The sequence below is a fragment of the Actinoplanes sp. NPDC049118 genome (assembly GCF_040648555.1).
Classification (GTDB): Bacteria; Actinomycetota; Actinomycetes; order Mycobacteriales; family Micromonosporaceae; genus Actinoplanes.
Window position 1 is genome coordinate 187,851 of sequence record NZ_JBEZDY010000005.1, and the last position, 56,907, is coordinate 244,757.

The 56,907-nt window shown below is 72.8% G+C and carries 50 protein-coding genes, 1 tRNA gene and 1 riboswitch (1 of these 52 cut by a window edge); of the genes, 23 read left to right on the plus strand and 28 right to left on the minus strand.

Features of this window, described 5'->3' with window-relative positions; translation table 11 throughout:
• Positions 1-1,901: PrsW family glutamic-type intramembrane protease (locus AB0B58_RS09890; RefSeq protein ID WP_360220481.1), on the minus strand; the 1,901-nt coding region annotated here is incomplete at its 3' end.
• Between the two features lie 76 nt (positions 1,902-1,977).
• On the minus strand, positions 1,978-3,174 hold the full coding sequence (locus AB0B58_RS09895; protein ID WP_360220484.1) for an FUSC family protein: 1,197 nt from the start codon (positions 3,172-3,174) through the stop codon (positions 1,978-1,980).
• Between the two features lie 223 nt (positions 3,175-3,397).
• Here AB0B58_RS09895 and AB0B58_RS09900 point away from each other — a divergent pair, with 223 nt between their 5' ends.
• Complete coding sequence (locus tag AB0B58_RS09900) at positions 3,398-4,036, plus strand: metal-dependent phosphohydrolase (protein WP_360220487.1); 639 nt, start codon at positions 3,398-3,400, stop codon at positions 4,034-4,036.
• Here the strand turns inward: AB0B58_RS09900 and AB0B58_RS09905 are convergent.
• From AB0B58_RS09905 to AB0B58_RS09915, 3 genes are all read right to left on the minus strand, one after another.
• Positions 4,020-4,289 (minus strand): DUF4031 domain-containing protein, encoded by a 270-nt coding sequence (locus AB0B58_RS09905; RefSeq protein WP_360220490.1) that lies wholly within the window; start codon positions 4,287-4,289, stop codon positions 4,020-4,022. The genes AB0B58_RS09900 and AB0B58_RS09905 overlap by 17 nt on opposite strands.
• Positions 4,286-6,085: a glycerol-3-phosphate dehydrogenase/oxidase gene (locus tag AB0B58_RS09910; RefSeq protein ID WP_360220493.1), complete on the minus strand. Its 1,800-nt coding sequence runs from the start codon at positions 6,083-6,085 to the stop codon at positions 4,286-4,288. The genes AB0B58_RS09905 and AB0B58_RS09910 overlap by 4 nt, the downstream gene beginning before the upstream one ends.
• Positions 6,086-6,154: 69 nt before the next feature.
• Positions 6,155-6,991 carry a winged helix-turn-helix transcriptional regulator gene (locus AB0B58_RS09915; protein WP_360220496.1) on the minus strand — a complete coding sequence of 279 codons (837 nt, stop codon included), beginning with the start codon at positions 6,989-6,991 and terminating at the stop codon, positions 6,155-6,157.
• Between the two features lie 56 nt (positions 6,992-7,047).
• On the opposite strand from AB0B58_RS09915, the gene AB0B58_RS09920 reads away from it, so the two are divergent.
• Positions 7,048-8,280 (plus strand): MFS transporter, encoded by a 1,233-nt coding sequence (locus AB0B58_RS09920; RefSeq protein ID WP_360220499.1) that lies wholly within the window; start codon positions 7,048-7,050, stop codon positions 8,278-8,280.
• A gap of 11 nt (positions 8,281-8,291) precedes the next feature.
• Positions 8,292-9,293, plus strand: a complete 1,002-nt coding sequence (locus AB0B58_RS09925; protein WP_360220502.1) for a GNAT family N-acetyltransferase — start codon at positions 8,292-8,294, stop codon at positions 9,291-9,293.
• A gap of 67 nt (positions 9,294-9,360) precedes the next feature.
• Here the strand turns inward: AB0B58_RS09925 and groL are convergent, their stop codons facing one another.
• Complete coding sequence (gene groL / locus AB0B58_RS09930) at positions 9,361-10,983, minus strand: chaperonin GroEL (RefSeq protein WP_360220505.1); 1,623 nt, start codon at positions 10,981-10,983, stop codon at positions 9,361-9,363.
• Positions 10,984-11,335: 352 nt separating this feature from the next.
• On the opposite strand from groL, the gene AB0B58_RS09935 reads away from it, so the two are divergent.
• Positions 11,336-11,854: a GNAT family N-acetyltransferase gene (locus AB0B58_RS09935; protein ID WP_360220508.1), complete on the plus strand. Its 519-nt coding sequence runs from the start codon at positions 11,336-11,338 to the stop codon at positions 11,852-11,854.
• A gap of 25 nt (positions 11,855-11,879) precedes the next feature.
• Complete coding sequence (locus AB0B58_RS09940; RefSeq protein WP_360220511.1) at positions 11,880-12,371, plus strand: hypothetical protein; 492 nt, start codon at positions 11,880-11,882, stop codon at positions 12,369-12,371.
• 142 nt (positions 12,372-12,513) lie between these two features.
• Here the strand turns inward: AB0B58_RS09940 and thrC are convergent, their stop codons facing one another.
• Complete coding sequence (gene thrC / locus AB0B58_RS09945; protein WP_360220514.1) at positions 12,514-13,794, minus strand: threonine synthase; 1,281 nt, start codon at positions 13,792-13,794, stop codon at positions 12,514-12,516.
• Between the two features lie 12 nt (positions 13,795-13,806).
• Positions 13,807-13,944, minus strand: a riboswitch (SAM riboswitch).
• 309 nt (positions 13,945-14,253) lie between these two features.
• On the opposite strand from thrC, the gene AB0B58_RS09950 reads away from it, so the two are divergent.
• Genes AB0B58_RS09950 through AB0B58_RS09960 form a run of 3 tightly spaced genes read left to right on the plus strand, consistent with a single transcriptional unit; the run spans position 14,254 to position 16,675 of the window.
• Positions 14,254-15,246, plus strand: a complete 993-nt coding sequence (locus tag AB0B58_RS09950) for an ATP-binding cassette domain-containing protein (RefSeq protein ID WP_360220517.1) — start codon at positions 14,254-14,256, stop codon at positions 15,244-15,246.
• Complete coding sequence (locus AB0B58_RS09955; RefSeq protein ID WP_360220520.1) at positions 15,243-16,253, plus strand: ABC transporter permease subunit; 1,011 nt, start codon at positions 15,243-15,245, stop codon at positions 16,251-16,253. Before AB0B58_RS09950 ends, AB0B58_RS09955 begins: the two co-directional genes overlap by 4 nt.
• 41 nt (positions 16,254-16,294) lie before the next feature.
• The gene (locus tag AB0B58_RS09960) at positions 16,295-16,675 is read left to right on the plus strand and encodes a DUF3263 domain-containing protein (RefSeq protein WP_360220924.1); all 381 of its coding nucleotides are present in this window, start codon (positions 16,295-16,297) and stop codon (positions 16,673-16,675) included.
• On the opposite strand, the gene AB0B58_RS09965 is transcribed toward AB0B58_RS09960, so the two are convergent.
• Positions 16,672-18,882 carry an AAA family ATPase gene (locus tag AB0B58_RS09965; protein WP_360220523.1) on the minus strand — a complete coding sequence of 737 codons (2,211 nt, stop codon included), beginning with the start codon at positions 18,880-18,882 and terminating at the stop codon, positions 16,672-16,674. The two genes, AB0B58_RS09960 and AB0B58_RS09965, sit on opposite strands and share 4 nt — an antisense overlap.
• A 78-nt stretch (positions 18,883-18,960) precedes the next feature.
• On the opposite strand from AB0B58_RS09965, the gene AB0B58_RS09970 reads away from it, so the two are divergent.
• From AB0B58_RS09970 to AB0B58_RS09980, 3 genes are read left to right on the plus strand one after another with little or no spacing between them, the layout of a single operon-like run.
• Positions 18,961-19,572, plus strand: coding sequence for a hypothetical protein (locus tag AB0B58_RS09970; RefSeq protein ID WP_360220526.1), 612 nt, complete (start codon positions 18,961-18,963; stop codon positions 19,570-19,572).
• 52 nt (positions 19,573-19,624) lie between these two features.
• Complete coding sequence (locus AB0B58_RS09975; protein ID WP_360220529.1) at positions 19,625-22,402, plus strand: alpha/beta fold hydrolase; 2,778 nt, start codon at positions 19,625-19,627, stop codon at positions 22,400-22,402.
• On the plus strand, positions 22,399-23,253 hold the full coding sequence (locus AB0B58_RS09980) for an ABC transporter permease subunit (RefSeq protein ID WP_360220532.1): 855 nt from the start codon (positions 22,399-22,401) through the stop codon (positions 23,251-23,253). Before AB0B58_RS09975 ends, AB0B58_RS09980 begins: the two co-directional genes overlap by 4 nt.
• A 12-nt stretch (positions 23,254-23,265) precedes the next feature.
• Here the strand turns inward: AB0B58_RS09980 and AB0B58_RS09985 are convergent, their stop codons facing one another.
• From AB0B58_RS09985 to AB0B58_RS10000, 4 genes are all read right to left on the minus strand, one after another.
• The gene (locus AB0B58_RS09985; protein WP_360220535.1) at positions 23,266-23,865 is read right to left on the minus strand and encodes a DUF305 domain-containing protein; all 600 of its coding nucleotides are present in this window, start codon (positions 23,863-23,865) and stop codon (positions 23,266-23,268) included.
• A complete protein-coding gene (locus tag AB0B58_RS09990; RefSeq protein WP_360220538.1) occupies positions 23,850-24,635 on the minus strand; it encodes a lytic polysaccharide monooxygenase in 786 nt (261 codons plus the stop codon). The genes AB0B58_RS09985 and AB0B58_RS09990 overlap by 16 nt, the downstream gene beginning before the upstream one ends.
• Positions 24,636-24,721: 86 nt before the next feature.
• A complete protein-coding gene (locus tag AB0B58_RS09995) occupies positions 24,722-26,050 on the minus strand; it encodes a HAMP domain-containing sensor histidine kinase (protein ID WP_360220541.1) in 1,329 nt (442 codons plus the stop codon).
• Complete coding sequence (locus tag AB0B58_RS10000) at positions 26,047-26,733, minus strand: response regulator transcription factor (protein ID WP_360220544.1); 687 nt, start codon at positions 26,731-26,733, stop codon at positions 26,047-26,049. The genes AB0B58_RS09995 and AB0B58_RS10000 overlap by 4 nt, the downstream gene beginning before the upstream one ends.
• A 36-nt stretch (positions 26,734-26,769) precedes the next feature.
• Here AB0B58_RS10000 and AB0B58_RS10005 point away from each other — a divergent pair, with 36 nt between their 5' ends.
• The 3 genes from AB0B58_RS10005 (at position 26,770) to AB0B58_RS10015 (ending at position 29,547) form a co-directional block, all read left to right on the plus strand.
• The gene (locus AB0B58_RS10005; protein ID WP_360220547.1) at positions 26,770-27,369 is read left to right on the plus strand and encodes a DNA mismatch repair protein MutL; all 600 of its coding nucleotides are present in this window, start codon (positions 26,770-26,772) and stop codon (positions 27,367-27,369) included.
• 74 nt (positions 27,370-27,443) lie between these two features.
• Positions 27,444-28,403 carry a glycosyltransferase gene (locus tag AB0B58_RS10010; RefSeq protein ID WP_360220550.1) on the plus strand — a complete coding sequence of 320 codons (960 nt, stop codon included), beginning with the start codon at positions 27,444-27,446 and terminating at the stop codon, positions 28,401-28,403.
• A gap of 31 nt (positions 28,404-28,434) precedes the next feature.
• Positions 28,435-29,547 (plus strand): glycosyltransferase, encoded by a 1,113-nt coding sequence (locus AB0B58_RS10015; RefSeq protein ID WP_360220553.1) that lies wholly within the window; start codon positions 28,435-28,437, stop codon positions 29,545-29,547.
• On the opposite strand, the gene AB0B58_RS10020 is transcribed toward AB0B58_RS10015, so the two are convergent.
• From AB0B58_RS10020 to AB0B58_RS10030, 3 genes are all read right to left on the minus strand, one after another.
• A complete protein-coding gene (locus tag AB0B58_RS10020; protein ID WP_360220556.1) occupies positions 29,489-30,853 on the minus strand; it encodes a hypothetical protein in 1,365 nt (454 codons plus the stop codon). The genes AB0B58_RS10015 and AB0B58_RS10020 overlap by 59 nt on opposite strands.
• Positions 30,850-31,680, minus strand: a complete 831-nt coding sequence (locus tag AB0B58_RS10025) for a hypothetical protein (protein ID WP_360220927.1) — start codon at positions 31,678-31,680, stop codon at positions 30,850-30,852. Before AB0B58_RS10025 ends, AB0B58_RS10020 begins: the two co-directional genes overlap by 4 nt.
• Positions 31,681-31,749: 69 nt before the next feature.
• On the minus strand, positions 31,750-32,535 hold the full coding sequence (locus tag AB0B58_RS10030; protein WP_360220559.1) for a DeoR/GlpR family DNA-binding transcription regulator: 786 nt from the start codon (positions 32,533-32,535) through the stop codon (positions 31,750-31,752).
• A gap of 187 nt (positions 32,536-32,722) precedes the next feature.
• Between AB0B58_RS10030 and AB0B58_RS10035 the strand changes: the two genes are divergently transcribed.
• From AB0B58_RS10035 to nagA, 3 genes are all read left to right on the plus strand, one after another.
• Complete coding sequence (locus tag AB0B58_RS10035; RefSeq protein WP_360220561.1) at positions 32,723-33,646, plus strand: sugar isomerase; 924 nt, start codon at positions 32,723-32,725, stop codon at positions 33,644-33,646.
• 71 nt (positions 33,647-33,717) lie between these two features.
• Positions 33,718-34,644 carry an ROK family protein gene (locus tag AB0B58_RS10040; RefSeq protein WP_360220564.1) on the plus strand — a complete coding sequence of 309 codons (927 nt, stop codon included), beginning with the start codon at positions 33,718-33,720 and terminating at the stop codon, positions 34,642-34,644.
• The gene (nagA, locus tag AB0B58_RS10045) at positions 34,641-35,741 is read left to right on the plus strand and encodes an N-acetylglucosamine-6-phosphate deacetylase (RefSeq protein ID WP_360220567.1); all 1,101 of its coding nucleotides are present in this window, start codon (positions 34,641-34,643) and stop codon (positions 35,739-35,741) included. The genes AB0B58_RS10040 and nagA overlap by 4 nt, the downstream gene beginning before the upstream one ends.
• Here nagA and AB0B58_RS10050 read toward each other — a convergent pair.
• Together AB0B58_RS10050 and AB0B58_RS10055 are read right to left on the minus strand one after the other, a co-directional pair.
• On the minus strand, positions 35,707-36,483 hold the full coding sequence (locus AB0B58_RS10050) for a phosphatase PAP2 family protein (RefSeq protein WP_360220570.1): 777 nt from the start codon (positions 36,481-36,483) through the stop codon (positions 35,707-35,709). The two genes, nagA and AB0B58_RS10050, sit on opposite strands and share 35 nt — an antisense overlap.
• Before the next feature lie 15 nt (positions 36,484-36,498).
• Complete coding sequence (locus tag AB0B58_RS10055) at positions 36,499-37,899, minus strand: trypsin-like peptidase domain-containing protein (RefSeq protein WP_360220573.1); 1,401 nt, start codon at positions 37,897-37,899, stop codon at positions 36,499-36,501.
• A 113-nt stretch (positions 37,900-38,012) separates the two neighbouring features.
• Here AB0B58_RS10055 and AB0B58_RS10060 point away from each other — a divergent pair, with 113 nt between their 5' ends.
• Positions 38,013-39,218 (plus strand): DUF4032 domain-containing protein, encoded by a 1,206-nt coding sequence (locus tag AB0B58_RS10060; protein ID WP_360220576.1) that lies wholly within the window; start codon positions 38,013-38,015, stop codon positions 39,216-39,218.
• A 22-nt stretch (positions 39,219-39,240) separates the two neighbouring features.
• Here the strand turns inward: AB0B58_RS10060 and AB0B58_RS10065 are convergent, their stop codons facing one another.
• Complete coding sequence (locus AB0B58_RS10065) at positions 39,241-41,025, minus strand: NAD-binding protein (RefSeq protein WP_360220579.1); 1,785 nt, start codon at positions 41,023-41,025, stop codon at positions 39,241-39,243.
• 119 nt (positions 41,026-41,144) lie between these two features.
• Here AB0B58_RS10065 and AB0B58_RS10070 point away from each other — a divergent pair, with 119 nt between their 5' ends.
• Positions 41,145-42,014: a hypothetical protein gene (locus tag AB0B58_RS10070; RefSeq protein ID WP_360220582.1), complete on the plus strand. Its 870-nt coding sequence runs from the start codon at positions 41,145-41,147 to the stop codon at positions 42,012-42,014.
• 77 nt (positions 42,015-42,091) lie between these two features.
• On the opposite strand, the gene AB0B58_RS10075 is transcribed toward AB0B58_RS10070, so the two are convergent.
• Positions 42,092-42,520 carry a GNAT family N-acetyltransferase gene (locus tag AB0B58_RS10075; RefSeq protein WP_360220585.1) on the minus strand — a complete coding sequence of 143 codons (429 nt, stop codon included), beginning with the start codon at positions 42,518-42,520 and terminating at the stop codon, positions 42,092-42,094.
• Between the two features lie 93 nt (positions 42,521-42,613).
• Entirely contained in the window at positions 42,614-43,699 is a 1,086-nt protein-coding gene (locus AB0B58_RS10080; protein WP_360220588.1) for a GGDEF domain-containing protein, read from the minus strand.
• A 187-nt stretch (positions 43,700-43,886) separates the two neighbouring features.
• Between AB0B58_RS10080 and AB0B58_RS10085 the strand changes: the two genes are divergently transcribed.
• Positions 43,887-44,024 carry a hypothetical protein gene (locus tag AB0B58_RS10085; protein ID WP_360220591.1) on the plus strand — a complete coding sequence of 46 codons (138 nt, stop codon included), beginning with the start codon at positions 43,887-43,889 and terminating at the stop codon, positions 44,022-44,024.
• Between the two features lie 134 nt (positions 44,025-44,158).
• Here the strand turns inward: AB0B58_RS10085 and AB0B58_RS10090 are convergent.
• Positions 44,159-44,232, minus strand: a tRNA-Thr gene (locus AB0B58_RS10090).
• A 173-nt stretch (positions 44,233-44,405) separates the two neighbouring features.
• Between AB0B58_RS10090 and ugpC the strand changes: the two genes are divergently transcribed.
• Positions 44,406-45,491: a sn-glycerol-3-phosphate ABC transporter ATP-binding protein UgpC gene (ugpC, locus tag AB0B58_RS10095; protein ID WP_360220594.1), complete on the plus strand. Its 1,086-nt coding sequence runs from the start codon at positions 44,406-44,408 to the stop codon at positions 45,489-45,491.
• Positions 45,492-45,551: 60 nt separating this feature from the next.
• Here the strand turns inward: ugpC and AB0B58_RS10100 are convergent, their stop codons facing one another.
• The 4 genes from AB0B58_RS10100 to AB0B58_RS10115 form a co-directional block, all read right to left on the minus strand.
• Positions 45,552-48,503, minus strand: a complete 2,952-nt coding sequence (locus AB0B58_RS10100; protein ID WP_360220597.1) for an Hsp70 family protein — start codon at positions 48,501-48,503, stop codon at positions 45,552-45,554.
• 115 nt (positions 48,504-48,618) lie between these two features.
• Positions 48,619-49,737 carry a 23S rRNA (guanosine(2251)-2'-O)-methyltransferase RlmB gene (gene rlmB / locus AB0B58_RS10105; RefSeq protein ID WP_360220600.1) on the minus strand — a complete coding sequence of 373 codons (1,119 nt, stop codon included), beginning with the start codon at positions 49,735-49,737 and terminating at the stop codon, positions 48,619-48,621.
• Positions 49,737-51,152: a cysteine--tRNA ligase gene (gene cysS / locus AB0B58_RS10110; RefSeq protein WP_360220603.1), complete on the minus strand. Its 1,416-nt coding sequence runs from the start codon at positions 51,150-51,152 to the stop codon at positions 49,737-49,739. Before cysS ends, rlmB begins: the two co-directional genes overlap by 1 nt.
• A gap of 93 nt (positions 51,153-51,245) precedes the next feature.
• Positions 51,246-52,646, minus strand: coding sequence for a class II fumarate hydratase (locus AB0B58_RS10115; protein ID WP_360220606.1), 1,401 nt, complete (start codon positions 52,644-52,646; stop codon positions 51,246-51,248).
• 411 nt (positions 52,647-53,057) lie between these two features.
• Between AB0B58_RS10115 and AB0B58_RS10120 the strand changes: the two genes are divergently transcribed.
• Entirely contained in the window at positions 53,058-53,579 is a 522-nt protein-coding gene (locus AB0B58_RS10120) for a hypothetical protein (protein WP_360220609.1), read from the plus strand.
• A gap of 5 nt (positions 53,580-53,584) precedes the next feature.
• On the opposite strand, the gene AB0B58_RS10125 is transcribed toward AB0B58_RS10120, so the two are convergent.
• On the minus strand, positions 53,585-53,827 hold the full coding sequence (locus tag AB0B58_RS10125; protein WP_360220612.1) for a hypothetical protein: 243 nt from the start codon (positions 53,825-53,827) through the stop codon (positions 53,585-53,587).
• 158 nt (positions 53,828-53,985) lie between these two features.
• Here AB0B58_RS10125 and AB0B58_RS10130 point away from each other — a divergent pair, with 158 nt between their 5' ends.
• Entirely contained in the window at positions 53,986-54,225 is a 240-nt protein-coding gene (locus tag AB0B58_RS10130; RefSeq protein WP_360220615.1) for a hypothetical protein, read from the plus strand.
• A gap of 22 nt (positions 54,226-54,247) precedes the next feature.
• Here the strand turns inward: AB0B58_RS10130 and AB0B58_RS10135 are convergent, their stop codons facing one another.
• The gene (locus tag AB0B58_RS10135; RefSeq protein WP_360220618.1) at positions 54,248-55,924 is read right to left on the minus strand and encodes a fumarate hydratase; all 1,677 of its coding nucleotides are present in this window, start codon (positions 55,922-55,924) and stop codon (positions 54,248-54,250) included.
• A gap of 70 nt (positions 55,925-55,994) precedes the next feature.
• Positions 55,995-56,907: the 3' portion of a hypothetical protein gene (locus AB0B58_RS10140; RefSeq protein ID WP_360220621.1), read on the minus strand. 404 nt of this gene lie beyond the right edge of the window; 913 of the gene's 1,317 nt are visible here — the last part of the coding sequence; its start codon lies beyond the right edge, outside the window; its stop codon occupies positions 55,995-55,997.

Consider the following 56,907-nt stretch of genomic DNA (forward strand, 5'->3'; position numbering starts at 1 on the left):
GGCTGAGCGCCATAACCAGGCTGAGCGCCATAACCAGGCTGAGCGCCATAACCAGGCTGAGCGCCATAACCCGGCTGAGCGCCATAACCCGGCTGAGCGCCATAACCCGGCTGAGCGCCATAACCCGGCTGAGCGCCGTAGCCCGGGGCGCCGGCCATTGCCGGGTATGGGTTCGGAGGCAGGCGGACCGGGACCGGCACGACCGGTTCCTCCGGCGCGCTCACCGTTCGGGTCACCCCGTCCGGGAAGGCGATCTGATAGGACGTCCCGTCCCAGAACGCCTGCGGCATCTGCGGGTCCCGGCCCACGAAGATCGACCGGTATTCCGAGATCGCTGTCAGGAGCCGGCGCTCCTCGTCCATCGACTTCTGCTGCTCAACCGGGGTGCGGTCCAGGCCGCGCTGCATCCCGTCGCGCAGCAGCGCGAGCTGGGTTCCGGCGAACTGGAAGCCGCGCATCGCCTTGACGCCCGCGTCCCCGGCCACGCGCTTGGCCCAGCGGCGCGCCGAGTGCCGGCGGCCCAGGCTGCCCAGCGTCGCCAGCTCCGGCGGGGACAGCCAACCCGCGCTGACGTAGCCCGGCAGGATCCGCTCGCTGAGCCGCCCCTCGTAGCTGCGCAGGGCGATCGCGAAGCCGACGACCAGGAAGAAGAACGGGACCATGAAGCCCAGGTAGCCGTACAGCATGATCAGGGTCTCGCCGGTGGCCACCGAGAGCGTCGGCAGCAGGTTGAACGCGCCGTGCAGGATCATCGCCGCCAGCAGGCCCGCGATCGGGGCCAGCCACTTCACCCGGCGGTCCGCCGAGCGGGCGGCCAGGCCCATTCCGATGCCGGTCATCGAGGTGAAGAGCGGGTGCGCGAAGCCGGTGAACAGGATGCGCACGATGAAGATCAGGAAGAGGTTCTGGATGCCGGTCGCCGGGCCGTACTGGTCCACGCCGGAGGCGTAGCCGTGACCGCCCAGGTAGAGCACGTTCTCCACCATCGCGAAGCCCAGCGCGGAGAGGCCGCAGTAGACGATGCCGTCGGTGATACCGGACCATTCCCGGCGGCGGCGCCACAGCAGCAGGAACGGGCCGAGTGCCTTCATCAACTCCTCGATGAACGGCGCGACGAGCACCGCCACCAGCGCCGCCGGCAGGTTGAGCCGGTCGAAGCCCCAGGACGCCAGCGAGTTGACGCCGATCGCCACCAGGGTCGCCACCGCGGAGCCCCACGCGAAGCAGAAGATCAGATAGCGGGTCGGCTCCGGCTCGTACCGGTCGAGCCAGAGGAAGCAACCGACCAGGACGGGCACCGGCAGGATCGCCGCGACCAGGCCGACCGCCAGGCCCTGTGGGCCGTTGCTGAAGCCCAGGATGACCAGCATGGCGATCGCGCAGAGCGCGATGAAGGTGATCACACCGGCCAGCGGCAGCCAGCGCCGCCACCCGGTCTGCCGCCCGGACATCTTCGCGACGCCGGCGGGGTCGGTGACCCCGACCGGGGCGTCCTGCGCCGCAGGCCCGGAGAGCGCGGCGGGCCCGGAGAACGCCGCGGGCTCCGGAAGCGCCGCGGGACCGGAGAACGCCGCGGGCTCCGACAGCGCCGCGGGACCGGAGAGCGCCGCCGGACCGAAGAATGCCGGGGGCCCGGAGAGGACCGGGGTCGGCCCGGCGTCCGGCGAGGCCGGGAACAGGCCGACGGTCGGCGCGGCGTCCTCACGGCCGGCACCGGGAGCATCGGTGCCCCCAGACGCGGCCGGGAGGATCGACAGGCCCGCGTCCGCGGGGAAGCCGGGGGGTGGCGGCACGGCGCCAGGGTAGCCGGGCGAAGACGCGCCGGGATCCGGCGCCGGCGAGGCCGGAGCCGCGGGGATGGGTGCCGGGTCGGGCGACCCGCCGGGAGCTACGTCGGCCATGCCGCCAGCGTAGCCACCCCGCCGCACCCCGGCGGTCCCGCGGCGACGGAAAGGGATCAAGGGCGGGAAAACACCGTCAGGAAGGGCCCGGGCCGGGCCGTGATCGCCCCGGGTTCTTCCGGATCGCACGCGACCGGCCGTGCCGCCCGACCGCCCGGCGGACCAGGCGCGGCGCCTCTGCGTACTCGATGCCGGTGGCCCGCAGCAGGTCCGAGACCGTAGTGCGGATCTGCGCCACCACGACCCCGCCGGAGAAGCCGACCCCTTCGTCGTACGCCCGCCCGGCCTCGGCCGCCGCCCGCAGCGCCCGCTCCCGGGCCGCGACCGGCTCGACGCCCTTGTCCCACTCGCTCCGGAGCAGGTCGACGGCGTCGGCGAGCAGCTCGATCGAGGTCGGCAGGAACCCGGGGAACGACTCCTCGTCGTCCAGCCCGGTCATCACCCGCCGGGCCAGCACCCGGACGTTGCGCAGCGCGTGGGTCAGCTCGTCGGCACCCTCCACGTACTGGCTCAGCGGGCCGCGCGTGCGCCACCGGGCCGGCGCGAAGGCCACGTTCTCCCTGGCGGCGGCGGCACCCTGGTCGAAGGCCGTGAAGTCGCCCTCCGCGACCCGCAGCCGCTCGAGCGCCGCCCGCACGGCGTCGACCTCGCCCGCCCGCAGCCCCGTCGCGATCTCGCGCAGCCCCGCCGCGAGCTCCTCCAGCGCGGGGTCGGCGGCCCGGCGCACCACGGTCAGCGGGTTGAGCGGTAGCAGGATCGTCATCACGGCCAGGCCGACCGTGCCGCCCACGAGCGCGTCGAAGAACCGGCTGAAGGGCTGGCCGGGGATCGTGGCCAGCGCCGCGACCAGCACCGCGGACGAGGCGGACTGCACGACCAGGGGCGGGCCGCCGCCGACCGCCGCCGCGACCGTGATCGCCAGCACGACCACCAGACCGATCTGCCATCCCCCGCTGCCGATCAGCAGCATGATCGCGTCGCCGACGCCGACGCCGATCGCGACGCCGACCACCAGCTCGATCGTCCGCCTCGCCCGCTGGCCGACCGACGAGGCGAGCACGATTACGGCGGCGATCGGCGCGAAGAACGGGCTTTGCCGGCCGAGGACGTCGGTCGCGATGAACCAGGCGAGTCCGGCCGCCAAACCGGCCTGCAGGGCGAGCGGGAAGACCCCCCGTACCCGGGAACAGCCGGCGCCGGCACCGGAGCGGGACAGGCGGAACAGGCCGGCGAGGGCGGCCGCGAGCCTGCCCTGCCTGGCGGCGTCCGTCATGTCTGCAGACCCTAGGGCGTGTCCTGAGACCCTAGGGCGTTCCTGCCGATCTTGTCGTCGCCGAGCCGAGGTCCAGGTTTCGCGTCGCAAGCGGGCCGGAAGGCCGGATACCGGCGTTGTATCCGGCCTTCCGGCCCGCGCCGCGAGGCGGAGGCCGGACCCGGCGCAGGCCGGCAGGATCGGCAGGACACGCCCCAGCCGGGCACATGTCAGGATTGCGGCCGTGACGACACATGTAGACCGGTGGGTGCTGGCGGCCCGCGGTGCCGGGGCGAGCGCCGACGACGCGGACCTGGCGGCTGCCGGCGAGTACCTGCTGACGCGCTGGTCAGAGCCGCAACGGCAGTACCACACGGTGGCGCACCTGTCCGCCGTGCTGGACGTGATCGACGAGTTCGCCGACCTGGCATCGGGCCCGGACCTGGTCCGGCTCGCCGCCTGGCTGCACGACGCGGTCTACGACCCGCGGGCGCTCGGGGACGCCAACGAACGCGACAGCGCGGAGTTCGCCGAGGGGCTGCTCACGACGCTCGGCGTGCCGGCCGGGACGGCGGCGGAGGTGGCCCGGCTGGTCGGCCTCACGGCGGGCCACGCGACGGACGAGGACGACCTGGACGGGGAGTTGCTCTGCGACGCCGACCTGGCGATCCTGGCGAGCGCCCCGGACGACTACGCGGCTTACACGGCCGCGATCCGGCGGGAGTACGCGCACGTGCCGGACGACGCCTTCCGCGGCGGCCGCGCACAGGTACTGAAGGCGCTGCTGGAGCTGCCCTCAATCTACCGGCACCCGCCGCTGCGGGAGGCCTGGGAGGGCCGGGCGCGGGCGAACCTCGAGGCCGAGCTCAAGACCCTGGGCTGAGGTGCTTCGGCCGGCGCAGGCCGGCGGCGCGCAGCCGGGCGGAGAGGTCCCGGGACCGGACCAGCGTCGCGCCGAGCCAGAGCGCCGTCTGGAAACGGGCGGCCGGGATGTCGTAGTGGTCCCGGTCGAACGCCCGCCGGGGCACGCCCAGCATCTCGGCGAAGACGTGCAGTTCGGCGTAGGAGAGGTCGCTGGCCAGGTGGGACCAGAGCCGTCCCCGGCCCGGCCAGCGCGGCTCGTCGACGAGAATCAAAGATCCACTTCGAGCAGCTCCGTACCCCGGTCGGCCGCGTAGCCCCGCACGTCGGGCACCCCGAGGCGGGCAGCGTCGGCGGTGAGGTCGTCCGGCATCTTCTGCGACTGCCGTTCGGCCTCGACCCGGGCCAGGTAGTGCTCGATCTCCCGATCGCGGACCGCCTTGTCCCAGCCGAGGGCCTCGCCCATCACCGCGGCCGCGTGCGCGGCGGTCTCGGCGCCGCGGTGCGGTGTCTCGATCGAGATCCTGGTGCGCCGGGTCAGCACGTCGTCCAGGTGCAGGGCGCCCTCGGCCTGCGCCGCGTAGGCGACCTCGGCCGCCAGGTACTCGGGGGCACCGGCGAGCGGCGTGGCCAGCTCCGGCTTCGCCGCGATCATGGCGAGCAGGTGCACGGTGAGGGTGCCGTACCGCTCGAGCAGGTGCTCGACGACGCCGGCGGTGACGCCGTGCCGCCGGGCGATGTCCTGCCGGTCGCGCCAGGCGGCGGCGAAGCCGTCGGCGCCCAGCAGCGGAAGCTGATCGGTGCGCGAGGGCCGCGCGGACCCGCCCAGCCGGCGCACGGCCCGGTCGATGACGTCGGCGGCCATGACCCGGTATGTCGTGTACTTGCCGCCGGCGACGAGCAGCAGCCCGAGCATCGGCTCGACGACGGCGTGCTCCCGCGACAGCTTCGAGGTGGAGTCCGCCTCGCCGGAGAGCAGCGGTCGCAGCCCGGCGTAGACGCCCTCGATGTCGTCGGTGGTGAGCGGCCGGTCGAGCACGGTGTTGACCTGGTCGAGCAGGTAGCTGATGTCGCGCGCGGAGGCGGCCGGATGGGACCGGTCCAGCTGCCAGTCGGTGTCGGTGGTGCCGATGATCCAGTGCCCGCCCCACGGGATGACGAAGAGCACGGAGGTGGGCGTGCGCAGGATCAACCCGGCCTCGCCGGTGATCGCCGAGCGGGGCACGACGAGGTGCACGCCCTTGGAGGCGCGGACCCGCAGGCCCGGCCGCACGCCGACGTCGCTGAGCATGCGCGACAGGTCGTCGCTCCACACGCCGGTCGCGGCGACGACCGTACGCGCGCGCACCTCGAGCTCGGGCGAGTCGGGCGCCTCGAGATCGCGGACCTTGACCCCGACGACCTCCCGCGCCTCGCGGACGAAGCCGGTGACCCGGGCGCTCGTGACGACCGCGGCGCCGAGGCTGGCGGCGGTGCGGGCCAGATTTACCACGAGCCGGGCGTCGTCGACCTGGCCGTCGTAGTAGCGGATAGCCCCGGCGATCTTCTCGGCCCGCAGGCTGGGGAAGAGATGCCGGGCCCCGTCGCGGGTCAGATGCCGGTGCAGCGGCATGCCCCGCCCGCTGCCGAACACCCCGGCGAACGCGTCGTAGGCGGCGACGCCGAGCCCGTAGTAGGCCCGCTGCCAGACCCGCGCGGGCGGCGAGGCGGCGGGGAGCGGCACGAGGATCGGCACCGGCCGCACGAGATGCGGCGCGAGGCGGCTCGTGAGCAGGCCGCGCTCGGTCAGCGCCTCGTGCACCAGGTGGAGCTCGAGCTGTTCGAGGTAGCGAAGGCCGCCGTGAATCAGCTTGCTGGATCGGCTGGACGTGCCGGCGGCCAGGTCACGGGCCTCGACCAGCGCCACGCTCAGGCCGCGCGAGGCGGCATCCAGGGCGGCGCCGGCGCCGGTGACCCCGCCGCCGATGACGAGGACATCGAACTGCTCGTCGCGCAGCCGTCGCAGGTCGGAGACGCGACGGATCGGAGAGAGCCGGCCGGCGGCATATCGGGAGACGGAGGGTGAGCGCACAACCCCCACGTTAGCGCTGACGTGTGTCACACCGGCGGATGAATGTGACGGGTGATCTCCCTGTCTACATCAAGTGACCAGGGCGCGGACCCGGTCGAGCAGCTCCGTGACCGACGCCGCGGGGTCCGTCACCGGAAACTGGACGGCACGGATCGTCGCCGCCGGGTCGGCCAGCAGGGTCAGGCGCTTGAACCGGTCGACGCCGGCGGCCCGGAAGGTCGGCAGCCGCAGGCCCGCGGCCAGCCGGCCGTCCTGGTCGCTGATCAGCCCGAACGGCAGCCGGGCGTACGCCGCGAACGCCGCCAGCTGGTCCGGCCGCTGGGTGCTGACGCCCTTGATCTCCACGCCGGCCGCGGCGAAGTCGGCGGCCCTGGCCGCGTACGTCATCGACTCCAGGGTGCAGCCGGGCGCGCCCGGAATGTCGGCCCAGCCCGGCGGGTAGTCCTGTGCGCCCGGTGCGAAGGCGCCCGGGAAGAAGTACAGGACCGTCCAGCCCGAGACCGCGACCGGCACCTGGCGACCCACCAGGCCGTGTACCCGCTGGGACTCCGCGGACGCCGGCAGCGCCGATGCCGTCAGGGAGCCGTCGCCTAGCACGTGCCGGGTGCCCCAGTCCTGCAACGCGATGAGCACCGGCAGCAGGCCCTCGCCCTTCGGGGTCAGCAGGTAGTCGTAGCGGGGCGGATGCTCCGAGTACGCCGCGCGCCGGAGCACGCCGTGGCCGACCAGCGCCGACAGGCGCTCCGTCAGTGCCCGGCGGCTCACGCCCAGCGAGCGTTGCAGCGCCTCGAACCTGGTCACACCGCCGGCGATGTCACGGACCACCAGGAACGTCCACCAGTCGGTGAGCACGCCAAGGGCCTGCTCGATGCCGCAGTCGGCATCAATGAGTTCGACCCTGCGCACGCCTCGAAGTATAGTCCGTTCCAAAATGAAACTGACTGGAACGGGGGTCGAGGGCCGTGAGCGTCTTCTGGCGGTGGTGGGTGGCCGGGACCAGCAGCGATCTGGGCTCGGCGGTCGGCGGCGTCGCGCTGCCGCTGACGGCGCTCACGGTCCTCGAAGCGACACCGTTCGAGATGGGCCTGATCGCCGCTTCCGGCTACATCGCCTGGATCGTCATCGGGCTGCCGGCCGGGGTGATCGTGCAACGGCTGCCCCTGCGCGGCGCGCAGGTCGGCGCCGACCTGGTCCGCGCGGTGGCCGTCGCCTCGATCCCGGCGGCGTGGTGGTTCGGCCTGCTGACGGTCGCCCACCTGGTCGTCGTGGCGCTGATCCTCAGCTTCGCGCACGTCATCTTCTTCGTCGCCAACACCACCTTTCTGCCGGAGATCGTCGACCGCGACCAGCTGCAGTCCCGCAACAGCCTGACCTCCGGCACCCACGCGACCACCCAGCTCGCCGGACCCTCGCTCGGCGGGTTCGCGGTCCAGCTGCTCGGCGCGGTGCCGACCCTGCTCGTCGACGCCGTCAGCTACCTCGTCTCCGCCGCCGTGCTCCGCACCCTGCCGGCCCGGCGCGGCCGGAACCGCGACCGGCACACGCCGATGGGCGCGATGATCCGCGAGGGCTGGGCGTTCGTGACCCGGCACCCGATGATGGGCCCGGCCATGTGGTCCGCCACCGCGTCGAACTTCGTCAACGGGGCGTACCTGGCGCTCTTCCCGCTCTACCTGGTGCGGGACCTGCACGCCCCGGCCGCGGTGGTCGGCGTGCTGCTGGCGGTCGACGGCGTCGGCACCCTGATCGGGGCGGCGCTGACGACCCGGATCACGAACGCGCTCGGTACCGCCCGCGGGTTGATCATCCTCGGCTTCGTCGAGGCGGCCGGCGCGTTCGTCATCCCGGCGGCCACCGGCCGGGCGGCGTACGTGACCTTCACGGTCGGCGTGCTGATCTTCGCGGGCACCGGCGTGGTCTTCAGCGTGACCACCCGCACCTACCGGCAGATCGCCAGCCCGCCGGAGCTGCTGTCCCGGGTGATGGCGACGGTCCGCTTCGTCTCCTGGGGTGCGATCCCCGTCGGCGGCCTGGTGGCGGGCGCCCTGGCCGGGCCGCTCGGCGCCCGGGCCACCCTGCTGATCTTCGCGGTTGCCGCGGTCCTCGCCCCGCTGGCGCTCCTCCTCTCACCCGTCCGGGGCCGGCGGGACCTGCTCGATCCGGCCGTTACCGAGCGGGAGGCGGTCGCCGGGTAGGTTCGGCGGTTGTGGACAGCGAGTTCTGGATCTCCGAACTGACCGACGACGACGTGCCCGCCGTGGTGGCCCTCTGCCGGACCGCCCTGGACCTGCCGGAGGACGCCGCCGACGCCGCGGAGATCGTGCTGCGCCTGCGCGAGACCGCCGGCACCGACGGCTGGTCCGAGACGCCGCGCAGGCTGGCGGGTTTCATCGCCCTCCGGTCGGCCGGACCGGGTCCCACCGCGGCCGGTGCCGCGGTGTCGGGTGAGCCGGTCTCCGTCAGCGGTGGCCGGGTCATCGGGGTGGTGCTGGGGTCCGTGTCGCACCGGGACGCCTCGATCGGGCACGTGGACCTGGTCGCCGTCGACCCGCGGGACCGCCGCCGGGGCGTCGCAAGGGCGCTGGTGGCCCGGATCGAGGGCGCGCTGGCCGGCCTCGGCGCCGGCGACGTCGTCATCGCCGGGAACGCGCCCTACTACGCCTGGCCCGGCATCGACGTGCGGTACACCCCGGCGATCTGCGCCGCCATGTCGTTCGGCTTCGAGCAGGACCAGCCGGCCTGGAACATGACAGTGGACACCGCCACCGCAGGGCTGGAGTCGACCGCCGACCACGAGGCGCGGCTGGCCGGCGAGGGCATCGTCGTGCGGCGGGCCGGCACCGAGGACGTGCCGGCGCTGGTCGGCTTCGCGCTGGCGAACTTCGGCAGCGGCTGGGCCGGGGAGATCACCCACTCGGTCGGGCGGGACCGGGCGCGCTGCCACCTCGCGGTGGCCAAGGACGGGTCCATCCTGGGCTTCGCCGCGTACGGGTCGTCGCGGCCGGGCTGGTTCGGGCCGATGGGCACGGCCACCGCCGCCCGCGGCCTGGGCATCGGCGCCCTGCTGCTGCGCCGGTGCCTCGCCGACCAGCGGGCGGCCGGTCACGACCGGGTCCAGATCGGCTGGGTCGGACCGCTGCCGTTCTACTCGAAGGCCGTCGGCGCCCGCGTGGAGCGCGTCTTCCTGCTGTACCGCAAGCAGCTCTGACGACCGCTACCCCGGTACGCGAAAAGGGCGGGCCGCCGAAGCGACCCGCCCTCTCTGCAAGCTGGACTCAGAAGTCCATGTCTCCGCCACCGGGGGCACCGGCCGGGGCCGGGTTCTTCTCCGGCTTGTCCGCCACGACCGCCTCGGTCGTGAGGAACAGAGCGGCGATCGACGCGGCGTTCTGCAGCGCCGAACGGGTGACCTTGGCCGGGTCGATGATGCCCGCGGCCAGCAGGTCGACGTACTCGCCGCTAGCGGCGTTCAGGCCCCAACCCGCCTCGAGGTTGCGCACCTTCTCCACCACGACGCCACCCTCGAGGCCGGCGTTCACGGCGATCTGACGCAGCGGGGCGTCGAGCGCGACCTTGACGATGTTGGCACCGGTGGCCTCGTCGCCCACCAGGTCCAGCTTGTCGAACGCGGACTTGCCGGCCTGCACGAGCGCGACGCCACCACCGGGGACGATGCCCTCCTCGACGGCCGCCTTCGCGTTGCGAACGGCGTCCTCGATGCGGTGCTTGCGCTCCTTGAGCTCGACCTCGGTGGCCGCGCCGACCTTGATGACCGCAACGCCGCCGGCCAGCTTGGCCAGGCGCTCCTGCAGCTTCTCGCGGTCGTAGTCGGAGTCCGACTTCTCGATCTCAGCGCGGATCTGGTTGACCCGGCCCTGGATCTGCTCGGCGTTGCCGGCACCGTCGACGATCGTCGTCTCGTCCTTGGTGATGACGACCTTGCGGGCCTGGCCCAGCAGGCTCAGGTCGGCTGCGTCGAGCTTGAGGCCGACCTCCTCGCTGATGACCGTGCCACCGGTGAGGATGGCGATGTCGTCCAGCATGGCCTTGCGGCGGTCGCCGAAGCCCGGCGCCTTGACGGCGACGGACTTGAAGGTGCCGCGCACCTTGTTGACGACCAGGGTGGCCAGGGCCTCGCCCTCGACGTCCTCGGCGATGATGATGAGCGGCTTGCCGCCCTGCATGACCTTCTCGAGGACGGGGAGCAGGTCCTTGACCGCGGAGATCTTGCTGTTCGCGATGAGGATGTACGGGTCGTCGAAGACGGCCTCCATACGCTCCGCGTCGGTCATGAAGTAGGCCGAGATGTAGCCCTTGTCGAAGCGCATGCCCTCGGTCAGCTCAAGCTCGAGCCCGAAGGTGTTGCTCTCCTCGACGGTGATGACGCCTTCCTTGCCGACCTTGTCCATGGCCTCGGCGATGATCTCGCCGACCGTGGAGTCACCGGCGGAGATGGAGGCGGTGGAGGCGATCTGCTCCTTGGTCTCCACGTCCTTGGCGAGCTGCGACAGCGCCTCGGAGACGGCCGAGACGGCAGCCTCGATGCCCCGCTTGAGCGCCATCGGGTTCGCGCCGGCCGCGACGTTGCGCAGGCCCTCGCGGACCAGGGCCTGAGCGAGGACGGTCGCCGTCGTCGTGCCGTCGCCGGCCACGTCGTCGGTCTTCTTGGCGACCTCCTTGACCAGCTCGGCGCCGATCTTCTCGAAGGTGCCCTCGAGCTCGATCTCCTTGGCGATCGACACACCATCGTTGGTGATGGTGGGAGCGCCCCACTTCTTCTCGAGCACGACGTTGCGGCCCTTGGGGCCGAGCGTCACCTTGACGGCGTCGGCGAGCTGGTTCATGCCACTCTCGAGGCCGCGACGAGCTTCCTCGTCAAATGCGATGATCTTGGCCATACGGCTGTGTCCTCCTGGACATTCGCGGCGCCGGGCCGGTCCGGCCCGCATTCCGCACGTTGAGAACGCTGCGGACGTCACCACCTGGCGATGTGACGTCCTCAGGTCGAGCCGGATAGCCCGCGACGACCGGTCCCGTGCCCCGGCACCGATGGCGGTGCCGCTGCCGTGACCCCACCGCCCCGACCTGCTGGCACTCACGTGGCGCGAGTGCCAATCACTTGTTTAGCACTCTGATGGGGCGAGTGCAAGCAGAACGATCGGGCTCCGGGGTGCCCGGTTCATGCACCCGCGAGGTCTTATATCCGCGTCCTGCTTGCCCCGTGCCCCGGTGACCGGGTAGCAAGGCACCATGACCAGCGCCCTGGCGCCGCCCATCACCGTGCACCGGGTCACGCCCGGCGACACGGCCCGGATGCGCGCGCTGCGGCTGGAAATGCTGGCCGACAGCCCGCTCGCGTTCCTGGAGACGCTGGCGCAGGCGGCGGCCCGGCCGCACGCCGACTACCGGCGGCGCATCGTGCAGGCCTCGTCCGGCAGCCAGCTGGCCCAGTTCGTGGCGGACCCGGGCGGGCGGCTGATCGGCCACGCGGGCGGCACGGTGCTGCCCGAGGAGCCCGACGCGACGGTGATCTTCGCGGTCTACATCACACCGGCGTACCGGGGGCGCGGCGTGCTGCCCGAGTTGATCGAGGCGGTCGCGCAGTGGTCCCTGGCGATCGGCCGGACCGAGCTGATGCTCGAGGTCGTGGTCGGCAACGACCGGGCCGTCCGGGCGTACGAGCGGCTGGGCTTCTCCGACGTCGGCAAGCGGGTGCCGCACCCGGTCATCCCGGCCCTGACGGAGCTGCAGATGCGCCGCCGGGCCTGAGCCCGCGGCCGGCGGAGGTGACGAGTTGGGCTGGCACACGATCCGCACCGCGCTCACGGCGGTCAACGGGACCACGCTGGCCGGCCTCGGGCTCGCCGTGCTCTGCGGCACCAGGATCCGCCGCGGTCCGGGCGGGATCCTGATCGCGGAGGGCTACCGCCGCCGTATGCCGCCCGCGACCTGCTTCACGGTCGGCTCGGTGATCATCACGAGGCGCACGGCCGAGTGGCTGCTGCACGAGAGCCGGTCCGGCCTGCTCGCCCACGAGAGCCGGCACGCCGGGCAATACGCCGTGCTCGGCCCGCTGTTCTGGCCCGCGTACTGGGCGTCCTGCGGCTACTCGTGGGCGATGACCGGCACGTACGGTGCGCGCAATGCGTTCGAGCGGCATGCGGGCCTGGAGCGCGGCGGTTACCGGGAGGCGCCGCTAAGGCCGGTCCTGCAGCGCGCCGTGAAGAGAATTTGGTCGGGAGGACGCACGCACAGCGCCTCCGGCACTGGGTCGTTGGGCCCCTAGGAGATTGTCGCCAAGCTCAAAGGTGGGGCCACGTACGGCGTCACGTCCTCCCGCGTAGAGCATCCTGCCGAGCCTGAGATCCCCGCGCAAGTCCTCAGGGGAAGGAATTCTCAACGTTGGGCAGATGTTCGACTACTCTCCGTCAGCCCAGGAGGCCGGCGTCCCGGGCACCGCGCAGCGACGGTTTGATCCGGTGGGTCGGGCCGACCTGCCCGGCGACGGCGTCCAGCGTCTTGAGGCCCTCGCCGGTGTTGTAGACGACGGTCTCCTTGTCCGGGTCGAGCCGGCCGCTCGCGATGAGCTTCCTGAGCACCGCGACGGTGACACCGCCGGCGGTCTCGGCGAAGACGCCGGTGGTGCGGGCGAGCAGCTGGATGGCGTCGCGGATCTCGTCGTCGTCGGCGTAGTCCATCCAGCCTCCGGTGCGGGTCACGGCCTCGATCGCGTACGCGCCGGCGGCCGGGTCACCGATGTTCAGCGACTTCGCGATGCCGGTCGGCTTCACCGGGATGATCTGGTCGGTGCCGTTGTGCAGCGCCGTGGCGATGGGGTTGCAGCCGGCCGACTGTGCACCGAAGACGGTCCAGCCACCCTCGGGCGCCTCGACCAGGCCGATCTCCACGAGCTCGGTGAAGGCCTTGTCAATCTTGGTGAGCAGCTCGCCGCTGGCCATCGGCACGATCACCTGTGCGGGGATGCGCCAGCCGAGCTGCTCGGCGACCTCGTAACCCAGAGTCTTCGAACCCTCGGCGTAGAACGGCCGAACGTTGACGTTGACGAAGGCGGTGTCCTCGAACTCGTCGGTCTCGACGAGCTCGCCGCACAGCCGGTTGACGTCGTCGTAGGAGCCGTCGATGGCGACCAGGTCGCCGCCGTAGACGGCGGTGGTGATGACCTTGCCCTGCTCGAGATCGCCGGGGATGAAGACGATCGAGGGAACCCCGGCGCGGGCGGCGTGCGCCGCGACGGAGTTGGCCAGGTTGCCGGTCGACGCGCAGGCGAACCGGGTGAAGCCCAGCTCGCGGGCGGCGGTGAGCGCGACGGAGACGACCCGGTCCTTGAAGGAGTGCGTCGGGTTGGCGGAGTCGTCCTTGACCCAGAGCGGCGCCCGCAGCCCGATCTCGGCGGCCAGCGCGGGCGCGCTGACCAGCGGGGTCAGGCCGGGGTCGAGGGTGACCCGGCCGGCGGGGTCCTGCCCGCTGGGCAGCAGGGCGGCGTAGCGCCAGATGTTCTGCGGCCCGGCCTCGATCTGCTCCCGGGTGACCGCGGCGAGCGCGGCGGCGTCGTAGGCGACCTCGAGCGGGCCGAAACACTCGTAACAGGCGTGCTGCGCGGCGAGCGGGAATTCGGCACCGCAGCCACGGCAGACGAGGGCACGGGCGGGGCTGATGGACTTGCTTGGGGCGTCGACGGCCGACGTCATAATGAGGCCTTCCTCTCATCTTTCCCCGGGCGTCGTCGGACGCTCATGGGGACGGAATTAGCACCTGCCGCGCGCGGCCTCGTCATCGAGACAAGCGCGGTGGTTGCCGGGGCGTCATCGGGCCGTTCCCTCAGCCCCTCTGGATGAGGTATTCAGTTGTGTTACCGACACCTTACGACGCGGGCGGCGAAATCGGAGCCGACCGTCCCGAGGTGTGAGCGACGTCCTTCCCGCTCGATTAATGACGGTCGATTGATTCAGCGCATTCTCCGAGGCCGGTTCCCTACCCTGCACCCAGGTCGCAACGGTGACCGCCGGCAGCGGCCGCGCCTGAGTCGGAGCGGGCCGTGGCCCACCGCTCCCCCGGTGGGCCACGGCCGGTGCATCGGAGACCGTGAGTTTCTGGCGACCTGCGCATAGGGTGACGCACGTCACTCCACAATGCGCGGGAGGTGCGGCGTGAGCGCCGTCCTGGAAATACAGGGTCTGCGGAAGACCTATCGCACCCGCAAGGGGGTGCGCAGAGCCCTCGACGGCTTCGACATGGTCGTGGAGGCGGGGCAGGTGCACGGCTTCCTCGGGCCCAACGGCTCCGGCAAGACCACCACGCTGCGCACGCTGCTGGGGCTGATCAAGCCGAACGGCGGCCGGATGTCGTTGCTCGGCCGCGAGGTGCCGCAGGCGCTGCCCGAGGTGGCCGGCCTCGTCGGCGCGATCGTGGAGAGCCCGCAGTTCTTCGGCAACTTCTCCGCGCGGGACACCCTCTCCCTGCTGGCCGACGCGGGCGGCGTCGACCGGCACCGGGTCGGCGAGGTGCTCGAACTCGTCGGCCTGCGCGACCGCTCGAAGGACCGGGTCAAGACCTACTCGCTGGGCATGAAGCAGCGCCTCGCGGTCGCGTCCGCGCTGCTCAAGAACCCGAGGCTGCTGATACTGGACGAGCCCGCGAACGGCCTGGACCCGGGCGGCATCCGGGAGATGCGCACGCTCATGGGCAACCTGGCGGCCTCCGGGATGACCGTGCTGCTCTCCAGCCACATCCTCGGCGAGGTCCAGCTGATCTGCGACTCCGTCACGATCATCTCGGCCGGGCGGCGGGTGACCGCCGGCGGCGTCGCCGACGTGCTCGCCCGGCACCAGTCCGCTTCGGTGCGGGTCCGCGTCGAGTCGATCGGCGACCTCACCTCCTCCGCGGGCGCGTTGCGGGAGATCGGCGCGCACGTGGTCGTCGAGGCCGATCACCTCATGGTCAGCAACGTCGCCCAGCCGAGCACGATCACCCGGGCGCTCGCCTCCCGCGGCTTCTTCGTCAGCGAGCTGGCGCCGGTCCCAGCCGACCTGGAGAGCGTGTTCCTCGATCTCACCGGCACCGCGCCGGTCGAGGGCATGCACCGCCAGGTCGACCAGTCCGCGCTCGCGGCGCCGATGCCGAACGGCGGGTGGGGGCTGTGAGCCTGTATGCGGCGGAGACCCGGCGGCTCGCCAAGCGCCGCTTCACCCGTTGGGCCGTCCTCGGCACCCTGATCGTGCTGGCCGCGATCACGGCGGGCATGTTCGTCACGAACAAGCCGACCACGCCGGAGCTGCGGGCGGCGGCCCAGGTACAGGCCGACCAGGACTACCAGCTCGCGCTGAGGTCGGCCGCCGAGGAGCGGACGCGCTGCGCGGCCGCACAGGGCACGACGGAGGCGGCGAACTACCCGCCCAGCTGCGCCGAGTTGTACCAGCCGACCAGGGAGGACTACCGGGCCGAGTGGTACATGCCGCCGACCTTCGACTTCCGGGAGCAGTTCGGCACGATGGTCGTGGCGCTGTCGGCGCTGCTGGCGGTGATGGCATTCCTGGTCGGCGCGAGCTATGTCGGCGCCGAGTGGAGCAGCGGCGGCATGATGAACCTGCTGCTCTGGCGGCCGCGGCGGCTGCAGGTGCTGAACACTAAGCTCGGCGCCCTGCTGACGGGCCTGGCCGCGCTGACCGTGCTGGTGTCGGCGGCCTGGACCGGGGCCTTCGCGCTGATCGCGAGCCTGCGCGGAACGCTGGACTCGATGACACCCGGCGCGTGGCAGTCCTTCGTGCTCATGGAGGTACGCGGGCTGGTACTGGTGCTGGTCGCGGGCGCGGTCGGTTTCGGGCTCGCCTCCATCGGCCGGCACACGGCGATGGCGCTCGGCGCGGCGATCGGCGCCATCATCGTGTTCCAGTTCGGGCTCGGCACCGTGCTGGCCCTGGCGAAGGTGCCGTACGTCGAGGCGTACCTGGTGCCGGTCTGGACCACGGCCTGGATGGACAAGTCGGTGGTGGTGACCGACTGGGAGTCCTGCAACTACTCGAGCACCCAGGGCTGCGAGCCGAACACGATGTCGATCACCTGGCCGATGGCCGGCGGGGCGCTGGCGGCCCTGCTCGTCCTCGTTGTGGGGGCGGCGATGTGGACTATGCGTAGCAGAGACATTACCTAAGGTAGTTTCTGCTGGGTCAGGCACACACTCGGACGGCGGGGATCGGCGGCTGCCACTATGCTGGCGATCCCCTTCGTACATCTGTGCGTGCTCTCCCACCGCCCAGGAGCGCCATGCAGCCCGACGCCGAACTCAACGAGCAGATCCCGGCGCCCCGCGACGCCGATGCCGGGACCGAGACCACCCCGGCACCCGCACTCTCCGAGCGTGAGCTGCAGATCCTCGCGTTCGAGAGCAAGTGGTGGAAGCACGCCGGCTCCAAGGAGCAGGCGATCCGCGACGCTTTCGGCCTGTCGTCCACGCGCTACTACCAACTGCTCAACGCCCTGCTGGACAACCCGGCGGCGCATGCGCACGACCCGGTCCTGATCGGCCGGCTGCGCCGCCTGCGCTCGACCCGGGCACGCACCCGGCGGCGCTAGCCCGGAGCGTGCGTGGAGGCGTACGCCTCCAGCCAGGCGACCTGCACCGGGTCCAGCGAGGCACGCACCCGCGTGCGGGCGATGCCGACGTGCGCCGCCGTCACCGTGGACGCGTCCAGCGACTCGCGCATCGCGGCGAGCGCGGCCTCGCGGATCAGCGCGGCGCAGTCCGCCGCCGAGTAGCCCTCCAGCGACGCGCCGAGCTCGTCCAGGTCCACCGCGCCGTCGAGCGGCACCGACCTGGCGGACGCGCGCAGGATCGCGGCCCGCGCCGCGCCGTCCGGCGGGGGCACGAAGACCAGGCGCTCCAGCCGGCCCGGGCGCAGCAGCGCCGGGTCGATCAGGTCGGGCCGGTTCGTCGCGCCGATCACCACCACGTTGCGCAGCGACTCCACGCCGTCCAACTCGGTCAGCAGCGCGGCCACCACCCGGTCGGTGGTGCCACCGTCGGTGGACTGGCCCCGGGTCGGTGCGAGCGCGTCCACCTCGTCCAGGAAGACCAGCGTCGGCGCGGCCTCCCGGGCCCGCCGGAACAGCTCCCGGACGGCCCGCTCGCTGTCGCCCACCCACTTGCTGAGCAACTCGGCGCCCTTGACCGAGAGCACGTTCGCCTTGCCCGTCCCCGCGATGGCCTTGACCAGGTACGTCTTGCCGCAGCCGGGCGGGCCGTACAGCAGGACACCGCGCGGCGGCTGCACACCGAGCCGCGCGAACGTGTCCGGATAGGTCAGCGGCCACAGCACCGACTCGGTGAGGGTCTGCTTCACCTCGACCATGTCGCCGACGTCGTCCAACGTCACCTGCGCGACCTCGAGCGTCGAATCGGCCATCGAGGTCGGCCGGACCACGTCGAGCGCGGCCTCGAAATCGGCCATCGTCACGGTCGGCGACTCGGCGTCCTTCTGGCGCAGGGCCGCGCGCACCCCGGCCTCGCGGGCCAGGGCACCCAGGTCGGCGGCGACGAATCCGGGGGTACGCCCGGAGACGTCGTCCAGCCGCACGTCCTCCGCCAGCGGCATGCCGCGGGTCAGCACCCGCAGCTGCTCGAGCCGCATCGCCGCGTCCGGCAGCGGCACGGCCAGCTGCACGGCGAGCAGATCCGGCGCGCGCAGGCCGGGATCGACCGCCTCGGGCCGGCTCGTCGTGCACACCACGGCGCCGCCCGACTTCAGCAGCTCGGCCAGGACCTGGCGGAAGACGCTCGCCAGCGGCCCCGGGTCGTCGCGGGGCGCGAGCGCCTCGATGTCGGCGATCAACAGCACGGCCGGGCCGCCCGAGCGCACGTCGCGGGCCAGGCCGCGCAGCCGGGTCGCCGCCGAGTCGTTGGTGAGCGCGGCCAGCTCCGGCCCCCACACGGACAGCACTGTCGCACCCACCTCGGCGGCCACCGCCCGGACCAGCGCCGACTTGCCCGAGCCGGCCGGCCCGCTGACGAGGACGCCGAGCGAGACCGTGGTGCCGAGCCGGCCGAGCACCTCGCGGTGGTGGAAGCCGAGGTCGAGCAGCTCGACGAGCTCCTGCGCCTGCGTCTTGAGGCCGGGCAGGTCGCCCAGGCTGGGCGGTGGCGTGTCCGGGTCGGTGGACGCCGGCCGCCCGGCCGCCGCCGGGGGCGCGGCCTGGTCGCGTACGGAGGAGAACTGTCCGTCCTGCCAGCCGACCACCGTGTCCATTGTGACCAGGGCGGAATCGGCGCCCTCGAGCGCGATCACCGTGAGCAGCGTGCTGGTCCAGGCATAGCCGACGCGGTTGGCGAGGCTGCGCCGCGCGGCCTCGACCAGCGGCCGGTGGCCGGCGTCGGGGAGCACGTCCTGCGGCAGCAGCGAGACGTCGTCGCCCGCGGTGACCACCTTGCCGAGCAGGGCGAGGCGCAGCATCTCCGGCGAGACCACCGCGACGATCTCGGCCGGCCCGGCGAGCGTGACCCGCCGCGCCTCGACCACCGGCACCGGCGTGACCGTCACCTGGCCGCCGTCGCGCAGGCCCAGATTGCCGAGGATCAGATCGTCGGCGTAGAGCAGGGCCCGGCTCGCCGTCGACTCGGCCCGCGCGGCGATACCGGCCGTCGTCCGGCGGCCCTCGAGCCGCAGCGGATCGCCCGGATTGACGGCGAGCGCCGCCATCACCTCGGGATGCAGACGGACGATGCCGCGGCGGGCGTCGAGGGCCGCGGGCCGCTGGGTGACGGTCAGCGTGAGGTCGTCTGGCACCGCGGGGGCCTCCATTTGGACGAGGGGGACTAGGTTGACACGCTAGCCGCCGTTCGCTGCCTGGGGAGGCACCACGCGATGAGGTTCCGTCACGCCACTTTGGCCGTTGCCATGCTGACCGTCCTCGGCGTCGCCGGATGCGGTGACGACCCGGACGACCGGGCCCTGGGTGCGTTCACGGACGGCGCGCCGGGCGGGCCCAGCGCGTCGGCGGATCCGGGCGCGCCGAACGTCGAGAGCACGTCCGCGGCGAAGCCCGTCGGCTCGCCGGGCGTGCTGACGGCCGCCGGCATCGGGCCGTACGCGATCGGGGTCGCGCAGGGCGAGCTGAAGACCGCCGGCCTGGTCGGCAAGGTCACCACCAAGGAGACCTGCGCCACCACCAAGGGCCTCGGCAAGTACCACGCTCCCGCGCTGGCGTTCACCGGCGGCAAGCTGCAGCGGCTGACGGTGACCAGCACGAAGGTCGCCACCCCGACGGGCGCGAAGATCGGCACGAGCTACGCCGACCTCAAGGGCATGTACCCGAGCGGGAAGCAGCTCGACGACTGGGTGGGCGCGAGCGCCTGGTACACCCTCGACGGCGGCAACGCCCTGCTCTTCCGGATCAAGGACGGCAAGGTGGCCTCGATCGACGCCGGCGCGGGCGATGTCGTGCGGTTCTACTACACCGACAAGCAGGGCTGCTAGCGCGGCCCGCCTTCACAGCTCCCGCTCAGCGGCCCGCCGCTAGCGTTGGCGCATGTCCTCCCTGCCTGCCCGGCTACGCCGTGCCCTGCCCAGAGCGACGCGGCGCCGGGTGGTGTCCGGTTCGGTGGTCCTGGTCCTGTTCGCCGCCCTGGCGGGCTGGGCCGCGCTGCCCGAGCGCAGGTCCTGGACCGCCGTCGACCAGCGGCTGACCGTGCTGTCGGGGCCGTCCGGCACCGAGCCGGTGGACCTGGACACCCGCCTCTACCTGCCCTCCGGCGGGGAAACCAAGGTGCCGGCGGTGCTGCTGGGGCACGGCTTCGGCGGTACGAAGAACTCCGTGAGCGACGACGCGGAGGCGCTGGCCGACCGCGGCTACGCGGTGCTGACCTGGACCGCGCGCGGCTTCGGCACCAGCGGCGGCGAGATCCACCTGGACAGCCCCGACTACGAGGTCAGGGACGCTTCCCGGCTGCTGGACTGGCTGGCCGCGCAGCCGCGGGTGCTGACCGACGCGGCCGGGGACCCGCGGGTCGGCGTGGTAGGCGGCTCGTACGGCGGCGCGCTGGCGTTGCTGCTCGCCGCCCAGGATCCACGGGTCGACGCGATCGTTCCGATGATCACCTGGAACGACCTCGGCAGGGCGTTCTTCCCGCAGTCGGCCTCCGCGGTGACCGCGCCGGGCGTGTTCAAGAAGAGCTGGGCCGGCCTGTTCTTCGGCAGCGGCTCGTCGTCGGCCGAGGGCTTCACCGGCGGCCGAGCCGCCGCGCCGCGGCCGGCCGGCGCGGATCCCGCGTGCGGGCGCTTCGCGGCCGACGTCTGCGCCGCGTACCTGAAGATGGCGACGACCGGCACCCCGGACGCCGCGACGACCGCGCTGCTGCGGCGCTCCAGCCCGGCCCCGGTCATCGACCGGATCAAGGCGCCGACGCTGCTCATCCAGGGCGCCGTCGACACGCTCTTCCCGCTGTCGGAGGCGGACGCCAACGCCCGCGGCATCGCGGCCGCCGGCACCCCGGTCCGGGTCGCCTGGTTCACCGGCGGCCACGACGGCGGCCCCGGCCCGCAGACCGACCAGGACCGCACCAAGTTCCTGACCGTGCAGTGGCTCGACCACTACGTGAAGAAGACCGGCGACGCGCCCGCGAACAGCTTCACCTACTCGCGGGTGGCCGGCTTCAGCGCGCTGGACCGCGGGCTGGTCACCAACGGCTACTCCGACCCGGCGTACCCCGGGCTGACCGGGACCGGCAGCACGGACGTCGCCGTCGGCGGCCGCGCGCAGCAGATCGCCAACCCGCCCAACGGCAACCCGGGCGCCCTCTCCTCGCTGCCCGGCATCGGCGGCCAGGTCAGCTCGCTGCTCGGCAGCGTGGCCGGCGACCTCGCCGGCCAGCACGCCGAGTTCGACTCGGCACCGGTGCCGAGCGCGATCGAGGTGGTCGGCGCCCCGACCGTGCGGCTGAGGGTCGCGTCCGCGACCGGCTCGGCGACGGTCTTCGTGAAGCTCTACGACGTGGACCCGAGCGGCACCGCCACGCTCAGCGGCGGGCTCATCGCCCCGGTCCGGCTGACCGGGCTGCCCGCCGACGTCGCCGCCGCGCCCGCGGTCACGGTGACGCTGCCGGCGATCGTGCGCCGCATCGACGCGGGCCACCTGGTCCGGGTCACGGTGGCGACCTCCGACCAGGCGTTCCTCACCCCGGCGGACCCGACGACGTACACGGTCGCGGTCGAGCCGGCGGTCAGCCTGCCGACGGTGGTGGGCACGCCGATCGCGAACCCGCAGGTGATCTGGCGTTACGTGCTCGCGGGCCTGATCGCGGTCATCGTGGTCGGGCTCGCCGTGGTCCTGGCGGTGCGCCGCCGCCGGCTGCGGCGCCAGGAGGCACCCACGATCGACGAGTACGCGGAGACGCCGCTGGTGGTCCGGGGCCTACGCAAGGCGTACGGCGACGGGTTCGTCGCCGTGGAACGGGTCGACTTCACCGTCGAGCGGGGCCAGGTGGTCGGCCTGCTGGGGCCGAACGGCGCGGGCAAGACGACGACGCTGCGGGTGCTGATGGGCCTGACGATGCCGACCGAGGGCGACGCGCTGGTCTTCGGGCACCGCCTCGAGCCGGGATCGCCGGTGCTGTCGCGGGTCGGCGCGCTGGTCGAGGGGCCGGGCTTCCTGCCGCATCTGACCGGGCTGGAGAACCTGCGGGCGTACTGGCGTGCGTCCGGCCGGCCCGACGAGGACGCCCGCTTCGACGAGGCGCTGGAGATCGCCGGGCTCGGCGACTCGATTCACCGGCGTACCAGGAACTACAGCCACGGCATGCGGCAGCGCCTGGCGATCGCACAGGCAATGCTCGGCCTGCCGGAGTTGCTGGTGCTGGACGAGCCGACGGACGGCCTCGACCCGCCGCAGATCGCGGAGATGCGGCGGGTGCTGAGGCGCTACGCGACGGACGGCCGGGCCGTGCTGGTCTCGAGCCACCTGCTCGCGGAGGTCGAGCAGACCTGCACGCACGCGGTGGTGGTCAACAAGGGCCGGATCGTGGCGTCCGGCCCGGTCGACGACATCGTCGGCGACTCGCCGTCGGTGCAACTGGAGGTCTCCGACGTGTACGCCGCCTCGGAGGTACTGGCCGGCCTGAACGTCCGCTCGGTGACACCGGACGGCACGTCGGGCCTGATCGTCGACATGAACGGGACGCCGCGCGCGGAGGTGGTCGCGTCGCTGGTGCGTGCCGGCGTCGGGGTGGACCGGGTGGTGCCGCGGCGCCGACTCGAGGACGCGTTCCTGGCCCTGGTGGGCGACAACTCGCGAGGAAGTGGAGACCGATGAGCGCGGCCGCTACCGGCTACCGGGCGACGAAGACCCTGCCCCTGATGGCCGAGGTACGCCGGCAGGCCTCGCGCCGGCGTACCCAGCTGGCCCTGGGTTTCATGGTCCTGTTGCCGATCATCATCCTGCTCGCGTTCGAGTTCGGCGGGGACGGCGACGACGACAACGGCCGCGGCGCGTTCTCCAGCCTGGTCGAACTGGCCACCTCGGGCGGCCTGAACTTCGCGCTCTTCAGCATCTTCGTCTCGGCGGGCTTCCTGCTCGTCGTGGTGGTGGCGCTGTTCTGCGGCGACACGGTGGCGAGCGAGGCGAGCTGGGGCAGCCTGCGCTACCTGCTGGCGATCCCGGTGCCCCGGGCGCGCCTGCTCGGCGTGAAGCTGATCGTGGCGCTGGGCTACTCCCTGCTGGCGCTGCTCACGCTGGCCGGCACGGCCCTGCTGATCGGCACGCTGCGATACGGCTGGTCCCCGCTGGGCAGCACGGTCGCCGCCGAGATCCCGGCGGGCGAGGGCGTGCTGCGGCTGCTGGCGATCCTCGGCTACCTCGCGGTGGTGCTGCTGGTGGTCGCTGGCCTGGCCTTCCTGCTGTCGGTGCTGACCGACGCGGCCCTCGGCGCGGTCGGCGGCGCGGTCCTGCTGTGGATCCTGTCGAGCATCCTGGACCAGATCACGGCGCTGGGCTCGATCAGGGACTTCCTGCCCACCCACTACAGCGACGCGTGGCTGGGCCTGCTGTCGACCCCGATGCAGACTGACGACGTGGTGCGGGGCGCGATCTCGGCGATCTCCTACGCGACCGTCTTCTGGTCGCTGGCGTTCTACCGCTTCACCCGCAAGGACATCACCTCGTAGCCGGCGGGGCGGTCAGCCGTTCATGAGCTTGAGCATCTGCTGGATCTGGTCCGTCCTCGACAGCCGGACCCGCTCCGCGAGGGCCTTCGCCTCGGCGTTGCCGCCCTGGGTGGTCTCCATCTTGGCCATCTCGACCGCGTTGTGCTGATGCGCGACGAACAGGCTCAGGAACGTCGTCTCGAACTTCGCGCCCTTCGCCTTCCGGAGCGCCGCGAGCTCCTCCGGCCCGGTGGCCGGCAGGCCGCCGTGGTCGGCGTGCGCGCTCGGCGCGTGGTCCACAGTGGTCGGCTTCGACCACTGCGCCAGCCAGTCGGTCATCAGCTTGAGCTCGTCGGACTGGGTCACGTCGATCGCCTTGGCCAGGGTGCGGATCTCGGACCGCGAGGCGCCCTTCTCGGCCAGGCGGACCATCTCCAGGCCCTGCCGGTGATGCGCGATCATCATCTGGAGGTACATCACGTCGGTGTCGTTGTGGCCGCCCTCGGCCCGCAGCGCGGCCTCCGTCGCGACGACCGTGTTCGGCGCGGCCTGCGGCGCGGTGCCGCAGGCGCCCAGCAGCAGGGCGGCGGCGATCACGACCGTCGCGTGGCGGAGCCTCACAGCGGGAGCCACAGCGCGAGGGTGAAGATCGACGGCTCCCAGCTGCGGATCGACGAGTGCCCCTGGCGGCACTTGTATCTCACGCCCTCGTAGGTGACCTCGTCACCCGTGCGATAGGCGACGCCAGGGGCCCACGCCTTGCCGTCTTCCGCCGGGGCCGGGGCGCCGGTGGTGGGTACGGCGGTCGGCGCCGCCGTGGTCGGCGCAGTGGTGGGCGCGGCGGTCGTGGGCGCGGTGGTGGGCGCCGGGGCGCCGGAATCCGCGCCGCCGCCGATGTTCAGGTCTACGCAGTTGTAGAAGGCGTTCGCCGTGTCACCGATGTTCCAGACCGCGAGCACCTTCTGCCGGCCCGGGAACGCGCCCAGGTCGATGTCGTGCGTGACCACCGCGTCCGGCTGGGCGTTGCCGCCGTCGACCGTCGCGACCTTCTTGCCGCCGACGAAGTACTCCCAGTTGCTGGTGCGGTGGCGCGCCGTCATCACCCAGGTGAACGAGACCGTCTTCCCGACGGCCTTCGCCGGCCAGTTGCGGCTCTCGTCCGCGAGCACCGAGAAGCCCGCCACGCCGCCGTCGCAGGACTTGAGGCCCTTGGGGCCCTCGACGCTCTGCGGCTCGAACTGGATCTGGCCGCAGTTCGCCACCGCGCCCGACGCGCAGAGCGCCTGGCGGCTCGGCGGCGAGGAGACGTAGCCGTGCGCGAGAGCGGGTGCGGCGACGAACAGCGTCGAGCCGGCCGCCCCCAGCGCCACCAGCGGATATGCGATGGACCTGCGCATCGTCATGGTCTCCCAACGTGTCGTGGAGGTGCTTTACGGCGGGAACCGTAACGACGCGTTCCATAACGCAGCCTTAAAGGCTCCAGAAGGGATCATGAAGCTCCGCGGCGCCGCCGTCCGGTCACGCGCGGGCTCTGCGGGTCGGGTCCGGGCCGCGGCGCCTCGAGCAGCATCGCGATCCTCGCGCCGCCGAGCGGGCTGCGGTCGATGGTCAGCCTGCCGCCCGCCGCCTCGGCCACCCGGCGCACGATGTCGAGCCCCAGGCCGGAGGAGCCGGCCCCGCTGACCCCGCGCTGCACCGCGTTCGCCGGGTCGCTGATGCCCGGGCCGGCGTCGTCGACGAGCAGGCCGGCCTCGGAGACGGTCACCCGGAAGGCGACGCCCTCGGGCGTGTGCGCGAAGACGTTGCCGAGCAGGGCGTCGACGGCCAGGATCAGCTCGCTGCGCGGCAGCGGTACGGGCACCGGCCGGTCGCCGCCGATCACCTTCCACGGCCGCGACTGGTCCTCGGCCAGCGCCGACCAGAAGGCGAGCCGCTCGGCCAGCACCTCCACCAGGTCGGAGCGCTCCGAGCCGCGGGCCTCCACGCCGAGCCGGGCGCCCGCGATGATCGCCTCCAGCTCCTCGTCGAGCATGTCGCAGGCCTGCCGCATCCGGTCCGCGATCAGGCCCGGGGGCATGGTGTCCGCGTCGAGCCGCAGCGCCGTGAGCGGCGTGCGGAGCCGGTGCGACAGGTCCGCGGCGAGTTCGCGTTCCGCATCGAGCAGCCGGCGCAGGTCACCGGCCATCGTGTTGAAGGCCAGCGCGGCGTCGCGCAGCTCGGGCGGCCCGGACGGTTGCACCCGGACGGCGAGTTCGCCGGCGCCGAGCCGGCGGCTGGAGTCGGCCAGCTCCCGGGTCGCGCGGACCAGGCGCGCGCCGAGCCGGTCCGCGACGAGCACCGAGCCGCCGACGAGCACGAGGGCGAGGCCGCCGAGCGCGAGCCAGGCCGGCCAGACCCCGCGGCGCATCTCGTCGTCGGTGACGAAGACCTCGATGACCACCGCGCGCCCGTCGCTGAGCACGCTGGGCTGCAGGTAGGCGATCCCGCCCGGCGCGGCGGCGGTCACCGGGCGGCGATAGCGGTTGGCCGAGGCGACGTCGGCGCCGGTGACGTGCGAGGCGCCGACCGGCGCGATGCCCGGCAGGTGGACGGCGAGCCGGCCCGCGCCGCCAGCGACCGTGCTGGCGACCGCGCTGGTCAGCAGCTGCGGGTCGGCGTCGACGGCGAGGGCCGCGACCATCGCCGCGGCCTGCTGGCGTGCGTCGCCGATGGCCCGGTCGTGCGCGATCTGCCGCGTCGCGAACGTCAGCGGCACCAGAAAGGCCAGGGCCACCATCGACGTGATGGCCAGCGCCAGCCGGTTCAGCTCCCATCTCACTTCGGTTCGACCATCATCACTCCGACGCCGCGCACGGTGTGCAGGAAGCGCGGCGCGGCGGCGGTCTCGCCGAGCTTGCGGCGCAGCCAGGAGATGTGCACGTCGATCGTCTGCTCCTCGCCGATCCGCGACTGGTTCCACACCTCGGCCAGCAGCTCGCGGCGGCTGATCACCTGCCCGACCCGTTCGGCCAGGTAGGTGAGGACGTCGAACTCGCGGCGGGTGAGCTGTAGGGGCTTGCCGTGCAGCGCGGCCCGCCGCTGCCGGGGCTGGATGACGAGGTCACCCACCGTGATGGTGTTCGGCGTCATGTCGGCGGCCGCCCGGGTCCGGCGCAGCACCGCCCCGATCCGGGCCAGGATGTGGCCGGCGGAGAAGGGCTTGGTCACGTAGTCGTCGGCGCCGGCGCTGAGCAGCGTGATGATGTCGGCCTCGGCGCGCCGCGCGGTGGCGACGATGACCGGCACCTCGGAGACCGACCGCATCATCCGCAGCGCGTCGGCGCCGTCGATGTCGGGCAGGCCCAGGTCGAGGATGACCAGGTCCGGCCGCTCCTCGGTGAGGATCCTGAGCGCCTCGGCCGCCTGCGCGACCGGCCGCACGACGTGGCCGGCGTCCGTCAGCGCGCGCGTCAGGGCGGCCGAGATGTTCCGGTCGTCCTCGACAAGAAGAATCAGCGCCATGGGACAACACTAGGGGGAAGTGCGATCATGGCCCACGTGCGATCTCACCGAAGCCTGGTCCCGGTGCTCGGCTGGTGCGCCGCGACCGCGACCAGCGTCGCGCTGGCCTCGGTGGCCATGCTGCCGGTGCTGCGCGCCGCCACGTCGGACGAGAGCGCCGTGGTCTCCGTCGATCAGTTGCGCGACTCCGGGGCGATAGCCCCGTCGCCGCTGCCGGGCAGCCCGCCGGCGGCGTCCCCGGAGCCGGGCACGAGCACCACCCCGTCGCGGACCAGGACCGCCAAGCCCGGCGCCACCCCGACCCGGACCTCGGCCACACCCTCGGCGCGGACGACGCCGCCCGCGCAGACCACGACCACCACCGAGGACGGCTGGACGGTGACCACGGACGGCGCCGGCGACAGGACCTTCGTGCGCTCGTTCCGGGTCGACGGCGGCCAGGCGGTGATCCGGGTGACCGAGGGCGAGGTGCGGGTGGTCACGGCCACGCCCAGCGACGGCTACTCGGTGGCGACGGTGCAGAACAGCCCGGACAACCTCGCGGTCTACTTCAACGAGGTAAACCACAGCTTCGTGATCCACGTGGTGTGGAACGTCGATCGCCCCTTCGCCGAGGTCACCGAGATCGGCCAGTAGCCGACGGCGGGCCGTCGCCTCGATGACGAGCGGGATTCACCTGGGCGCCGCCTCGGCTCACTAGCGTCCGGCCGATGACCTACGCGCCAGAGGTGAGCGTCGTCATCCCCACCCGCTCCCGCCCCGATCTGGTAACCCGCGCCGTCACCGGCGTGCTGGCACAGACCATGGACGATCTCGAGATCGTCGTCGTCGTCGACGGCCCCGACGAGGGGACCGTCGCCGCCCTGTCGGCGATCCCCGATCCCCGCCTGCGGGTGCTGCTGCAGCCGGTCAAGGGCGGGGCGCCGCACGCCCGCAACACCGGCGCCGGCGCCGCGCGCGGGCGCTGGACGGCCATGCTCGACGACGATGACGAGTGGCTGCCCGGCAAGCTCGAGGTGCAGCTGAAGCTCGCGCACTCCGCCCGGGCGGCGGCGCCGATCGTCGCGAGCCGGCTGCTCAACCGCACCCCTCGGGCCGAGTCGGTGATGCCGCGCCGGCTGCCGGGCCCGGACGAGCCGGTCAGCGAGTACCTGACCGTGCGTCGCGGCCTGTTCTACGGCGACGGCTTCATACAGACCTCCACGATCCTGGCGCCGGCCGAGCTCTTCCGCCGGGTCCCGTTCACCGTCGGGCTGCGCCGTCAGCAGGAGCTCGACTGGACCCTGCGGGCCGTACGCCACGACGACGTCGAGCTGATCGTCGCACCGGACGCCCTCGTGATCTGGCACCAGGACGAGAACCGGGAACGCATCAGCCTCGAGATGCCGTGGCGGCAGCAGCTCGAGTGGCTGCGGCGCAGCCGCGACCTGTTCACACCGCGGGCGTACGCGGCGTTCACGATGAGCGTGCTGAGCTCGATGGCCGCGCCGACCCGCAGCGCGAAGGTCTTCGGCGAACTGCTCCGCGAGGCGCGCACGCACGGCCGCCCCGGCGCGATCGACTACCTGACCTTCCTGCAGATCTGGGGCCTGCCGCCGGGGCTGCGGCACCGGCTGCGCGACAAGGTGCTCGGCCGCGGCCGCGCCGCCCGGGCCGATGCCGCACGGTAGGGAGTGCCGCGTCGTCATCTGGCGCAGCGCCATGCTGTCCGGTTCGGAGACGTTCGTCCGCAACCACGGCCGCGCCCTGGCCCGGTGGCGGCCCGTGTACCTCGGCGCCACCAGGGAGGAGTCGGCGCTGTCCGAGGACTCCGACGTGATCGTCTATCCGGACAGCGCGGCCGGCCGGCGGGCCTTTCTGCGGCTGCGGCTGACCGGCTCCTCGCCGCGGCTGACGCGGCTCGTCGCCCGGCTTCGGCCGGATCTGGTGCACGCACACTTCGGCGGCGACGGCTGGCTGGTGAGCCACGCCGCGGCGGAGGCCGGCGCGCCGCTGGTCGTCACCGTGCACGGCCACGACGTGACGAGGCAGCCGGAGTCCTCCGGGGCCCGCGGCGGCCGCTACCGCCGCAACCTGCGTACGGCCTTCGAACGCGCCGCCGTCGTGCTGGCCGTCTCGGAGCACATCCGCGGCCGGGCGATCGCACTCGGCGCGGACCCGGAGAAGGTGCTCGTGCACCACACCGGCGTGCCGATCGCCCCGGCCCTGGCGACGCCGAAGAAGTGGGACGTCGTCTTCGTCGGGCGGTTCGTCGAGAAGAAGGGCGTCGACGACCTCATCGACGCCCTCGGCGCGCTGCCGCCGCCGCGACCGCGGGCGCTCCTCATCGGCTCCGGGCCGCTGCGCGACACCATGCGGGCGCGCGCCGCCGATCTTCGCCTGGACGCCACGTTCCTTCCCGCGCAGACGCCCGCGCAGGTCAGCCGCCATCTGGCCGAGTCACGCCTGCTCGCCGCGCCGTCCAAGACCGCCGCGGACGGCGACTCGGAGGGCCTGCCGACCACCATCCTGGAGGCCGCCGTCCAGGGCATACCCGCGGTGTCGACCCGGCACAGCGGCATCCCGGAGGCCGTCGTGCACGGCGAGACAGGCATGCTCGGCGCCGAGGGGGACAGCACCGCGACCGCGCACCACATCCAGCGGCTGCTCGGCAACCCGGGCCTGCGGGAACGACTCGGCCGCCAGGCCCGCGAACGCGTCGAGACCCACTTCGACCTGCGCCGGCAGTCCGGCCGGCTCGAGGACCTGTACGACGCTATCCGCGCGGGCGCAGGACGCGGCGCGCGGTCCGCCGCGCCGCCCGGGCGCCGCTGAGCAGCGCCCGCGCGGGTGCCGTCGCGGCGAGCACCAGGTTGATCCGCTGGAGGCGTTTCAGCGCCGCCTCGCGCTCGACGAGCATCTGTTCATACCAGAGTTGTTTCGCCCTGGCCTGCGCCAGCTCCTCCGCCAGCCGCGACCGGGCGGCGAGCAGTTCCCGGACACCCAGGTCGGTACGGCCGCCGGCCCGCTCGGGCGGATCGATCTCCCGCCCGGTCATCGCGGCCAGGGTGACGGCCAGCTCGGCCGGGCTCCGCGGCGCCGGCCAGGGATGGGGATAGCCGCCGTCGATCAGGTCCGCGGCGAAGCGCGCCAGGGCCGCGCCGGGATCCTCCGCCGGGGCGAGCGCGGTGAGCTCCCCCGCGGCGCCGACGACGACCTGGTCGGCCGGTACCCCGGCGGCCGGGCCGTCCAGCCAGGCGCCGAGCAGCTCACGCACGGCGGGCAGGTCCCGCTCGAGCGCGGCGGCCAACAAAAGATCATGGAGGGTACGCCCGGACGGCAGCGTCCGGCGCAGGTCGACGTCGGCACCGACGGCCAGGATCCAGGCCGGCGCAAGCTGCGCCGCGGCGCCGTGTCGCAGGGCGCTGACCGCGAGCCGGCGCGGGTCCGTCAGCACGTTGCCGAGGGGCTCGACGGCGCGGGTCAGCAGCGCCGCCAGCGCACCGGTAACGTCCTCGCGGTCCAGCTCGCCGGCCTCGAGCACACACGTCGGCGCGAGCGGGTCCGGGTACGCCGCGTAGGCGCGGGCCGCCGGTCCCAGCCGGTCCAGCACCCGGGCGAGCCCGGCGGGCCGGCTCGGGTCGTGCTCGCCGGCCGCCGTCCAGTCCGCGTCGGCCGGCCGTCCCGGCAGCGCGACCAACCGGTGCAGGCCGAGGTGGTTCTCCACCGTGAGCAGCAGGGTTCCGCCGGGCCGGAGCAGGTCGAGCAGCAGGTCGAGGGACTGGCCCCAGGACAGCTCGACGCCCTCGGCCGAGGCGAGCACCTCCAGGCCGGCCAGCGCGATCACGGTGTCGAACGGTGCCTCGGCGCCGAACTTGGCGAGGCCGCCGACGCAGACGGTGGCCTCGGGGAAGCCGGCCGCGAGCGCGTGGCCGTCGGCAACGCCCCGGACCAGCAGCGTCAGGTCGTCGGCCGGGGCCAGGCCGACCAGCGCCGGGTCGTGCGGACCGGCGATGAGGGTCCGGCCACTGGCCGCGCCCAGCAGCGGACCGAGCGCGGCGCCCCGCGCCGGCCCCGGACCGTGTGCGCCGTCGAGGTCCGACCACCGCACCATCTCGTCGCCGAGCAGCCGCGGGTTCATCGGACACCACCGTTCGCCGTCTGCCAGCCGAGGATGCGGGTCAGCTCGGCCGGCGGGAGCAGGCGGTCGGCGCCGAGTTCGGCGACCGCGATCTCCTGCGCCGCGGCCGGGTCGACCCACGGGCCGTGCAGCTCCGGCCACTGGCGCCGGATCCGCTCCGGCCCGCCGAGGGCGAGGTCCTCGCGGTCGAGCAGCATGGGGTCGCCGTAGACCGCCGGCTCGCAGCCGGCCAGCGCGCCGTAGAGGACCGCGCTGCAGAGGCGGTTGGACGCGACCCGGCGATGCCGGCGCAGCTCCGCCGACTGGCGGCGGAGGAACTCCGGGTCCAGGCGCTCCCACCTGCCGCCGCGGTAGCCGTGGCAGATGACCCGGAAGCCGGCCCGCTCGTAGCGGCGGCGCACGCTCGCCGTGCGGTACTCCTGCCAGTACAGGCAGACGGTGACCGGGCCGGGCTCGGTGTCCCTGATCTCCGCGATGAGCCGGGCGTGGTCGCCCAGCACGTGCTGGCCCTCCCAGCCGTGGAACGGGTACCAGATCGTGCCCTCCCGCCGTACCCCCGGATCCCGCTCCATCCGCAGCAGGTACGCCCAGGGCGAGCCGACGACATAGGTCTCCCGCCGCCCCAGCGACCAGGCGCGCCGCCGGGTCCGCTCCGACCAGAGCAGCACCGGGGTGCCGGCGACGAACTCGTGGTCGGCGGCGAGGCCGTCACCGATGTTCCAGCCGTGCTGCAGGTAGCCGTGCAGGCGGGGCGGGTCGGCGTCGTCGAGGCCGCAGTAGCGGGCCAGCACGTGCGAGTGCCCGTAGTAGTGGTTGGCGTGGTGCACACCCCATCGCACACCGCGCAGGCGTACGGCACGTCAACGACGGTCGTCCGCCGGGTGTCCGGCAGCCGATCAGGCGCAGACGACCTGCACGCCGGCGTCGCGGAAGCCCTCCAGCAGCTCCGGCGGCGCCCCCGAGTCGGTGACCAGGGTCTCCACCTTGCTGATCGGGCAGATCCGGGCGAACGCGTGCCCGCCGAGCTTCGACGAGTCGGCGATCACCACGACGCGCTTGGCCCGGGCGACCATCAGGCTGTTCATCGCGGCCTCGCCCTCGTGATGCGCCGCGGCGCCCAGCTCGACGTCGAGCGCGTCGACGCCGAGCAGCACGATGTCGAGCGTGACCTCCTTGAGCAGCGCCCCGCCCAGCGGGCCGACCAGCTCGAACGACTGCGGGCGCACCACGCCGCCGGCCACCACGATCTTCATCCGCGAGCGGACCAGCAGTTCGTTGGCGATGTTGAGCGCGTTGGTCACCACGGTGAGCTGGGCGCCGTCGCCGCTGGTGTTGAGGTCGGGCCGCACCGCGAGGGCCCGGGCCACCTCGGTCATGGTCGTGCCGCCGTTGAGGCCGACGACCGTGCCGGGCACGACCAGGTTCGCCGCCGCCTCGCCGATCCGCTGCTTCTCCGCCGAGTGCTTGGCGCTCTTGTAGCGCAGCGGCAGGTCGTACGAGACGCCGTTGGCGACCGCGCCGCCCCGGGTCCGGGTGATCATCTGCTGCTGGCCGAGCTGGTCGAAGTCCCGGCGGATGGTCGCCTGCGAGACGTCGAGCTTGTCGGCCGCGTCCTCGACGCTGACCCGGCCGCTCTCCGCGAGCAGCTCGAGCAGGGCATTCCACCGCGCGTACCGGTCCACCCGAGCTCCCTGCTGCACGTTTCGTGATAAGAGTGTGCACATTAGTGCGCGAAACGTCGCGAAGCAAAGAGAGTGCCTGCGCGAACACGCTACGGTGGTTGCGGACGCGCAGAGCTTCGAAGCAGAATGACGCTCGAAATAGCGGCGAACCGAGCGCATCTGCGCAGGCGATTGAGGGAATACTGCCATGAGTCACGTCAAGGTGGAGATCGCCAGCCAGCCAGACTGCTGGCTTCAGGCGGCCAAGCTGGCCGGCTCGCCCGGCCTGCCCGCGGCGGGCGAGCGGGTGGCGGTCGCCGGCTGCGGCACCTCGTGGTTCATGGCCAAGGCCTACGCCGCGCTGCGCGAGCAGGCCGGCCGGGGCGAGACCGACGCGTTCCAGGCGTCCGAGTTCCCGCTGGGCCGCAACTACGACCGGGTCGTCACCATCACCCGATCCGGCACCACGACCGAGGTCATCGACCTGCTCGACGCCCTCGACGGCCGGACGCCGACCACGGTGATCACCGCCGACGGCACCGAGCCGGCCGCCACGGTGGCGCGCGACGCGATCGTCCTCGACTTCGCCGACGAACTCTCGGTGGTGCAGACCCGCTTCGCCACGAGCGCGCTCGCCCTGCTCCGGGCCCACCTCGGGACGGACCTGGAGCCGATCGCCGCGGACGCCGAGGTCGCGGTCCGGCTGCCGATGCCCGTGCACCCCGCGCTGGCCCAGCAGATCACCTTCCTCGGCCGCGGCTGGACCATCGGGCTCGCCGAGGAGGCGGCGCTCAAGTGCCGCGAGGCCGCGATGTGGTGGGCCGAGGCGTACCCGGCGATGGACTACCGGCACGGCCCCATCTCCATCGCCTCGCCGGGCCGCGTGGTGTGGGCGTTCGGCGACATACCGGCCGGCCTGGCCGACGACGTCGAGGCGACCGGGGCCGCGTTCGTGCACAGCCGCTACAACGGCGGTTACGCCGCCCTCGGCAACTGGCGCGGCGGCCGGGCACCGCTCGACCCGATGGCGGACCTGGTCGTGGCCCAGCGCGTCGCCGTGCTGCTCGCCACCAGCCAGGGGCTCGACCCCGACCATCCCCGCAATCTCACCCGCTCGGTCGTCCTGCCGTGACGACCGCACGACGGCACCACCTGACGCAGCGCGGCGTCGATCCCGGCATGCGCTGACAGAAGGGTAGGACCGTGAGCGACGAGGTCGTGGTGGCGCTGGATGTCGGCGGCACCGGAATGAAATGCGCCCTGGTGCGGCCCGGCGGCGCGGTGCACCACGCCGAGCGGCATCCGACGCTGCCCGCCCGTGGGCCCGAGGCGGTCACCGGGAACATCCTCGACATCGCCGCCGGCCTGGCCGACCGCGCCCGCGCGGACGGACTGCGGCCGGTCGCCGCCGGGGTGGCGGTGCCCGGCGTGGTGGACGAGGAGACCGGCACCGCCGTCTGGTCCAGCAACGTCGGATTCCGCGACGTGCCGCTGCGCGACCTGGTGTCGGCGCGGCTGGGAGTGCCCGCGACGCTCGGGCACGATGTCCGCGTCGGCGGGATGGCCGAGGCGCGCCTCGGCGCCGGCCTCGGCCAGCGCAACGTGCTCTTCATCGCCATCGGCACCGGCATCGCCGCCGCCCACGTCGTCGACGGCCGGGCCTTCGGCGGCGCACACGGCGCGGCCGGCGAGGTCGGGCACGTCATCGTCCGGCCGGGCGGGCCGCGCTGCGGCTGCGGCGGCCGCGGCTGCCTCGAGTCGGTGGCCTCGGCCTCGGCGGTCGGCCGGCGCTACGTGGAGCTGTCGGGCATCGAGGGCGTCACCGCGTTCGACGTGGCCACCCGCGCCGCCGCCGGCGAGGAGCTGGCGAACTCCGTCTGGACCGAGGCGGTCGAGGCCTTCGCGGACGGGCTGCTCACCGCGCAGGCCCTCTACGACGCCGGGATCGTCGTGCTCGGCGGCGGGCTCGCCCAGGCCGGCGAGGAACTGCTCGCGCCGCTGCGGACCGCGCTGGACGCCCGGATCACGTTCCACCGGATGCCGCGGATCGTGCGCGCGGCGCTCGGCGACACCGCGGGCTGCCTCGGCGCGGCCCTGCTCGCGCTCGACAGCCTGGGAGCACCCTCTTGACGGAGAAGATCAGCGGCCGCGTCGTCCGGCCCGGTGCGGTCGTGCCCGGGTACGTCGAGGTGGACGGGCCGACGATTCTGTCCGTCTCGGCGAAGGGCACCGCGGGCGACGACATCATCGTCCCGGGCTTCGTGGACCTGCACTGCCACGGCGGCGGCGGGCACACCTTCACCCAGGGTGACCCGGCGGCCGCCCGGGCGGCCGCCGCCTTCCACCTGCGGCACGGCACCACGACGATGCTCGCCAGCCTGGTCAGCTCCCCGTACGAGCTGATGCGCGACGCCACGGCGGCGTACCTGCCGCTGGTCGTCGACGGCGCGATCGCCGGGCTGCACTTCGAGGGGCCGTACCTGTCGCACGCCCGTTGCGGGGCGCAGAACCCGGCGTACCTCCGCGATCCGTCGCTGGAGGAGCTGACCGCCTTGATCAAGCTCGGCGACGGCGCGGTCCGCATGGTCACCATCGCCCCGGAACTGCCCGGCGCCCTGGCCGCCGTCGACCTGCTGGTCGGCAGCGGGGTCGTCGCGGCGCTGGGGCACACCGACGCGACGTACGAGCAGACCCTGGCCGGTGTCGCCGCGGGCGCGACCGTCGGCACGCACCTGTTCAACGGCATGCGCCCGGCGCACCATCGCGAGCCGGGCCCGATCGTCGCGCTGCTGAGCTCCCCCTCGATCGTCTGCGAGCTGGTCGCCGACGGCATCCACCTGCACGACGGGATGCTGCGTTTCGCGGCGCAGGCGGCCGGGCCGGACCGCGCGGCGCTGATCACGGACGCGATGGACGCGGCCGGCATGCCCGACGGCGAGTACGAACTGGGCGGCCAGGCCGTGGCGGTGGCCGACCGGGTGGCGCGGCTGGTCCGGGACGGCTCGATCGCGGGCAGCACCCTGACGATGGACGAGGCGTTCCGGCGGGCGGTGGGCGCGGGCCTCGACCTGACGACGGCTTCGGCGATGGCGTCGACGACGCCGGCCCGCGCGCTGGGCCTGGCGGATCAGGTCGGCGCGCTGGAGGCCGGCCTCCGCGCGGATCTGGTCGTCCTGCGCCCGGACCTGACGGTCAGGCGCGTGATGCGCGCAGGCGCCTGGGTCTGACCGCCTGCTCCCCCGCGACCACCGGGCGGTCGAGCCCGGCGGGCCGGTCGACGCCGTTCGGCAGGCGCGGCAGCGGGATGGCGTCCCACGGGATCCGGGTCAGCAGGCGGGCCAGGATCAGGCCCAGCAGCAGCCCCGCCACCGAGTCGGTGATCCAGTGGTATGCCAGGTAGGTAGTGGTGAAGAACACGATCGCCGGTGGCAGCACCCGCAGGGCCGTGTAGGCGCGCGGCGACAGCGGCGGCCGGTCGAGCGACCGCAGCAGCGCGCTCGCCAGCAGCGCGATGACGGCGTACCAGGCCACCGCGTTGGCGACGTGCCCGGACGGGTAGCTCATGGCCAGCGGGCCGGCGGCGGCCGGGTTGAACAGGATCTCCGGGTCCGGGCCCTTGAAGTGCGGTGCCGCGCGGTCCAGCCAGATCTTCAGCGGGCCGATCGTCGCGGACGTCACCAGGAATGCGGCCACGATCACCAGCAGCGGGCGCACCGAACGCCTCCGCCAGGCCACCAGCCCGGCCAGCAGGATCGAGGTCGACATCAGCACCTGGCCGCCCTGGCCCAGGTAGTTGAACACCCGCAACGTCATGCCCAGCGGCGCCGGACGGTGATCATCAACCCAGGCGGCCACCTGCAGGTCGAGCGTGAGCAGGTGGCCGCGGGCGAGCGCCACGGTCAGCGCGACGAAGCCGGCGAGCAGGGCGGCGTCGAACCACCAGCCCCGGGGCCGTACGGGCATGAGCATGGCGCACACGGTACGTCAGAGATACGACTTGAGCCTGTTGTTGAGCAGGTCAGCGCGGACCCCCGAGTTCGGGCAGCCGCCGAAGTGGTGCAGCGCCACCACCTTGTTGGTCTTGCGGGAGAGCACCGGGCTGCCGCTCGATCCGCCCTCGGTGTCGCAGTAGTAGGACACGTCGGAGTTCTGCGCGTACCCGTCGAACGCCGGGTCGACCACCGCGCAGGTGCCCGCCGGCTCCCCGAGGCGCCCGGCGATCCGGGTCGGCTCGCCGGCCGGGTGCTGCGGCACATAGAGCTCCTGATTGCGGGCCGGCACGACGGTGTCCAGGGTGAGGTAGCCGAACTTCTGCACCGTGGCGAAGTTGCTCACCGTGAAGAGCGTGTAGTCGAGGACGTGCTCGGTGGCGAGCACCTTGTCGCCCCAGACCTTTGTCGGCTTGAAGACGTCGTACCCGCCGCACGTGGCGCACTGGTAGTTGAACCAGACCTCGGTCTCGTACGCGGCGGCCGAGTTGTCGAAGCAGTGGTTGTTCGTCAGCATCCGGTTCTTGGTGCCGACCCGCCAGCCGGTGCAGAGCTCGGTGCCGTTGATCAGCAGCCGCGCGATCGACTTCGACCGCGTGTACGCCACCGGGTCGGCGGAGCGGTAGCAGACCGCGTCCTTGCTCGTGTCGCTGCCGCAGATGGACTCCTCGTCGCCGGTGCGACCCGGCCGCGCGAGACCCTCCGACGGGATCCGGGCCTGCTCCTTGCGGGAGTAGCCGCGGGCGACCTGGTCCACGTTCACCCCGAGCCCGCCGAGCACCGAGCCGACCAGATCGCCGCCGCCGCGGTGCACCTCGACCACCGCGGTGTCGCCGGTGATCGACATGGCCCACCTGCCGGTGTCGGTGACGCCTTCGAGCAGCTTCGGCGCGTCGTACCGGTAGGACTCCTCGCCCTCGGGGTCCGAGACCGTCACATAGTCGCCCGGCAGCATCGTCATGCGACTAAAGTGGACCTTCACGTACGACGCTGACGGATAGTGCAGAACCTCGCGCTTCGGCGCGCCGTACCCGAGCAGCTTGTCAATCTTGAGCAGCTCGCCGACCTTCTGGCGGCCCTCGCCGCCCGGGCCCGTCGCGGACTCGGGAACCGCCGGGCCGGTCGTGCCCGGTGCCGGCGACGAGGACTTCGCCGCGGGCTTCCCGGATGACGGCCCGGCGGCCGGTGCGCCGCCGGGAGAACCGTTTCCGCCGGTCGCGGCCGCGGGCTGCCGCACCGCGCCGGGGTCACCGGGCGAGCCCGCCGCCTCCTGCCAGGAACCGACCGGGCGAACCTCGTCCGTCGAGAACCTCCATGCCGCCGCACCGACCGTGCCGGCCAGTGCCAGGGCAGCACCCGCCCCGACGACGATGCTCACCACGCGTCGCAAATTCACTCCCGCCCCTCTGATCACACCACCGACATAAGAAACAATCCGTCTATCTCGCTTCTGTGTAACGAACCACGTGCGGCAGCGACGCGCCGTGCGGAACGTGCACACTGGGCCTCGTGCGAATCACGTCCGCCCTAGTCGACCCGGCGCTGCTGGACCTGCCGTGGAGCGTGCCGCTCGAGGAGTGGCCCGCCTCACACCTGGTCGCGCTGCCGCAGGGCATCTCGCGGCACATCGTCAGGTTCGTCAAACTCAACGACACCGTCTACGCCCTCAAGGAGACCCGGGAACGGATAGCCGAGCGGGAGTACGACCTGCTCCGCGCCCTCGAGCGGATCGACTTCCCGGCCGTAGAGGCCGTCGCCGTCGTCACCGACCGGGTGGACGACGCGGGCGAGCCGCTCGAGACCGTGCTGATCACGCGGCACCTCCAGTTCTCGCTGCCGTACCGGGCGCTCTTCTCGCACACGCTGCGGCCCGAGACGATGAACAGGCTGCTCGACGCGCTCGCCGCGCTGATCGTCCGCATGCACCTGACCGGCTTCTCGTGGGGCGACTGCTCGCTGTCCAACACGCTCTTCCGCCGCGACGCGGGCGCGTTCGCGGCCTATCTGGTCGACGCCGAGACGGGCAACCTGCACCCCCGGCTCTCCGAGGGCCAGCGCAGCGAGGACATCGAGATCCTGCGGCTGAACATCTTCGGCGAGTGCCTGGACCTGCAGGCCGCCGAGCTGCTGCACGAGGCGATCGACCCGGAGTCGGTGGTCGACGACATCGTGGCCCGCTACGAGCGGCTGTGGCACGAGGTCACGTACGAGCAGGAGGTCGCCCGCGACGCCCGCCACGACATCGAGGGCCGCATCCGGCGCCTCAACGACCTGGGCTTCGACGTCGCCGAGGTCGCGATGTCCACGGTGGACGGCGGCTACCGGGTCCGGCCGAAGGTGGTCGACGCCGGTTACCACACCCGCCGGCTGCTCCGCCTGACCGGCCTGGACGCCGAGGAGAACCAGGCCCGGCAGCTGCTCAACGACCTGGACGCCTACCGCGCGGAGTCGGACCTGACCGACGAGCAGCAGGCGGCACACCGCTGGCTCACCGAGGTCTTCGAGCCGGTGGTCCGCGCGGTGCCGACGCACCTGCGCCGCAAGCTCGAGCCGCAGGAGATCTTCTCGCAGATCATCCAGCACAAGTGGCTGCTGTCCGAACAGGCCGGACGCGACGTCGGCATGGCACCCGCGGTGCAGTCTTATCTGACCGACGTGCTGGCACACAAGCCGGACGAGCAGGCCGTCCTGGGCCTCGAGGTGAGCGCGCTCTGACCCGCCCGGCGCGGGACGGTCCTCAGGCCGGCTCCTCCGCCGGCCCCGTCAGGTCTGCCGGCGGGCTGGCCTGCTCGACCAGGGCGCGCAGGCCCGCGCGGCGGGCCACGATGATGATGCGGTCACCGGTCGCCAGCACCCGGCGGTGGTCCGGGGTCCAGTCCACCCACTCCGAGCCGGCCGACGCCAGGCCGATCACGCGTACGCTCAGCGGCCGGTCGGCCTGGCTCAGCGGCAGCCCGTCGAGCGGTGAACCGGCGTAGACCCGCACCCCGGCGACCAGCAGCGCGTGCCGGTCGACCGGGATGGTGGCGAGCACCTCGCGCTCCAGCATCGCCGCCGCGAAGGTCGGCGCGGCCAGCCGGGAAACGCTGCGCGAGATGTTGATGTTGAAGGCGGTCTGCACCCGCTGGGCGAAGTCGTCGTCGAAGAGCCGCAGCACGACGCGGAGATCCGGGCGGACGGCGCGGGCGTTCAGCGCGGCCTGCAGGTTGGTGACGTCGTCGGTGGAGACCACCACCAGCGCCTTGCTGGTGGCGATCGACGCCGAGCGCAGCGTCTCCTCCAGCGCCGCGTCGCCGACGATGAACGGCACACCCAGCTGCTGCGCGGCCTTCGAGCCACGGGCGTCGGCCCGGCGGTCGATCGCCACCACGTCGACTCCCAGGTCGTTGAGCTGGCGCAGCACCCGGGTGCCGACGCTGCCGAGGCCGACGACCACCACGTGGTCCTCGTGCTGCGCGGCGCCCCTGCCGCTGTTGAGCTCGAGCCGGGCGTTCACCATGCCCTCGACCACCGCCGCCGTGATCAGTGGCAGCAGCGCGAGTCCGGCGATGGTCAGCACCAGCTGGGCGGCCTGCGCAACGCTGTTGCGCTCGATCTCCACATCGGACGAACCGACCGCCGTCAGCAGCGTCACGTAGATCGACCGCCAGAAGCCGCTGACCGGGTCGGCGTGCACCAGCACCGCGCCCGACACCACGGTGACGACCAGGGTGACCAGCACCGCGACGCCCAGCTTGCGGCTCAGCGCGGCCCGCAGCGCGCGGCCCATCACGCGCACCGGCCGCCGGCGCCGGCGGGCACGGATCCGGCGCTGCGCGTCGACCACCTGGGCGGCGGGACGGCCGGACGCCTCGGCGAGCACCAGATCCGTCGGCTGCTGCGCGCCGGGCGGCGGATCCGCGGGCAGGACGTCGATGCGGCCGGCACCGTCCGCTGCGGTCAGGGCGCAGACCAACCGGTCCGGGCTGACCTCGCCGCGGCGCGCCACGTACAGGGTGCGGCCGGCGAGTCGCAGGTGGGTCGGTGCGACCTCGCCCAGCGAGGCCGCCACGAACGCCGGTGCGGCCATCGCCGCGTCGGAGAGGACCGCGCAGTCGGCGAAGAGCCGGCGCACGCCGTACCCGAGGCCGGTGTTGAACATCCGGATGACCAGCCGCAGGTCCGGCTCGACGGCCTGGGCGCAGAGCGCGGCGTGCAGGTTCACCACGTCGTCGGGCATCACCAGGCCCAGGGCGGCCGCGCCCGCGAGCCCCGCGGCGCGGAACGTGCGCTCGTCGAGGCGGTCGGCGCGCACGACCCGCACGCCGCGCAGGGTGGCCAGGTCGGGAACGTCTTCGCGCAGGGTGGACGGGATGATCACCGTGAGCCGGATCCGGTGGCCGGCGTTCGCCAGCTCCTCGGCGACGGTGTAGACGAGCGAGTCCGCGCCACAGATCACGAAGTGCGGCCGGCCGTCGGCGTTGCGCCGCAGCCGGGACACGAACGCGCGACCGGAAGGTTCGCGATTGGGGTCGGCGGCCATGGACCGCATCGTAGCCACGTGATCACCACGGCTTGAACCCGTCGCCCCCCGAACCCTCCACGGAGGCCATTCGTTGCCCTTTCCGAACGTTTCGTCCGAATTTCTGCAGGAGGAGATCGATGCGCAAGTGGTTCTACGCCGGGGCGGTGGTCGGCGGCGTCCTGCTGCTCGGCGCGGCACCCGCGCAGGCGGACCTGGTTCCCGTACAGACCGATGGGCTGGTGAACTCGGCCGACGGCCGGGGTATCGGGCTTGACCCGGCCGGCAGCCTCAACCTGGAGAGCCCGCTGGGCGGCGCCAACCAGCTGATGAACATCAAGCCGGGCCAGAACTCCGCCGATCTTCAGGGTCTCGGGTCCCTTTCGGACATGATGCCGAGGAACACCGGCCTTCTGCAGGGGGTCGCCGAGCCGGACGGCCGGGCGCAGGGCGCGGGGCTGGTCCCCGCGGGCGTGCCGGTGGGCGGCCTGACCCGCGGTGGCACGTCCGTCGCCGGGATGGCCCGCGGTGCGACGTCCGCCGGCGGCGCGACGGCCGGTCGACAGGCTGCCGGCGGCCTGCCGACCGGCAACCTGACCAGCCTCATCCCGAGCGGTCTGCTCAGCGGGGGCCTGCTCGGCGGCGGGCTGCTCCCGGCCGCCGGTGCGCCCAGGGAGTCGGCGCTGTTCGACGGCGGGCTGCCACTGCTCGGCGGCCTCGGCGGCCTGCTGCCGGCGAACGAGGTGCCGGACAAGGACAAAGACAAGGACAAGGGCAAGGACAAGGACCGGGCCGGCGACGCCGACGATGTCGTGACCGGCATGCCGGCGGGCGGCACGGCGGTAGACCCGGCGACCGTCGACCCGGCGACCGTCGACCCGGCCATCGACGAGCCGGTCAGGGACCCGCGGGTGCACGAGGAGCCGATCGACAACGAGGCGGGCGGCGACAAGCGGTCCTTCTCCGGGGGCGGCCGGCCGATCGCGGGCGTGGACGAGGACTTCAAGTAGGTCGTGCGATGTCGAGCCCGCCCCGGTGCGTCCGGTGCGGGCTCGACGCGTTTCGAACCGCCCGGCCGCGGCCGGCGTCAGGAGGCCTGATCTCCCGGGACGAGGTCCCAGTTGAGCAGCACGAACGGGGCCTCCTCGGTAGCGCCCGCCCGGCGGTAGGTGGCCTGCGCGGCCTCGTTGTCGGGCTCGGTGCCGACCCACATCCCGTAGCAGCCGCGTTCGCGGGCGACGTCGCCCAGCGCCCGGACGAGCGCGGTGCCGACACCACGCAGCCGGGCGGCGGGCGCCACGCCGAGCTCGTAGATGAACATCTCCGTGCCCTTGTCCGGATGGGTCATCTCGACCCCGGAGATCATGCCGACCGCCCGGTCGCCGTCGTAGGCGAAGAGCAGATGGTGGTCCGGATGTGTGAGGAATTTCTCGGTCGCCGCCGCCAGCGGCGGCTCGTCGAAAAGGTCGGCGGCACGGTGCACGGCCGCGGCGTCCACGACCCGCTCGATGCGCATGGCGACACCTTAGGCGGAAGGACGGGAAAATTCTTTTCAGGGTGTTTGGGAGCCCCCGGCCGGAATCGCCCGTCGCTACGAGTCCAGGCTCGATCAGGTGGTAGACAGCGACGGCACGCGGCGCGCCTCGCTTGCGGAAGCCCCGGAGATCCTCTCTCGGGGCATGGCGGCGTTCGCCGCGGCCGTCAGCGCCGTCAGGCCTGCCGCGTCGCCGCCGGGCCGGTGGGCCGCACCGATGGTGACGCCCACCGAGACCACCTGGCCGTCGAGGTACATCGGACGACCGATCTCGGCGTAAAGCCGGGCGCTGACCTCGGCGGCCGCGGTCGGGTCCGTGTCCGGCAGGAGCACGACGAACTCGGCGCCGCTCATCCGGCCGACCATGTCACTGACGCGCAGGTTGGTGCTCAGCCGGTGGCCCGCCTCGCGCAGCAGGCTGTCGCCCGCGGCGTGGCCGAGGGTGTCGTTTACCTGTTTGAAGCCGTTCAGCTCGATGAGCAGCACGGCGATCTCCCGGCCGGCCTGCCCGTCGGCGTACTCGGCGAGCTGGGCCCGGTTCGGCAGGCCGGTGAGACCGTCGCGTGCGGCCTGATGCCGCAGCGCCGTGCGCAGGGCGTGCAGCTCCCCGGCCTGGCGGGCGAGGGCGGACGACAGGGTGCCGCTGAGCACCGCGACGAACAGCGGGATGGCGATCGCGAACAGCAGATCCCCGGCGCGTACGGCGTCATCGCCGAGGGTGATCACCGTGCCGGCGAACGCGGCAGAGGTGGCAGCCCAGGCGATCAGCGCGCCCCGCAGCCGGTGCCGCAGGGCACCGGCAACGATAGGAACGATCAGGCCCGGCCAGATGGTGATTTGGCCGTCCACCTGAACCCAGAGGACGATGCCGCTCATGAGCAGGATGTCGCCGGCCACCTGGCAGGCGCTCAGCACGGCATAACGCGGACCGTCCAGGTGCCGGAAGTTGATCAACGCGAACACGTTGAGCACTGCCATCACGGCGATACCGGCCAGGCACACCACGATGAGCCGACGGTCTTCCGCGGCTGGGGCCGGCATACCGAACCAGCGGGCGAGGAACAGCGCCGCGGCGAGCAGGCCGCTGCCGCGCGAGATGAAGGTGATCCCCTCGATGGCGCGGCGTCGCCGCAGCAGGGACGGGTCTGGGCGGGCGGTCACAGGAACTCGGATCGGCCGGCGCGGCCCGAGCATGAGAGATTCGCCGGCGCACACCGGCCCCGCGTGTGACGCGCCACACCCCGAGCTGCGCCACCCGCGGTGTCAGGACCGTCGAACGGTGACGAGGAAGACCACCGCCGCACTCATCAGCCCGGCCGTGGCCCAGCAGAGCGCCACGACCGCCTAGATGGGTCGCAACGTCGCCGACGCCTCCGCGGCCGCCAACTCCACCGCCGAGGGCGTCAACCGCTCCCAGAGCGCCGCCACCGACCTGGCCCGCATGGCCAGCGAACTGAACACCCTGGTCGCGGCCTTCAGGCTCTGAGTCCGCGTTGCCCGGGAGCCGCTTGCGGCCGGTGCGTCCGCGGGCGTTATCGGGGGGTTTTCGGGGGCGGTTCAAACCACAGCGATAGATATAAGGCCCTGACCGGCGTCTGCGCTGGTTAGGGCCTTTCCCTGAGCCCCCGGTCGGAATCGAACCGACGACATCCTGTTTACAAGACAGGTGCTCTGGCCAACTGAGCTACAGGGGCGCGCGATCAGCATACCGGCATGCCAACCGGCAGGCGGAACGCCCTTTGCCAGGCGCGACCTTGGCAGTTCCGGAAAAAAGCCTTACGGTGGCGGGCGTGTGGCTTGCCCACGCTGTTCCTCCCACTCGGATCGTCCGGCACGTTCCTGCCGGTGGAAAGGAAGTCGATTCACCATGGCTACGGTCACCTATGAGAAGGCCTCCCGGATCTATCCCGGACAGGAGCGCCCCGCGGTCAACGAGCTCGACCTCGAGATCGGCGACGGCGAGTTCCTGGTCCTGGTCGGCCCCTCCGGCTGCGGTAAGTCCACCAGCCTGCGGATGCTCGCCGGCCTCGAGGACGTGGACCGCGGCCGCATCCTCATCCAGGGCAAGGACGTCACGAACCTCCCCCCGAAGTCCCGCGACATCGCGATGGTCTTCCAGAACTACGCCCTGTACCCGCACATGTCGGTGTACGAGAACATGGCGTTCGCCCTGAAGCTGCGCAAGACCCCCAAGTCGGAGATCGACCGCCGGGTCAAGGAGGCCGCCCAGCTGCTGCAGCTGGACGAGTACCTGAGCCGCAAGCCGAAGGCGCTCTCCGGCGGCCAGCGCCAGCGCGTCGCCATGGGCCGTGCGATCGTGCGTGAGCCGCAGGTGTTCCTCATGGACGAGCCGCTGTCGAACCTCGACGCCAAGCTCCGCGTACAGACCCGGTCGCAGATCGCGACGCTGCAGGCCAAGCTGGGCATCACCACCGTCTACGTGACCCACGACCAGGTCGAGGCCATGACGATGGGTCACCGGGTGGCGGTCATGCTCGACGGCGTGCTGCAGCAGTGCGACACCCCGCGGGTGCTGTACGACAACCCGGGCAACGTCTTCGTCGCCGGCTTCATCGGCTCCCCGGCCATGAACCTCAAGACCGTCCCGCTGACCGAGTCGGGTGCGGCGTTCGCCGAACTCGCCGTTCCGCTGACCCGCGAGCAGGTCGCGGCGGCGAACGACGGCGGCGGCAAGGTGACCATCGGCTTCCGGCCCGAGGCGACCGACCTGGTCTCCCCGACCGAGGGCGGCCTGCCGATCGTCGTCGACCTGGTCGAGGACCTCGGCTCGGACGCCAACGTCTACGGCCACGCGGCCCTCGACGGCGGCTCGGAGCGGTTCGTGGTCCGCACCGACCGGCGCTCGATGCCGACCATGGGCGAGACCGTGTTCATCAAGCCGCAGACCAACCAGGTGCACGTCTTCCACGCCACCAGCGGCCAGCGGATCTGAGTCAGGCAACAGGCGAAGGGCGGTTCCCCGCGTGGGGGCCGCCCTTCTCCATGCCCGGTCTCAGTCGGCGAAGCGCTGGATGACGAAGTCCTCGTCGGCGACGCAGGCCAGGTGGGTCGTGTCCCACGAGCAGGTCGACGACCGGACCCCGTCCAGCGCGCCGAGCGGTACGGGGTCGTCGCCGAGGTGCTCGCCCGCGAGCGCCGGGTCGTCGGCCAGGGTCGAGAGCGCCTTCGAGAACTGCAGCATGTTGCCGCCGTCGAGCCGGCCAACGACCCCGCCCCGCGTCCACGCCACCCGGCCCTCGGCGTCGAGCAGGCTGGTCTGCTCCGGCGACGTGTTTTGGGTCGCGAGCACGGCCTCGCCGACCGGGACGAGCCCGTCGACGTCCGCGACCGTCCGGCGCCACACGTCGCCCTTCCCGGCCGCGTCGATCGCCACCACCTGCGCGGACTTGGCGTCGGACCCGGTCGTCTCGACCACGCAGATCCGGTCGGCGCCGCACGCGGTCAGGTGGCCGAACCGGATGTTCGCGTTCGGCGCCGTGTAGAGCACCCGCGGCTCGTCGAGCTTCGCCAGGTCGTAGGCGACGATCCGGTGTGAGTCGCCGGACTCGGCCACGACGAGCCGGCCGTCGTGTGCGACGACCTCGTCGGCCGGCTCGGCCACGCTCTGCCGCGGCCCGGCGGTCACGTCACCGGTCGACGCGTCGATGACCCGGGCGGACCGGTCGGCGCCGATCTGCACGATCCGCTCGTCGTCGTCGAGCGGTTCGGCGAACGGCACCCCGGTCGCGGTCGCGGGCCCGGCGAGGTCGGCGTCGGTGGTCGCCGCGACGACCTTGGTGGTCGTCACGCCGTACTCGGTGCTGGGGCTCTTCAGCTCCCAGCCGACCTTGCCCCGATCACGGACCTCGAGCCCGACGAGCCTGTTCTCCGTCCGGTCGACCAGCACGACCTTGTCCCCGGCGAAGACGACGCCGTCGTCGCGGCCGACCGTGCGGTCCCACATCTTGCGGCCCTTGCCGGGGTCGAGCAGCACCATGCGCCGGGTGCTGGTGACCGAGTCGCTGTCGGTTATCGCGACCACCGCGTCCGGCACCGTGAAGAAGGACTCCCAGCGGGTGGCGGCCCCGGCCTCGACGCTGCTCCAGGCCTTCGCGCCGCTGCCGGTGGCGGCCGCGACGACGCCGAGCGTCCCGTTGTCGTCGGCGCCGGCGAAGTAGGCTCGCCCGCCGCGCAGGGCCGTCGCGCTGAACGCGGAGGTGACGGGCGCGACGGGCGCGATCCGGTGCTCATCGGTGAGCGGCCGGTAGTCCAGCGCGGGATAGCCGGGCCAGAGCAGCACGACGGCGGTCGCGGCGATCCCGAGCACCGCGGCGGTCCCCGCCGCGACGATCCAGAGACCCTTTTTCCGGTACGCGGGGAGCGCCGGCGTGGGCTCGGGCTGCGTCGAGGCCAGCCACGGCTCGGCGTGCGGCGACACCGGCGCGGGGGACGTGGGTGCGCCCGGGTGCGGTGCGCCAGAGACCGGGTGCAGGACCGGCCCGCCCGCGCCGCCGAACGCGGCCGCCTCCCCTGTGGCCCAGGGATCGACGGGTTCGGCATAGCTCGGCTCGCCCCCGCCGGCCTGGGCAGGCGGGGCGCCGGCCGGCCGGGCCGCCGGTGGTGCCGCTCCGTTGCCGCTCGCGGGTGTCTGCCGGCCCGCGGGTGGGTCGGCGGCCCCGGACGGCCGGGCCGGGCCGGCGTGCGCCATCGTGTCCGTCGCCGGGGGAACCGCGGCCGCCCGCATCGCCTCGGCCGGCGTCCTCGCCCCCTCCGAGGCGGCCGGGATCGCGCCCGCGGCCGGGGCGGCGACTTCGGCCGGCGCAACGCTCGAGGCGGGGATCGGGTCGGCCGGCTCGTCGCCCGGGTCCTGCCCGGCCGCGGCGGCCGCGATGATGGCGCCCTCGGCGACCGGCAGCTCGGGCTGCTCCAGGACGGTCGGCGCGATGCCCAGCTCGCTGTGCAGCAGGCGCGCCACCAGCGGCACCCGGGACGAGCCGCCGACCAGGAACAGACCGGCCAGGTCGGCCGGGTCGAGGCCCGCGGCCCGCAGCACCGAGCCCGCCTCGGCCACCCCGCGGCGCAGCAACGCTCCGGCCGCCGCCTCGAACTCGTCGCGCGTCAGTCGCACCGCGTGCTCCACGCCGGGCACCGGCACGGGGGCGAGCGCCGTGCGGGACAGCATCTCCTTCGCCCCGCGTACGTCGTCCCAGAATTGCCGCCGGGCCCGCCACTGCGCGAGCGTGACCGGATCGGTCAGCGCGGCCCAGGCGGCGGGCTCGTCCTTCTCCAGCGTCGCGCCGAGGTGCGCGACCAGGGCCGCGTCGAGGTCGAGGCCGCCCAGGTCGTCGATGCCGCCGGAGGCCGCGACGGCGAAACGGGGCTGGCCCTGCGGCGTGAGCCCCTCGTTGCGGACGACGGCGATGTCCAGCGTGCCGCCGCCGAAGTCGAAGACTGCGAGCGCCGAACCGACCGGCACCGGGCGGCGCAGGACGTCCGCGAAGTAGCGAGCCGCCGCGACCGGCTCGGCGATCAGCGGCGTCGCCGGCGGCCAGCCCGCGCGGGCCAGGGCGGTGGTCAGCACCCCCCGGCGGCGCGACCCCCACGCCGCCGGACAGGTCAGCACCGCGGGCGGCAGAAAGCCCGTGGCGGCGACGGCCTCGCGGGCCACCGCGGCGAGCAGCGCCGCCAGCAGGTCGGCCGTCGGCACCTCGGCGTCGCCGAGCAGCACCGTCTCGGTGTCGACGTGCCGCTTCGGGTTCGGCTCGAGGCGGCCCGGCTCGGCCTGGCCGAGGCGGACCGCGTCACGGCCGACGTGCAGCCGGCCCGTCGTGTCGAGATAGACGGCGGACGGCAGCAGCGGCTGGCCGTCGAAGAGCAGCGGCCGGGTGCGGCCGTCCGGCCAGCGCAGCATCGCGACCGTGTGCGAGGTGCCCAGGTCGACGCCGAGCACAAAGCCGTCGGTCATGACTCCACCACCTTTGGCATGCCCTCCTGGCCCTCGCTGCGCTCGGTGCAGTCGGTCATGCCCCGCAACCTCCGCCACCGCTGACCCGGCCCGTCACGTTACAGGCAGGGCGCGCCTACCCGTAGATGCGGCGGCGGGCGACCTCGGCCAGGGTGACCGCGGCGGCGACACTGGCGTTCAGCGACTCCACTTCGGACATCATCGGGATGCTCACCCGCAGGTCGCAGGTCTCGCCGACCAGGCGGGACAGGCCGCGGCCCTCGGAGCCGACCACGACCAGCAGCGGGCCGACCGCGGCCTCGAGCTGGTACAGGTCCGTCTCGCCGTCCGCGTCCAGCCCGATCGCGGTGAAACCGGCCTGCTGGGCGGCCTTGATCGACCGGGTCAGGTTGACCACCTGCGACACCGGCACCCGCGCGGCCGCGCCGGCGCTGGTGCGCCAGGCGGTCGCGGTGATGCCGGCCGCCCGGCGCTCCGGCATGAAGACGCCGTGCGCGCCGAACGCGGCCACCGAACGGATCACGGCGCCCAGGTTGCGCGGGTCCGTGACGCCGTCGAGGGCGACCAGCAGCGGCGCGGTCTGCTCCATCGCAGCGGCCACGAGGTCGTCGAAGTTCTCGTACGCGAACGGCGGGACCTGCAGGCCGACGCCCTGGTGCAGGACTCCGCCGGTCATCCGGTCGAGCTCGAGCCGGCTGATCTCCAGGATCGGGATGCCCCGGTCACCGGCCGTCCGGACGATCTCGGTGATCCGGTCGTCGATGTCGATGCCCTGCGCCAGGTAGAGGGCCGTCGCCGGGATCGACGCGCGCAGCGCCTCGGTCACCGGGTTGCGGCCGAGCAGCAGCTCCGGGCCCTCCTTGGTCGGGTTCGAGCGGCGCCCCGGTGCCACCCTCGGGCCGCTGCGGCCCTGCACCCGGCCGCCGCGCTGCGGAGCCGGCCGGCCGGTGCCGCGTCCGCCGCCCCGGCCCCAGGTGGTGTCCTTGCTGCCCGGGATGCCGACCTTGGGCGCCCGGCCCTCGGCGGCGGCGGCGCGCCGCTCCTTGTCCTGCTTGCGGGCGGTCTTCTCGGGAAGCTTCTCGGTGCCCGAGTAGCCCTTGTGCCACGGGCGCTCGTCGGCCGGCAGGGTCTTGCCCCGGCCCTTGAGTCCCGCCCTGTTCTTGCCGCCGGACCCGCCCGACGCGCCCTTCTTGGCGGTGACGCGCTTGCTCACATTGAAGGAATTTCCCGGCATCAGTGCTGCTCTCCTACCGTCCAGCGCGGCCCGGCCGGAGTGTCCTCCACCTGAACTCCCGCGTTCTTGAGCTGGTCGCGGACCGAGTCGGCCGCCGCCCAGTCCTTGCGTGCCCGCGCCTGCGCGCGTTGATCGAGTGCGAGGGCGACCAGCGAGTCGACGATCGGCCTCAGGTCGCCGCCGTTCTCGCCCTCGTGCCACGCGGGGTCGAGCGGGTCGAGGCCGAGTACGCCGAGCATGGCGCGCACCTCGGTCAGCGCGGCGCGGACGCCGGTCTCGTCGCTCGCGGCCAGCGCGGTGTTGCCCTCGCGGATCGTGTCGTGCACGACGGCCAGCGCCGCCGACGTGTTGAGGTCGTCGTTCATCGCCGCGGCGAACGCCGGCGGCACCTCTTTCGGGCGGCCGGGACCGACGACCTCGACGGCCCGCTGCACGAAGCCCTCGATCCTGCGGTACGCCGTGGCGGCCTCGCGCATCGCGTCGTCGGAGTAGTCGATGCGCGAGCGGTAGTGCGGGACGCCCAGGTAGTAGCGCAGCTCGACCGGCCGGATGCCCATGGCGAGCACGGCCTGCACGTCGATGACGTTGCCCAGCGACTTGCTCATCTTGGCCTCGCCGAGATTGAGCAGCGCGTGGTGCACCCAGTAGCGGGCGAACGGCAGCCCGCCGGAGCGGGACTGTGCGATCTCGTTCTCGTGGTGCGGGAAGGTCAGGTCGAGGCCGCCGCCGTGGATGTCGAACTCGGCGCCGAGGTAGCGCCGGGCCATCGCGGAGCACTCGATGTGCCAGCCGGGCCGGCCGCGGCCCCACGGCGAGGCCCAGGAGGCGTCGCCGGGCTCGTCGGCCTTGGCGCCCTTCCACAGGGCGAAGTCCGCCGGGTGCCGCTTGCCCCGCTCGGGCGTGCCGCCGGCGGAGAGCATGTCCTCGGGCCGCTGACCGGAGAGCGAGCCGTACTCCTTGAAGCTGGGCACGTCGAAGTAGACGTCGCCGTTGCCCTCGGCCGACTCGTAGGCGTGCCCGCGCTCGATCAGCTCGCCGATCAACTCGTGCATCTCGGTGATGTGCGCGGTGGCGAGCGGCTCGTAGGTGGGCGCCAGCACGTTGAGCGAGCGGTAGTCGGCGTCGAGGACGAGCTTGTTCGCGTACGCGATCGCCCAGAAGGGGCGGCCCGTCTCCAGCGACTTCACGAGGATCTTGTCGTCGACGTCGGTGATGTTGCGGATGAAGGTGACCTCGAGGCCGATGTGCAGCAACCAGCGGCGCAGCACGTCATAGTTGACGGCGGAACGCAGGTGCCCGATGTGCGGTATCGACTGCACGGTGAGACCGCACAGGTAGATGCCGACCTGACCGGGCGTCATCGGGACGAAGTCCCGGACGGATCGGGTCGCGGTGTCATGCAGACGGAGCGTCACCGTACAAGGGTACCGACCGCCGCGACCAAGTAGCGTCCCGCCCGCGGGCGGGTTATCCACAGGCTCATCCACAGGCCTGGCGGCCGGGGCCGGTCAGGGGCGGGTCATCCGCAGCACGTCGAGCGTCGCGTCCAGGTCCTCCTCGCTCAGGACTCCGCTGGCGACGTGACCCCGTTCGATCACCACGGCCCGGATGGTCTTGTCCTCCTTCAGCGCCTGCTTCGCGATCGCGGCCGCCTCGTCGTAACCGAGATACCGGTTCAGCGGCGTGACGATCGACGGCGAGCCCTCGGCGTACCCGCGGACGACCTCGTCGTTGACCTCGAGACCGTCGATGCACCGGTCCGCGAGCATCCGCGCCGCGTTGGCCAGCAGCTTGATCGACTCCAGCAGGTTGCGGGCCATCACCGGGAGCATGACGTTGAGCTCGAAGTCGCCCTGGCTGCCGGCGAACGCGACGGCCGCGTCGTTGCCGATGACCTGCGCGGCCACCTGACGCACCGACTCGGGCACGACCGGGTTCACCTTGCCCGGCATGATCGACGAGCCCGGCTGCAGGTCGGGCAGGCGCAGCTCACGCAGGCCGGCGCGCGGGCCCGAACCCATCCAGCGGATGTCGTTGACGATCTTGTAGAGGCTGACCGCGACGACCCGCAGCTGCCCGGACGTCTCGACCAGGGCGTCCCGGGCGCCCTGCGCCTCGAAGTGGTTGCGCGCCTCGCTCAGCGGCAGCCCGGTCACCTTCCTCAGCAGCAGGATGACGGCGGGGGCGAAGCCGGGCGGCGTGTTGACCCCGGTGCCGACCGCGGTGCCGCCGAGGGGCAGCTCGGCGAGCCGCGGCAGCGAGTCGGTGAGCCGGTCGATGCCGTTCTGCACCTGCGCCGCGTACCCGGAGAACTCCTGTCCGAGGGTGACCGGCGTCGCGTCCATCAGGTGCGTCCGGCCGGCCTTGACCACCTCCGACCAGTCGTTCGCCTTCGCGCTCAGCGCGACCACCAGGTGGTCCAGGGCGGGGATGAGGTTGCTGGTGACGGCCTCGGCGGCGGCCAGGTGAATCGACGAGGGGAAGACGTCGTTGCTGGACTGCGAGGCGTTGACGTGGTCGTTCGGGTGCACCGTCCGGCCCAGTTCACGCGACGCGAGCGTCGCGATGACCTCGTTGGCGTTCATGTTCGACGAGGTGCCCGAGCCGGTCTGGAAGACGTCGATCGGGAACTGGTCGTCGTAACCCCCGTGCGCGACGTGCGCGGCGGCGGTCATGATCGCCGTCGCCACATCGCCATCCAGTACGCCCAGAGCGGCGTTGACCTGCGCGGCCGCCCCCTTGATCTGGGCCAGCGCACGGATGTGCGAGGGCTCGATCCCGCGCCCGGAGATCGGGAAGTTCTCCACCGCCCGCTGGGTCTGCGCCCGCCACAGGGCGTCGGCCGGCACCCGGACCTCGCCCATCGTGTCGCGCTCGATCCGGTAACCGCTCTCGTCAGTCGTCGTCACGATTCCATCCTGCCCCCGTCGCCCCGGGAACGCAGTCGATCCGTGCCACTGTCCAGCTCCGCCGGCCGCCGCTCGACGTCGACGCCTCGCCCTGGTAGCTGCGGAACGACCCCTCGAGGCGGCGATTCTCGATGCGCTGTGCGAGATCGCCCTGCACCGTGGCGGCGAGAGTGGATCGACAGCGAAACGAGAGCGTCGTCACCCACTCTGTGATGCAGGCCGTTCCGCTCCGGATGTTTCCCGCATCGCCCCAGACGGAGCGGAACGGCTCGTAACGGGGGTGTTCAGCCCGCCCGGGGCAAGGTCCCGGGCGGGCTGTTCGCGTATGGCGGATTGCACCCGGTTGGACGCCACCCGGGGTGGAACGTATCGTCGCGAAGGGTTTGCCCCCCGACGAACAGGATCTCTGTCATGCGAAGCGCCCTCCTCGCCGTTTCCCTGTGCGGCCTGCTCCTCACCGGAGCCGCGTGTAGCAGCGGCGGCGACGGCGACACGGAGACCGTCGCAGAGGCGCCCGCGGTGGAAGTGACGACGCCGGCGACCACCGTCGCGGCGCCGAACTACTACGCGAACACCCGCACGGTCTGCACCGCGCTCGACAAGATCTTCGACGCGGACGTGGCGGAGTTCGGCACCGCGATGGGCCGGATGATCGCCTACAAGGAGGCGAAGCAGGCCGACGAGGCCGAGCAGGCGCGCAAGGCGGCGAGCAAGGAGCTCAAGGAGGTCGGCGAGAAGATCCGCAAGGCGACCTCGAAGGCCGAGGATCCCGACCTCAAGGAGGCGGGGGCGATCTCGGCGACCAAGTTCTCCAAGAGCGCCGCGGACAAGGCCCTCTTCGACAAGGTCAAGACCACGACGGATCTGAACAAGACCCTCGTGGCGAAGATGCCGGACTGGATGGACCCGGTTGCGGGCCTCTGCGCCACCTGAGCCCGTTACCCGGCCTCGACGCCCGCGGCGCGCAGGATCCGGCGTACCTGTTCCCTCGAGTAGCCCGAGGCGGCCATCACGTCGACCTGGCGGGCGCCGGCGAGAGTGGCCCGGACGATCTCCTGGCCCAGGCGCTCCCGGGCGGCGGGAACCTCCGCGCGGGCCTCGGCAACACGTTGCTGCGCCTCGGTCACGGCGTCCTGGGCGGCCTGGTAGGCACGCGCCGCAGCCTCAAGGTCACTCAGCACGCCAGCGAGTCAAGCACCCGGCAGTGTGAGGCCACGCGAGAACCGGCGCAGATGGCCTCCCACGGGTTAACAGCGAGGCCACATGGCACTACGGTGTGGGGCACCCGTTGGCGGCTTCCGACAGGAGCCCTGATCGACCCCGGGAGGTCGAACCGCCCGTGACCGCACCCGGCACCGAATCCGACCTGGCCGTCTCGTTCCGGGACGGGGACGCACCCCGCGCGCTGGCCGACCGGCCGGTGGCCTTCGCACACCGGCACGCCCGCGGCTGGACCCTCAACCTGGCCGGCGCGGGCCCCACCGAGCACCCGACCTTCGACGCGGTGGCCGACACCGTGGTCCGCGCGACCCGGGTCCGCCGCCTGCTGATCGTCTGGCCCGGCCGGGACGCATCGTGATCGCGCCCCGGCGGCCGCGGCGCTAGGGCTTGCTGCCGACCTGGAGAACGTTCTTGGGGCGGGTGACCTCGGCGAAGAAGTCGTTACCCTTGTCGTCCACGACGATGAACGCCGGGAAGTCCTCGACATCGATCTTCCAGACCGCTTCCATCCCCAGCTCGGGGTACTCCAGCACCTCGACGTGCCGGATGCAGTCCTGTGCGAGCCGCGCCGCCGGCCCGCCGATCGAGCCGAGGTAGAAGCCGCCGTGACTCTGGCAGGCCTTCGTCACCTGGCCGGAACGGTTGCCCTTGGCCAGCATCACCAGCGAGCCGCCCGCGGCCTGGAACTTCTCCACGTAGGCGTCCATCCGGCCGGCCGTGGTCGGGCCGAACGAGCCGGACGCGTAGCCCTCGGGCGTCTTGGCCGGGCCGGCGTAGTAGACGGCATGGTCGCGCAGGTACTGCGGCATCGGCTCGCCCGCGTCGAGGCGCTCGGCGATCTTCGCGTGCGCGATGTCGCGGGCGACGACCAGCGGGCCGGTCAGCGACAGCCGGGTCTTGACCGGGTACTTGCTCAGCTGGTCGCGGATCTCGGCCATCGGCCGGTTGAGGTCGACCCGGACGACCTCGTCGGTCTCCAGCGACTCGTCGGTGACATCCGGCAGGAAGCGCGCCGGGTCCGGTTCGAGGCGTTCGAGCCACACGCCGGAAGGGGTGATCTTCGCGAGCGCCTGGCGGTCGGCCGAGCAGGAGACCGCGATCGCGACCGGGCAGGAGGCGCCGTGCCGCGGCAGCCGGATCACCCGGACGTCGTGGCAGAAGTACCGGCCGCCGAACTGCGCGCCGATGCCGAAGTCGCGGGTCAGCTCGAGTACGGCCGCCTCGAGCTCGACGTCGCGGAAGCCGTGCGCGGTCATCGAGCCGGTGCGCGGCAGGTTGTCCAGGTACTTGGCGCTGGCCAGCTTCGCGGTCTTGAGGGCGTACTCGCCGCTGGTGCCGCCGATCACGATGGCCAGGTGGTACGGCGGGCACGCGGACGTGCCGATGAGCCGCAGCTTCTCGTCCAGGAACGCCATCATCCGCGCCGGGTTCAGCAGCGCCTTGGTCTCCTGGTAGAGGTACGACTTGTTGGCCGAGCCGCCGCCCTTGGCCATGAAGAGGAACTTGTAGGCGTCCGGCTGGCCGCCCGGGTCCTCGGCGTAGAGCTCGATCTGCGCGGGCAGGTTGGAGCCGGTGTTGCGCTCGTCCCACATCGTCAGCGGCGCGAGCTGCGAGTAGCGCAGGTTCAGGCGGGTGTACGCCTGGTAGACGCCCAGCGCGATGGCCTGCTCGTCGGTGCCGTCGGTGAGCACGTGCCGTCCGCGCTTGCCCATGACGATCGCCGTGCCGGTGTCCTGGCACATCGGCAGCACGCCACCGGCCGCGATGTTCGCGTTGCGCAGCAGGTCCCGGGCGACGAAGCGGTCGTTCGGCGAGGCCTTCGGATCATCGATGATGGCGCGCAGCTGGGCGAGGTGCGCGGGGCGCAGGAAGTGGGCGATGTCGTGCATCGCCTCGGCGGTGAGGAGCGTCAGCACGTTCGGGTCGACGGTGAGAAACCGTCGGCCGCCGGGCCCCTCGACGACGTCGACGCCCTCGTCCGAGACCAGTCGGTACTCGGTCAGGTCGTCATTTTGCGGCAACAGCGGCGAATACGAGAAAGCGGCGGCTCTGCTCATGACGGGCAAGCCTAGGCCAGCCCGTGCACCAGGCGCGAACCCACCGGGTCACACCCGGATACCGGTTCGATCAACCGGCGGGCGAGCCGCCGAACGGAAGGTAGGCCATGTCCCGTCCAGAGACCAGGATCATGCCGCCGGGGCCGACCGCGAAGACCTTCGCATCGGTACGCGCCTCGGTCAGCACGGCGCCGCTCCGCGGGCTCATCGCGACCACCCTCTGCGGCTTCGCCTCGGCCACGACCGCCGCGTACGGCGTCAGCGCCGCCTGCGCGCCGGCGCCGATCGACCGGCGCCAGCCGACCCGGCCGCGGCCGAACGAGCGGGCCGCCAGGGTCGCCTTGTCCGAGCTGCGGATGAGCGCGTACGAGTCGTCGACGGCGAGCACGGTCTGCCCCTTGTCGCCGTGCCAGAGCATCCGCCCGTCGTGCGCCGCGATCAGCTCCTGCCGGCCGACCGGGTCGACGCCGAGCACGACGTCGTGGCCGCCGGCCGGGTCCCGCTCCTGCTTGCAGGCCGAGCCGTTGTCGGCCGTGCGCAGGTTGAGCCCGTCACGGCGCCACACCGCCTGCCCGTTGGGCGGGTCGTGCGCGACGACCCCGTAGTAGCAGGTGCCGTCGCGCGCCTCGCCGGTGACCGTGAGCACCCGGCCGCCGACCACGGTGACGCGCTGGTCCCGGCCCGGCGTGCGGGTCTGCACGACCCGGCCCTGCGCGGTGTCGATCACCTGGATCCGGCCGTCGCCGGGCAGCCCGATGAGGCTGGGCAGCGGCCTCGGCCCGGCCGCGCCGTCGGCGAACCGCGACGAGGTGAGCGGCTGGGTGTCGGGCAGGTCGGGGTTCGAGGCGTTGAGCACGAAGCCGATGCCGGGCGCCGCGATCGTCCACATCGGCCGGTTGCCGCGCGGTTCCCAGGCGCTGAGCTCACACTCGCCGGCACCGGGGCAGCGCAGGTCGAGGACCGCGTCGGCGTACGTCCAGACG

What these genes read in the sequence shown, in the direction of transcription:
- AB0B58_RS09895 (WP_360220484.1), bottom strand. Translation starts at nt 3,174, where the DNA reads ATGACGGACGCCGCCAGGCAGGGCAGGCTCGCGGCCGCCCTCGCCGGC.
- groL (WP_360220505.1), bottom strand. Translation starts at nt 10,983, where the DNA reads ATGGCCAAGATCATCGCATTTGACGAGGAAGCTCGTCGCGGCCTCGAG.
- AB0B58_RS09935 (WP_360220508.1), top strand. Translation starts at nt 11,336, where the DNA reads ATGACCAGCGCCCTGGCGCCGCCCATCACCGTGCACCGGGTCACGCCC.
- thrC (WP_360220514.1), bottom strand. Translation starts at nt 13,794, where the DNA reads ATGACGTCGGCCGTCGACGCCCCAAGCAAGTCCATCAGCCCCGCCCGT.
- AB0B58_RS09970 (WP_360220526.1), top strand. Translation starts at nt 18,961, where the DNA reads ATGAGGTTCCGTCACGCCACTTTGGCCGTTGCCATGCTGACCGTCCTC.
- AB0B58_RS09975 (WP_360220529.1), top strand. Translation starts at nt 19,625, where the DNA reads ATGTCCTCCCTGCCTGCCCGGCTACGCCGTGCCCTGCCCAGAGCGACG.
- AB0B58_RS09980 (WP_360220532.1), top strand. Translation starts at nt 22,399, where the DNA reads ATGAGCGCGGCCGCTACCGGCTACCGGGCGACGAAGACCCTGCCCCTG.
- AB0B58_RS09990 (WP_360220538.1), bottom strand. Translation starts at nt 24,635, where the DNA reads ATGACGATGCGCAGGTCCATCGCATATCCGCTGGTGGCGCTGGGGGCG.
- AB0B58_RS10000 (WP_360220544.1), bottom strand. Translation starts at nt 26,733, where the DNA reads ATGGCGCTGATTCTTCTTGTCGAGGACGACCGGAACATCTCGGCCGCC.
- AB0B58_RS10010 (WP_360220550.1), top strand. Translation starts at nt 27,444, where the DNA reads ATGACCTACGCGCCAGAGGTGAGCGTCGTCATCCCCACCCGCTCCCGC.
- AB0B58_RS10015 (WP_360220553.1), top strand. Translation starts at nt 28,435, where the DNA reads ATGCTGTCCGGTTCGGAGACGTTCGTCCGCAACCACGGCCGCGCCCTG.
- AB0B58_RS10020 (WP_360220556.1), bottom strand. Translation starts at nt 30,853, where the DNA reads ATGAACCCGCGGCTGCTCGGCGACGAGATGGTGCGGTGGTCGGACCTC.
- AB0B58_RS10035 (WP_360220561.1), top strand. Translation starts at nt 32,723, where the DNA reads ATGAGTCACGTCAAGGTGGAGATCGCCAGCCAGCCAGACTGCTGGCTT.
- AB0B58_RS10050 (WP_360220570.1), bottom strand. Translation starts at nt 36,483, where the DNA reads ATGCTCATGCCCGTACGGCCCCGGGGCTGGTGGTTCGACGCCGCCCTG.
- AB0B58_RS10065 (WP_360220579.1), bottom strand. Translation starts at nt 41,025, where the DNA reads ATGGCCGCCGACCCCAATCGCGAACCTTCCGGTCGCGCGTTCGTGTCC.
- AB0B58_RS10070 (WP_360220582.1), top strand. Translation starts at nt 41,145, where the DNA reads ATGCGCAAGTGGTTCTACGCCGGGGCGGTGGTCGGCGGCGTCCTGCTG.
- AB0B58_RS10075 (WP_360220585.1), bottom strand. Translation starts at nt 42,520, where the DNA reads ATGCGCATCGAGCGGGTCGTGGACGCCGCGGCCGTGCACCGTGCCGCC.
- AB0B58_RS10085 (WP_360220591.1), top strand. Translation starts at nt 43,887, where the DNA reads ATGGGTCGCAACGTCGCCGACGCCTCCGCGGCCGCCAACTCCACCGCC.
- ugpC (WP_360220594.1), top strand. Translation starts at nt 44,406, where the DNA reads ATGGCTACGGTCACCTATGAGAAGGCCTCCCGGATCTATCCCGGACAG.
- AB0B58_RS10100 (WP_360220597.1), bottom strand. Translation starts at nt 48,503, where the DNA reads ATGACCGACGGCTTTGTGCTCGGCGTCGACCTGGGCACCTCGCACACG.
- rlmB (WP_360220600.1), bottom strand. Translation starts at nt 49,737, where the DNA reads ATGCCGGGAAATTCCTTCAATGTGAGCAAGCGCGTCACCGCCAAGAAG.
- AB0B58_RS10120 (WP_360220609.1), top strand. Translation starts at nt 53,058, where the DNA reads ATGCGAAGCGCCCTCCTCGCCGTTTCCCTGTGCGGCCTGCTCCTCACC.
- AB0B58_RS10135 (WP_360220618.1), bottom strand. Translation starts at nt 55,924, where the DNA reads ATGAGCAGAGCCGCCGCTTTCTCGTATTCGCCGCTGTTGCCGCAAAAT.